This window comes from Nostoc sp. DedQUE07, from assembly GCF_034530975.2.
Classification (GTDB): Bacteria; Cyanobacteriota; Cyanobacteriia; order Cyanobacteriales; family Nostocaceae; genus Nostoc.
Genome location: NZ_JAVRCC020000038.1, coordinates 1 through 57,671, shown reverse-complemented (window position 1 = coordinate 57,671; position 57,671 = coordinate 1). Strand labels below are relative to the sequence as shown.

50 protein-coding genes (1 of these 50 running past the window's edge) are annotated in these 57,671 nt (G+C 42.4%); 24 read left to right on the top strand and 26 right to left on the bottom strand.

All coding sequences use genetic code 11. The annotated features are described in order from the left end of the window. On the top strand, positions 1 to 781 hold the end of the coding sequence (locus tag RMZ95_RS24475; RefSeq protein ID WP_322684849.1) for a hypothetical protein. The gene continues 5,342 nt to the left of window position 1, outside the view; only the last 781 of its 6,123 coding nucleotides appear in the window; its start codon lies off the left edge, out of view; it ends in the stop codon at positions 779 to 781. A gap of 44 nt (positions 782 to 825) precedes the next feature. On the opposite strand, the gene RMZ95_RS24470 is transcribed toward RMZ95_RS24475, so the two are convergent. The 3 genes from RMZ95_RS24470 to RMZ95_RS24460 all read right to left on the bottom strand — a co-directional run bounded on the left by RMZ95_RS24470 (position 826) and on the right by RMZ95_RS24460 (position 4,921). After that, positions 826 to 1,464, bottom strand: coding sequence for an acetoacetate decarboxylase family protein (locus RMZ95_RS24470; protein ID WP_322684850.1), 639 nt, complete (start codon positions 1,462 to 1,464; stop codon positions 826 to 828). 215 nt (positions 1,465 to 1,679) lie between these two features. Further along, the gene (dnaK, locus tag RMZ95_RS24465) at positions 1,680 to 3,608 is read right to left on the bottom strand and encodes a molecular chaperone DnaK (RefSeq protein ID WP_322684851.1); all 1,929 of its coding nucleotides are present in this window, start codon (positions 3,606 to 3,608) and stop codon (positions 1,680 to 1,682) included. A gap of 494 nt (positions 3,609 to 4,102) precedes the next feature. Further along, positions 4,103 to 4,921: an SDR family oxidoreductase gene (locus tag RMZ95_RS24460; protein WP_322684852.1), complete on the bottom strand. Its 819-nt coding sequence runs from the start codon at positions 4,919 to 4,921 to the stop codon at positions 4,103 to 4,105. A 950-nt stretch (positions 4,922 to 5,871) separates the two neighbouring features. Between RMZ95_RS24460 and RMZ95_RS24455 the strand changes: the two genes are divergently transcribed. Next, positions 5,872 to 7,587: an ATP-binding protein gene (locus RMZ95_RS24455; protein ID WP_322682877.1), complete on the top strand. Its 1,716-nt coding sequence runs from the start codon at positions 5,872 to 5,874 to the stop codon at positions 7,585 to 7,587. 198 nt (positions 7,588 to 7,785) lie between these two features. Then, the gene (locus RMZ95_RS24450; protein ID WP_322682878.1) at positions 7,786 to 9,336 is read left to right on the top strand and encodes a HAMP domain-containing sensor histidine kinase; all 1,551 of its coding nucleotides are present in this window, start codon (positions 7,786 to 7,788) and stop codon (positions 9,334 to 9,336) included. 123 nt (positions 9,337 to 9,459) lie between these two features. On the opposite strand, the gene RMZ95_RS24445 is transcribed toward RMZ95_RS24450, so the two are convergent. From RMZ95_RS24445 to RMZ95_RS24430, 4 genes are all read right to left on the bottom strand, one after another. Next, the gene (locus RMZ95_RS24445; RefSeq protein WP_322682879.1) at positions 9,460 to 10,701 is read right to left on the bottom strand and encodes a M20 family metallopeptidase; all 1,242 of its coding nucleotides are present in this window, start codon (positions 10,699 to 10,701) and stop codon (positions 9,460 to 9,462) included. A gap of 245 nt (positions 10,702 to 10,946) precedes the next feature. Continuing rightward, the gene (locus RMZ95_RS24440) at positions 10,947 to 11,714 is read right to left on the bottom strand and encodes a phycoerythrobilin:ferredoxin oxidoreductase (protein WP_322682880.1); all 768 of its coding nucleotides are present in this window, start codon (positions 11,712 to 11,714) and stop codon (positions 10,947 to 10,949) included. A gap of 50 nt (positions 11,715 to 11,764) precedes the next feature. Next, positions 11,765 to 12,499 (bottom strand): 15,16-dihydrobiliverdin:ferredoxin oxidoreductase, encoded by a 735-nt coding sequence (locus tag RMZ95_RS24435; protein ID WP_322682881.1) that lies wholly within the window; start codon positions 12,497 to 12,499, stop codon positions 11,765 to 11,767. A 224-nt stretch (positions 12,500 to 12,723) separates the two neighbouring features. Further along, positions 12,724 to 13,302 carry a phycobiliprotein lyase gene (locus RMZ95_RS24430; protein ID WP_322682882.1) on the bottom strand — a complete coding sequence of 193 codons (579 nt, stop codon included), beginning with the start codon at positions 13,300 to 13,302 and terminating at the stop codon, positions 12,724 to 12,726. Between the two features lie 115 nt (positions 13,303 to 13,417). On the opposite strand from RMZ95_RS24430, the gene RMZ95_RS24425 reads away from it, so the two are divergent. Next, positions 13,418 to 14,266, top strand: coding sequence for a pentapeptide repeat-containing protein (locus tag RMZ95_RS24425; RefSeq protein ID WP_322682883.1), 849 nt, complete (start codon positions 13,418 to 13,420; stop codon positions 14,264 to 14,266). Between the two features lie 93 nt (positions 14,267 to 14,359). Here the strand turns inward: RMZ95_RS24425 and RMZ95_RS24420 are convergent, their stop codons facing one another. Together RMZ95_RS24420 and RMZ95_RS24415 are read right to left on the bottom strand one after the other, a co-directional pair. After that, positions 14,360 to 14,560, bottom strand: a complete 201-nt coding sequence (locus RMZ95_RS24420; RefSeq protein ID WP_322682884.1) for a hypothetical protein — start codon at positions 14,558 to 14,560, stop codon at positions 14,360 to 14,362. 151 nt (positions 14,561 to 14,711) lie between these two features. Continuing rightward, positions 14,712 to 15,374 carry a HEAT repeat domain-containing protein gene (locus RMZ95_RS24415; protein ID WP_322682885.1) on the bottom strand — a complete coding sequence of 221 codons (663 nt, stop codon included), beginning with the start codon at positions 15,372 to 15,374 and terminating at the stop codon, positions 14,712 to 14,714. Between the two features lie 202 nt (positions 15,375 to 15,576). Here RMZ95_RS24415 and RMZ95_RS24410 point away from each other — a divergent pair, with 202 nt between their 5' ends. Both RMZ95_RS24410 and RMZ95_RS24405 read left to right on the top strand, forming a co-directional pair. Beyond that, positions 15,577 to 16,158, top strand: coding sequence for a phycobilisome protein (locus RMZ95_RS24410; RefSeq protein ID WP_322682886.1), 582 nt, complete (start codon positions 15,577 to 15,579; stop codon positions 16,156 to 16,158). Positions 16,159 to 16,610: 452 nt separating this feature from the next. Beyond that, positions 16,611 to 17,474 (top strand): phycobilisome linker polypeptide, encoded by an 864-nt coding sequence (locus RMZ95_RS24405; protein WP_322682887.1) that lies wholly within the window; start codon positions 16,611 to 16,613, stop codon positions 17,472 to 17,474. Between the two features lie 170 nt (positions 17,475 to 17,644). Here RMZ95_RS24405 and RMZ95_RS24400 read toward each other — a convergent pair whose 3' ends face one another. After that, positions 17,645 to 17,809: a hypothetical protein gene (locus RMZ95_RS24400; RefSeq protein ID WP_322682888.1), complete on the bottom strand. Its 165-nt coding sequence runs from the start codon at positions 17,807 to 17,809 to the stop codon at positions 17,645 to 17,647. Between the two features lie 141 nt (positions 17,810 to 17,950). Here RMZ95_RS24400 and RMZ95_RS24395 point away from each other — a divergent pair, with 141 nt between their 5' ends. The 6 genes from RMZ95_RS24395 (at position 17,951) to RMZ95_RS24370 (ending at position 23,285) form a co-directional block, all read left to right on the top strand. Beyond that, entirely contained in the window at positions 17,951 to 18,709 is a 759-nt protein-coding gene (locus RMZ95_RS24395; RefSeq protein ID WP_322682889.1) for a phycobilisome rod-core linker polypeptide, read from the top strand. Positions 18,710 to 18,951: 242 nt separating this feature from the next. Next, positions 18,952 to 19,476, top strand: coding sequence for a phycobiliprotein lyase (locus RMZ95_RS24390; protein ID WP_322682890.1), 525 nt, complete (start codon positions 18,952 to 18,954; stop codon positions 19,474 to 19,476). A gap of 155 nt (positions 19,477 to 19,631) precedes the next feature. Beyond that, the gene (locus RMZ95_RS24385) at positions 19,632 to 20,261 is read left to right on the top strand and encodes a chromophore lyase CpcT/CpeT (RefSeq protein WP_322682891.1); all 630 of its coding nucleotides are present in this window, start codon (positions 19,632 to 19,634) and stop codon (positions 20,259 to 20,261) included. Beyond that, positions 20,255 to 20,593, top strand: coding sequence for a CpeR family transcriptional regulator (locus RMZ95_RS24380; protein ID WP_099102916.1), 339 nt, complete (start codon positions 20,255 to 20,257; stop codon positions 20,591 to 20,593). The genes RMZ95_RS24385 and RMZ95_RS24380 overlap by 7 nt, the downstream gene beginning before the upstream one ends. A gap of 345 nt (positions 20,594 to 20,938) precedes the next feature. Continuing rightward, positions 20,939 to 21,946 carry a phycobilisome rod-core linker polypeptide gene (locus RMZ95_RS24375; protein WP_322682892.1) on the top strand — a complete coding sequence of 336 codons (1,008 nt, stop codon included), beginning with the start codon at positions 20,939 to 20,941 and terminating at the stop codon, positions 21,944 to 21,946. 421 nt (positions 21,947 to 22,367) lie between these two features. Beyond that, the gene (locus RMZ95_RS24370; protein ID WP_322682893.1) at positions 22,368 to 23,285 is read left to right on the top strand and encodes a M23 family metallopeptidase; all 918 of its coding nucleotides are present in this window, start codon (positions 22,368 to 22,370) and stop codon (positions 23,283 to 23,285) included. 262 nt (positions 23,286 to 23,547) lie between these two features. Here the strand turns inward: RMZ95_RS24370 and RMZ95_RS24365 are convergent, their stop codons facing one another. Both RMZ95_RS24365 and RMZ95_RS24360 read right to left on the bottom strand, forming a co-directional pair. Then, the gene (locus RMZ95_RS24365) at positions 23,548 to 24,402 is read right to left on the bottom strand and encodes a cyanophycinase (RefSeq protein ID WP_322682894.1); all 855 of its coding nucleotides are present in this window, start codon (positions 24,400 to 24,402) and stop codon (positions 23,548 to 23,550) included. Between the two features lie 399 nt (positions 24,403 to 24,801). Then, a complete protein-coding gene (locus RMZ95_RS24360) occupies positions 24,802 to 25,005 on the bottom strand; it encodes a hypothetical protein (protein WP_322674187.1) in 204 nt (67 codons plus the stop codon). Positions 25,006 to 25,333: 328 nt separating this feature from the next. Between RMZ95_RS24360 and RMZ95_RS24355 the strand changes: the two genes are divergently transcribed. Beyond that, positions 25,334 to 27,244 (top strand): acetate--CoA ligase family protein, encoded by a 1,911-nt coding sequence (locus RMZ95_RS24355; protein WP_322682895.1) that lies wholly within the window; start codon positions 25,334 to 25,336, stop codon positions 27,242 to 27,244. A 219-nt stretch (positions 27,245 to 27,463) separates the two neighbouring features. Next, positions 27,464 to 28,054 carry a thioredoxin family protein gene (locus RMZ95_RS24350; RefSeq protein ID WP_322682896.1) on the top strand — a complete coding sequence of 197 codons (591 nt, stop codon included), beginning with the start codon at positions 27,464 to 27,466 and terminating at the stop codon, positions 28,052 to 28,054. Between the two features lie 77 nt (positions 28,055 to 28,131). Here the strand turns inward: RMZ95_RS24350 and RMZ95_RS24345 are convergent, their stop codons facing one another. The 4 genes from RMZ95_RS24345 to RMZ95_RS24330 all read right to left on the bottom strand — a co-directional run bounded on the left by RMZ95_RS24345 (position 28,132) and on the right by RMZ95_RS24330 (position 32,424). Continuing rightward, positions 28,132 to 29,151 (bottom strand): sensor domain-containing diguanylate cyclase, encoded by a 1,020-nt coding sequence (locus tag RMZ95_RS24345; RefSeq protein WP_322682897.1) that lies wholly within the window; start codon positions 29,149 to 29,151, stop codon positions 28,132 to 28,134. A gap of 1,004 nt (positions 29,152 to 30,155) precedes the next feature. Next, the gene (locus RMZ95_RS24340; RefSeq protein ID WP_322682898.1) at positions 30,156 to 30,341 is read right to left on the bottom strand and encodes a hypothetical protein; all 186 of its coding nucleotides are present in this window, start codon (positions 30,339 to 30,341) and stop codon (positions 30,156 to 30,158) included. A 173-nt stretch (positions 30,342 to 30,514) separates the two neighbouring features. Continuing rightward, a complete protein-coding gene (locus tag RMZ95_RS24335; protein WP_104906287.1) occupies positions 30,515 to 30,745 on the bottom strand; it encodes a DUF6737 family protein in 231 nt (76 codons plus the stop codon). A gap of 59 nt (positions 30,746 to 30,804) precedes the next feature. Continuing rightward, positions 30,805 to 32,424 carry a cyclic peptide export ABC transporter gene (locus RMZ95_RS24330; RefSeq protein ID WP_322682899.1) on the bottom strand — a complete coding sequence of 540 codons (1,620 nt, stop codon included), beginning with the start codon at positions 32,422 to 32,424 and terminating at the stop codon, positions 30,805 to 30,807. Positions 32,425 to 32,830: 406 nt separating this feature from the next. On the opposite strand from RMZ95_RS24330, the gene RMZ95_RS24325 reads away from it, so the two are divergent. The 5 genes from RMZ95_RS24325 to folP all read left to right on the top strand — a co-directional run bounded on the left by RMZ95_RS24325 (position 32,831) and on the right by folP (position 38,978). After that, positions 32,831 to 33,709 carry an NAD(P)H-binding protein gene (locus RMZ95_RS24325; RefSeq protein WP_322682900.1) on the top strand — a complete coding sequence of 293 codons (879 nt, stop codon included), beginning with the start codon at positions 32,831 to 32,833 and terminating at the stop codon, positions 33,707 to 33,709. A 291-nt stretch (positions 33,710 to 34,000) separates the two neighbouring features. Then, positions 34,001 to 35,656 carry a B12-binding domain-containing radical SAM protein gene (locus RMZ95_RS24320; RefSeq protein WP_322682901.1) on the top strand — a complete coding sequence of 552 codons (1,656 nt, stop codon included), beginning with the start codon at positions 34,001 to 34,003 and terminating at the stop codon, positions 35,654 to 35,656. A 232-nt stretch (positions 35,657 to 35,888) separates the two neighbouring features. Beyond that, positions 35,889 to 36,692 carry an SDR family NAD(P)-dependent oxidoreductase gene (locus tag RMZ95_RS24315; protein WP_322682902.1) on the top strand — a complete coding sequence of 268 codons (804 nt, stop codon included), beginning with the start codon at positions 35,889 to 35,891 and terminating at the stop codon, positions 36,690 to 36,692. Between the two features lie 289 nt (positions 36,693 to 36,981). Next, positions 36,982 to 37,875, top strand: coding sequence for an MBL fold metallo-hydrolase (locus RMZ95_RS24310; protein ID WP_409883671.1), 894 nt, complete (start codon positions 36,982 to 36,984; stop codon positions 37,873 to 37,875). 254 nt (positions 37,876 to 38,129) lie between these two features. After that, positions 38,130 to 38,978, top strand: a complete 849-nt coding sequence (gene folP / locus RMZ95_RS24305) for a dihydropteroate synthase (protein ID WP_322682903.1) — start codon at positions 38,130 to 38,132, stop codon at positions 38,976 to 38,978. 16 nt (positions 38,979 to 38,994) lie between these two features. On the opposite strand, the gene RMZ95_RS24300 is transcribed toward folP, so the two are convergent. Beyond that, positions 38,995 to 39,831: an SPFH domain-containing protein gene (locus RMZ95_RS24300; protein WP_322682904.1), complete on the bottom strand. Its 837-nt coding sequence runs from the start codon at positions 39,829 to 39,831 to the stop codon at positions 38,995 to 38,997. A 35-nt stretch (positions 39,832 to 39,866) separates the two neighbouring features. After that, positions 39,867 to 40,037, bottom strand: coding sequence for a hypothetical protein (locus RMZ95_RS24295; RefSeq protein WP_322682905.1), 171 nt, complete (start codon positions 40,035 to 40,037; stop codon positions 39,867 to 39,869). Between the two features lie 172 nt (positions 40,038 to 40,209). Between RMZ95_RS24295 and RMZ95_RS24290 the strand changes: the two genes are divergently transcribed. Together RMZ95_RS24290 and rpsU are read left to right on the top strand one after the other, a co-directional pair. Continuing rightward, positions 40,210 to 40,554, top strand: coding sequence for a hypothetical protein (locus tag RMZ95_RS24290; RefSeq protein ID WP_322674200.1), 345 nt, complete (start codon positions 40,210 to 40,212; stop codon positions 40,552 to 40,554). A gap of 306 nt (positions 40,555 to 40,860) precedes the next feature. Further along, complete coding sequence (gene rpsU / locus RMZ95_RS24285; RefSeq protein ID WP_069073049.1) at positions 40,861 to 41,040, top strand: 30S ribosomal protein S21; 180 nt, start codon at positions 40,861 to 40,863, stop codon at positions 41,038 to 41,040. Between the two features lie 270 nt (positions 41,041 to 41,310). Here rpsU and pth read toward each other — a convergent pair whose 3' ends face one another. From pth to psbH, 3 genes are all read right to left on the bottom strand, one after another. Further along, on the bottom strand, positions 41,311 to 41,952 hold the full coding sequence (gene pth / locus RMZ95_RS24280; protein WP_322682906.1) for an aminoacyl-tRNA hydrolase: 642 nt from the start codon (positions 41,950 to 41,952) through the stop codon (positions 41,311 to 41,313). Positions 41,953 to 42,321: 369 nt separating this feature from the next. Beyond that, positions 42,322 to 42,594 (bottom strand): TatA/E family twin arginine-targeting protein translocase, encoded by a 273-nt coding sequence (locus RMZ95_RS24275; protein WP_094348881.1) that lies wholly within the window; start codon positions 42,592 to 42,594, stop codon positions 42,322 to 42,324. Between the two features lie 141 nt (positions 42,595 to 42,735). Next, entirely contained in the window at positions 42,736 to 42,939 is a 204-nt protein-coding gene (gene psbH, locus RMZ95_RS24270; RefSeq protein ID WP_322674201.1) for a photosystem II reaction center phosphoprotein PsbH, read from the bottom strand. An 85-nt stretch (positions 42,940 to 43,024) separates the two neighbouring features. Here psbH and psbN point away from each other — a divergent pair, with 85 nt between their 5' ends. After that, complete coding sequence (gene psbN, locus RMZ95_RS24265) at positions 43,025 to 43,156, top strand: photosystem II reaction center protein PsbN (protein WP_322674202.1); 132 nt, start codon at positions 43,025 to 43,027, stop codon at positions 43,154 to 43,156. 230 nt (positions 43,157 to 43,386) lie between these two features. On the opposite strand, the gene RMZ95_RS24260 is transcribed toward psbN, so the two are convergent. From RMZ95_RS24260 to RMZ95_RS24245, 4 genes are all read right to left on the bottom strand, one after another. Further along, positions 43,387 to 44,391, bottom strand: coding sequence for a transaldolase (locus tag RMZ95_RS24260; protein WP_322682907.1), 1,005 nt, complete (start codon positions 44,389 to 44,391; stop codon positions 43,387 to 43,389). A gap of 149 nt (positions 44,392 to 44,540) precedes the next feature. After that, entirely contained in the window at positions 44,541 to 45,971 is a 1,431-nt protein-coding gene (gene pyk / locus RMZ95_RS24255) for a pyruvate kinase (protein ID WP_322682908.1), read from the bottom strand. Between the two features lie 342 nt (positions 45,972 to 46,313). Then, positions 46,314 to 47,357, bottom strand: coding sequence for a type I glyceraldehyde-3-phosphate dehydrogenase (gap, locus tag RMZ95_RS24250; protein WP_322682909.1), 1,044 nt, complete (start codon positions 47,355 to 47,357; stop codon positions 46,314 to 46,316). A gap of 211 nt (positions 47,358 to 47,568) precedes the next feature. After that, positions 47,569 to 49,407 carry a vWA domain-containing protein gene (locus RMZ95_RS24245; RefSeq protein ID WP_322682910.1) on the bottom strand — a complete coding sequence of 613 codons (1,839 nt, stop codon included), beginning with the start codon at positions 49,405 to 49,407 and terminating at the stop codon, positions 47,569 to 47,571. 250 nt (positions 49,408 to 49,657) lie between these two features. Between RMZ95_RS24245 and RMZ95_RS24240 the strand changes: the two genes are divergently transcribed. Next, positions 49,658 to 50,017, top strand: a complete 360-nt coding sequence (locus tag RMZ95_RS24240; protein ID WP_322674207.1) for a Rieske (2Fe-2S) protein — start codon at positions 49,658 to 49,660, stop codon at positions 50,015 to 50,017. Positions 50,018 to 50,195: 178 nt separating this feature from the next. Here the strand turns inward: RMZ95_RS24240 and RMZ95_RS24235 are convergent, their stop codons facing one another. After that, complete coding sequence (locus tag RMZ95_RS24235; protein ID WP_322674208.1) at positions 50,196 to 50,699, bottom strand: Hsp20/alpha crystallin family protein; 504 nt, start codon at positions 50,697 to 50,699, stop codon at positions 50,196 to 50,198. A gap of 828 nt (positions 50,700 to 51,527) precedes the next feature. On the opposite strand from RMZ95_RS24235, the gene RMZ95_RS24230 reads away from it, so the two are divergent. Then, a complete protein-coding gene (locus RMZ95_RS24230; protein ID WP_322682911.1) occupies positions 51,528 to 57,347 on the top strand; it encodes a PAS domain S-box protein in 5,820 nt (1,939 codons plus the stop codon). Positions 57,348 to 57,671 lie beyond the last annotated feature (324 nt).

Genomic DNA, 57,671 nt, shown 5'->3' with positions numbered 1-57,671 from the left:
AATTTTTGGGAGTGATGACGTAGTAAAACTCTGGCGGCTTCCTGATCAATCAGACAAGGAAGCTCAACTATTAAAGACTTTACCAGGGCATAAAAATTGGATAAACAGTTTGAGTATCAGTCCCAAGAGTGGAATGATTGCTTCAGCAAGTGACGACAATACTGTGAAACTTTGGCGGCGTGATGGTACTTTGGTCTACACTTTCACTGGGCATAAAAACAAGGTCAATAGTGTCAGTTTTAGCCCAGATGGTAAGCTAATTGCCTCAGCGAGTGATGACAAAACTGTTAAAGTCTGGCAACCCGATGGCACAGTAATTAAATCTTTTGAAGAGCATGGTAACAAGGTAACAAGTGTAAGTTTCAGCCCAGATGGTAAAACCATTGCTTCTGCTAGTCAAGACAACACCATAAAACTTTGGAGTCTAGATAGCAAAAATAATAAAAGTTCAGCCACTTTAAATGGTGATGAACCTATTACCAAAGTCGGTTTCAGCCCAGATGGCAAGATGATTGCCTCAGCTGGTGTGACAAAAGTGAAACTCTGGAGTATTGATGGTACTTTACTGACAACTTATGAGCGCTTTGGTAACAGTGATGTCAGTTTTAGCCCAGATGGTAAAAGTATTGCATCTGGTGATTCTGATGGTGTTTTGGTTTGGGATTTTGACTTAAATCAACTTCTCAAGCGCGGTTGTGATATGGCTCATGATTATCTGAAGAATAACCCAAAAGCAGAGAGCGATCGCTATCTCTGTGACGACATCTACAAAAAAAAGTGAAAGCTCAAGGTGTCTTATTTTGAGTTAAATAAAACACCTTTAAATTAATTTAAAATTGATTGACCTACCACTTTTGGCGTATCAACCCGTAAATTCATCTGCTCATACCGCACAGTTAACCAAGGCTGACCTAAACCGATTCCAGAAAAAGGACTTTCGTCTGGGATTTCTAACTTAGAACCAATCAAACCTAATACAGACTCAACTTCAGCAGTGAACATCAGCAAATCACTACCCTTGACGCTGAAACTAGAGGCACTTAACCACTGTCTCCATGCCAAACTTTGTTGATTATACTTAAGACTACACAACTTCCGGTTTTCCTGATGCACAGTAACTTGCTTTCCTTGTTCCCAGGTAAACTTAGCTAGTTCCTTTGGTAGCCCCCAAATTTCTCGACCGCCAGCCACCGAATCAGCATTATCTACATAAATGTGGGAAATCCAACCACCGATTTTTCTTTGGTAATTAACCAAAGCTGGGACAACAATTAACTCACTATACTCCAGTACTGAGCCTGACCCATAATGAGATAAATACACGCTAGCGAGAGTTTTACCAGACCATACAGAAATAATTTCTAACTCTGAGGGAATCAAAGGGCGCACTTGGTCAATATTTACCAAATGCAAAGTTTGGATGGCATAGCCTTGGAGTGTCCAAGGTGCTTGTGGATATGGCATAAGGGAGTTAGGAATTGAGAGTGAGGAGTTAGGAACAAAGTTAAGAATTAAGAGCAAGAGTTACTAATATTAGTTCTACTCTAACTCTAGACTTCAAACTCCTAACTCCTAACTTCTAACCTTTAACTCCTAAAAAAAAATCCCCACTCAGGCATTTGTCTGAGTGGGTAATATGAGGTCGAACAAAACAATCTTCTCAAAAGAAAGTAGAGGAATTATTTGCTCTCTGTAAAATCAGCGTCAATCACATCGTCGCCGTTACTAGAACTAGAAGAACTGCTACTATCTTGAGGTTCACCACCAGATGTAGCACCGGCACCAGCGCCAGCACTGGCACTAGCACCAGCTTGTTGATAGATGTTGCTACCAACAGCGAATAACGCTTGTTGCAATTCTGGGGTGAGCTTTTTAATTTGCTCATCGTCTTCTTTAGCAACAGCTTCCCGCAGTTCTTTCACTAAACCTTCGACTTTAGTCTTGTCAGCTTCGGGAACTTTATCGCCCAATTCTTGTAACTGCTTTTCAGCTTGGTATGCCAAAGAATCGGCTTGGTTCTTGCGTTCAATCTTCTCACGCCGTTCTTTGTCAGATGAAGCATTTTGTTCAGCTTCTCTTACCATCCGGTCAACGTCATTTTTATCCAGGGTGGAAGCGCCAGTTATGCTGATGGACTGTTCTTTACCAGTACCTTTGTCTTTTGCGGTGACGTTAAGGATACCGTTAGCGTCAATATCGAACACCACTTCAATTTGAGGAACGCCACGTGGTGCAGGAGGAATACCATCAAGGCGGAAGGTTCCCAAACTCTTGTTATCGTTAGAGAATTCGCGTTCACCTTGGAGGACGTGAATTTCTACGTTGGTTTGTCCATCCACAGCAGTGGAGAAGACTTCCGATTTCTTGGTGGGGATTGTGGTGTTGCGGGGGATAATTTTGGTCATCACACCGCCCAATGTTTCCACACCCAAAGATAGGGGTGTCACGTCTAACAGCAAGATGCCAGTTACATCACCAGCCAGTACTCCAGCTTGAATGGCTGCACCAACTGCTACAACTTCATCAGGGTTCACGCTTTGGTTGGGGTCTTTACCCAATACCTGCTTCACAATCTGTTGGACTGCGGGAATCCGCGTAGAACCACCAACTAACACCACTTCATCAATATCGCCTTTGTTTAACTTGGCATCCCGAAGGGCGTTTTCTACAGGAATACGACAACGGTCGATTAAGTCAGAGCAAAGTTCTTCAAACTGGGCGCGAGTCAGCGTTGTATCCAGGTGCTTGGGCCCATCCTGGGTTGCAGTGATAAATGGTAGGTTGATTTCTGCTTGGGTAACGCTAGAAAGCTCAATTTTGGCTTTTTCTCCAGCTTCCGTCAGACGTTGTAAGGCTTGTTTATCTTTCCGTAGGTCAATACCTTCAGCTTTCTTGAACTTCTCAGCTAAGAAATCAACTATTTTTTTGTCAAAGTCGTCACCACCAAGGTGGGTATCACCAGATGTAGCTAGTACTTCAAAAACTCCGTCTCCTACTTCCAGCACGGATACGTCGAAAGTACCACCACCAAGGTCAAATACTAGGATGGTTTCGTTACTCTTCTTGTCAAATCCATAAGCCAGAGAAGCAGCTGTCGGCTCGTTGATAATCCGCAGAACTTCAATCCCGGCAATTTTACCAGCGTCTTTTGTTGCTTGCCGCTGAGAGTCGTTGAAGTATGCAGGAACAGTGATTACAGCTTGGGTTACAGTTTCACCCAAGTATTTGCTGGCATCTTCAACTAATTTGCGAAGAACTTTTGCAGAAATTTCTTCAGGAGCAAACGGTTTACCAGCTATTGGACAATCTAATTTGACATTGCCGTTGCTGCTAAGAACTTTGTAAGAAACTTCTGTAGCTTCGTTACCCACTTCATCGTAGCGGCGACCGATAAAGCGTTTGACTGAGTAAAACGTATTTTCGGGGTTCATCACCGCTTGGCGTTTGGCGATTTGGCCAACCAAGTTGTCGCCATTTTTCGCAAATGCGACTACTGATGGCGTTGTCCGAAAACCTTCAGCATTAGCAATTACTGTGGGTTTACCACCTTCCATCACTGCCACGCAGGAGTTCGTTGTTCCTAAGTCAATTCCAACTACTTTTGCCATTTTAGGTGCTGGCTCCGTATAACTACAAATGAATGAATGAGAATATAAAGCACTAAATTTTGAACCAACAGGGTCAAGAAATCAGCCAGTTCAGCATGAATACCTTTAATTTGGCTTTCCTGGGGTTAAAACTCCAGACTATGCTGATATATATACTGAAGCTTAGTGGTAGCCAGTCCATGAAGGGTGGTTTCCCGAACCTTACTTGGGACGGTTAAACTAACTAAATTTTGTTTTTAGTTGGTTCATGGATTAATTTGTCTTCACTCTGTCTAATGTAGAAGAATTAATACTTTCAGTAATTAGGGTGAACCGTAACGTCTGAGTGGTGTTTGCCGTCTTTTGAGGCAATAAAGTACAGAAGCATTGGGGATTGGGGATGGGGCATGGGGCATGGAAGAGAATAATAACTCAGCATCAGCACTCAGCACTTGGCACTTAGCACTTAGCACTTAGCACTCAACACTCAGTACTCAATACTAAAGACTCAGTAGTTACTTAAGCCCAGAAAAAAGAGTTTCCCAGGCAATCACAGGTGGTCTTTGTCCTTGGTTGACTATTTCAAAAATTTTCCTAGAGCTATTTGGCTGAAAAAGGCATTCTACACAAGCGTTTGCAACATCAATCCGGCTGGCATCACCCGAAAGGGTATCACCAGTGCCTATGACCACACCGTATTTACCCCCAGTTTTTGCCTTCAGGAGGGTGTTAAGGTCGTATGAGGTATAGGGGCCGTCAATAAGGCGTCCTGGGCGAATAATGGTGTAGGGCAATCCTGAATTAATAATGGACTCCTCACCCTTTTGTTTAGCATCCAACACGCCAAAACTATTAAGAATACTAAAAGGAAACTGATTTTTACGGAGAATTCCACAAGAAGAGACGAAAACGAATCGCTTCAAATTCTGGGGTGCTGCTGCTACTAGATTGCTGACACCTTGAGCATCAATCTTTGTCGGACTATTCTTTGCTTTTGCTTCACTAGATTTGGGATTAAAGAAAATAATTCCCCATTCAATCAAGTTCGGGGTTTCGTCAAACTCCCATCGCGCAGAGGGAAAGGCAGTAGTTCCAGTACAATTTATGATGTGAGTAACACCTGGCATTGCAGCTGGCAGTGTAGGTGGCTGGCGAATGTCACCAACGGCAATTTCCACTCTCTGGTTAAACATCTCTTCAGCTTTTGCAGCATTGCGTGTCAGAACGCGAACTTTTAAACCCTTTTCGAGTAACTTGCCTACCACTAATTGCCCGACTCCACCTGTAGCACCAGCAACTAGTATTAAATCTTTAGCTGAATCAAAAGAAGTCATAAAGTGCCCTTGAGATAGTCTATTGTTAATCTACCTAAAAAATACGATGTCTACGAGAGGCTGTGCCAATCATTATTAGACCTCTTGCAAAAATCCTTGAATCACCCCTCCCCAACCTCCCCTTGTGAAGCAGGGTGGTTTCATACGAAAAAAGAAAAATATATAAGTCTTGATTTTTCATGTATAACGATAGATTTTGACCCCTCTCCAAACCTCTCCCCGAAGCGGAGAGAGGCTTTGAAACCCATTTTTAGTTTTTCTCTCGTTGTATGAAACCACCCTGCCAACCCTCCCCTTGTGAAGGGGAGGGGGCAAGATTTTAAGTTTACCGCCAATATATCGGGGGGATAAAGGGGGTTTATTCGACTTATGCAAGAGGTTTATTAGAATACAAATTAATTGTAGATAGCGCAGAACAGCCTATAGAAATACCTACGAATTAACTAGGTATTTTTATTATGTTTTAATAGTTAAAAAGAGCTATTTAAAATTAAAGATATTTAATTGTATTTGGGATAAAAATTTTGAGAAAAATGTGACTCTTCGCCTTAAAACCCTGATTCTATCCTCAAACTATTGTCAGCGATCGCCAGCCCCAAATAATGGTTAAAACCTATTCCTAGCATACATTTGCTAATTTGCGGATATGTCTACTGTTGTTGGTGTTGATACTATTACTGACTTTAATAGTTCTGAAGGTGACAAGATTGTACTGGATAAGGCTACCTTTAGTGCGTTCCCGCTTCTCCTGTCAAAGACGCTACGCGTCGTTTCGCCGCAGGGGTACGCTATCGGTAATCCACATCATCAAAAAGGAACCAGATTAAAGATTTGGCTAATGGCTCTTGACTCTGTAGCTTTCAGGCACACATCTGGGAATTTTAGGAAAAGCGCAAATTCCCTAGAACTGAATTAGCGCAGTAGCCAGTACTTGAGGTTTCGAGCAAGGAATGAAAATTAGTCAGAAATTAATTTCGGGAATTCTAGGAATAGCGACTCTCTCAGTAATTACTGGTGCGATTAATGCCCATCAACAATTGAAAATAGCTAAGTATATTGCTCAACAAGAGGCTGAAGAAGTTGCTGGACTAGTAGCATATTTCGTAAGTCATGAACTTGATGAATACCACGAAATGGAATCGCGAGATAAGATGTTAGCCGAATTGCAAGAGCATGTTATCTCGCTACACAAGAGACGTCAGCGCGATCTGGAGATTGTAGACCGCAATAAAATCATTTTGGCAGATGTAGTTCCAGAAGACATTGGTACGCGATTAGATCGCGATCGCAATAATGAAGTTGGTAAAACTATTCAAGATGGTATACCAAGAACATATATTGAGTTCAGTCCTGAGTACCCAAATGGGATTCGATTGATTGCTGTTCCTTTTAAGACTGGCAAGGGTGAAAGAATTGGTGCAGTCATTCTGGAATATACACCGCTTTATGAAGCAGCCCTAGCAACAGCCCATAAAAATATTGTTGCCACGTCAGTTATCAGTTTGGCATGTGGCATACTCGCACTATTAGTAGGCTATTTGATCTCTAGAAGCATTTCAAAACCGATTAAACAACTCCAGCAAGCTGTGGTAAATCTGTCTGAAGGTAAGCTGAATACCAGAGTTAATATTTGCTCCCAGGATGAGATTGGCGAGTTAGCTACCTCGTTCAACAAAATGGCGGACGATCTGCAACATTCCAGAGATGAATTGGTCAATGCCAACGAACAATTACGAGACGAGATTGTTGAGCGTCAGCAGACAGAAGCAGAACTTCAGCAAGCTCTGAAAGACCTGCAAAAAACCCAAATCCAATTAATTCAATCTGAAAAAATGTCGAGTCTGGGTCAACTAGTAGCAGGAGTTGCCCATGAAATCAACAATCCAGTTAATTTTATCTACGGCAATCTGCAACACACTGATGATTACACTCAACAACTGCTGCTGTTAATTAAGCTTTATCAAAATCATTATCCCAACCCAGAGCCAGAAATTAAAAATGCTCACGAAGAAGCAGATATTGAGTACCTAATAGAAGATTTGCCTAAGATGTTAACCTCAATGAAGATGGGGGCTAAACGCATTCGGGAAATTGTTCTCAGTCTCCGAATTTTCTCTCGTTTGGATGAAGCTGAGTTCAAAACGGCCGATCTCCATGAAGGAATCGACAGTACTCTATTAATTTTGCAACACCGTCTGAAACTACAAAATAATCGCCCTGAAATTAAAGTGATTAAAGAATATGGTGAAATACCTCAAATCCAGTGTTTTGCAGGGCAAATGAACCAGGTATTTATGCACATCTTGACAAATGCGATCGATGCTTTAGAAGATTGTTTCCAAAAAGAACTTTGTCCAAATCCCTTGATTCGCATTTCTTCTCTTCAGGTAAATGAAAATGTAATTATTCGGATTGTTGATAATGGGGTAGGAATTCCAGAAGAAATCCAGTCGCGTTTATTTGACCCTTTTTTCACCACGAAACCAGTTGGGAAGGGAACTGGTATGGGTCTATCAATAAGTTACCAGATAATTACTGACAAGCATGGTGGATCTTTGCAATGTATTTCATCACCGGGACAAGGTGCAGAGTTTGTAATTACAATCCCAATTCGAGTAGGGAAACCAGCACAATTATTAATTGGCGATCGCCACGCCTATCGGTAAAAGTCAATGCCAATGTTTTTCAGCCTCTAAGTGCGTAAGCATAGCCCGTCATAGACATCGCAGTTAGAGGGTAATTGCCCCTGAATTGTTCGGTTCTACCACTGTCATCAGTATACAAATAGCTATAACCTCTTAGATAGTAGTGAAATGTCTAACCTAGACGCTGTTAGTCGCTCTTGAATTAAGGGGTGAAAGCCTGTGTACCAATGGATATTGCCAAGCCTGAGCGAAATCTTGGCCCAAAATCAATCAAGTGTGGCAGAATGTTCACCTGCTAAAGCAGAGCAGCAGTGGCGTATCAGCCTCGCAGCGACAGAACATTTGCTATTAAATACTTTAGCAGACCCTTCAGTTGACACAACCCAAGGATTAGTTTTAGCTGCACCAGCACCCTTGTTTAGTCAACCAAAATTGACTCAAAGTTTACAAACAGTAACTTTTACAGCAAAACCATTTAACCCTTTGGCGCTGATGCCATTTCAGATGCCAGGTGCAATTGCGTCTGTCAATGAAGATATTGCTCCCAATGAATCGGTACTTCCTTTACTACCTGCCGATCCGCTCGGAGCAGAACAATTTTGCTTGGTTTTTACAGATAAATTCAGATTAGTACTAGTTTTAACAACCCACAAAAACGGCAAAAAAACCTTTTCATTTTCTTTTGAGCCAGAGATAGTGCAGCAGGCTTGGCGATCGCTAGGGGCACGGGTAATGCTGGCTAATCCAGAATTTTTCGCCCGCTTGGACGCATTAGTAGAACAGTATTCTCCGGTAGCACCAGACTACCGCATGATGATCCACTTTAGTCAGTTATTACTTCAGGAATTAACAGAACCAGAAGAGACTAGAGACTTTTTACTAGGGACTGGGGAAGAAGCAGGGGAGCATACTTCGACTGCGCTCAGTAACCGGGGGAGCAGAGGAGCAGGGGAGCAGGGGAGAAAAGTTTTCCCCAATCCTGAATGCCCAGTTGCCCTAAGCAAAGCCGAAGGGATGGCTAATGTCCAATCCTCAAATCCTGATGTAGAATTGCTCCAAGCTTTTGCTCACGAAGTCCGTACACCTTTAACAACTATTCGCACCATGACTCGTCTGCTGTTGAAGCGGCGAGACTTAGATGCTAGCGCGATTAATCGCTTAAAAATTATCGATCACGAGTGTACAGAGCAAATTGACCGTATGGAATTGCTGTTTAAGGCCGCAGAACTAGAAACTACTGCCTCAGCAAAATCGTCAAAAACTCAACTCACACCGATGTCTTTAGATCAAGTGTTGCAGCAGAGCATTCCCCGTTGGGAACAAGCAGCGCATCGCCGTAACTTAACTTTGAATGTTGTTTTACCCCAGCAACTACCAACAGTAGTGAGCAATCCCACCATGCTGGATCGGGTTCTCACTGGTTTGATGGAAAATTTTACTCGCAGCTTACCTGCTGGCAGCCATATTCAAGTACAAGTTATCCCCGCAGGAGATCAACTGAAGTTACAATTATCGCCGCAATTCCGATGCAAAGATTCAAATAAAGCCGCCATACCTGCAACACCACCAATCCGCAAGGCTCTCGGTCAACTGTTGATGTTTCAACCAGAAACAGGCACGATTAGTTTGAATATCGCTGCAACCAAGCATTTGTTTCAGGCGATCGGTGGCAAACTAATTGTGCGCCAGCGTCCACACTATGGGGAAGTGATGACGATTTTCCTACCTTTAGAAGTTAGCAATAAACAGAAACCGATAGTCACGAATTAGAGATATAGCCATCCTAAATCAGATTGCGAACATTTTTGTTATGGTCGTCCTTGGTCATTTGTCCTTTGTCCTTTGTCATTTGTGACTACAACGGACTAATGACTAATGACTAATTACTAATGACTAATGACATGAAACAAAGTACTTTTCCACACATCTAACAAATATTTCCACACCCATTGACAAGGCGGTTTCGTCAAAATCAAACCGGGGATGATGATGAGGATATGCTAAGTCTTTCGCGGGATTAGCAGAACCCAGAAAGAAATAACAACCAGGAACTTCTTCTAAGAAAAATGACATATCTTCAGCAGCCATAGTTTGGCATTCTGGTACGATACCCACAGGAGTTTCTACCACTTGTTCTGCTACAGATCGCACTAGTTCTGCTATTTTAATATCATTAATTACTGGTGGATAAAGTGACCAATATTCTAAGTCATAATTTGCACCATGACTCTGACAAATTCCAGCAATAATTTGCTCGACGCGCTGGTTAAAAAAGCCTTTCAAACTAGGATTAAAATACCTGACAGTGGCACTCATTCTCGCTGTATCAGCAATGACATTGCGTTTGGTTCCAGCGTGAAGTTCTCCCACTGTTACTACTGCTGAATCAATGGGATTAACATTCCGAGCGACAATGGTTTGCAAAGCATTGACGATTTGAGCAGCAACAACAACGGAGTCAACAGTTTGATGAGGTAGTGCGCCATGTCCACCTTTACCCAAAATTGTGCAGTTAAAGCATTCCACAGCTGCCATCAATGCGCCAGCACGTACACCCACTGTTCCTAAAGGCAAATTATTCCACAAGTGCAAACCAATAATTGCGTCAACATCAGGATTTTTCAAAACTCCAGCTTCAATCATCGGCTTTGCGCCTCCTGGTGATTCTTCCGCTGGCTGAAAGATAATTTTTACAACACCAGAGAAGTCTTGGCGATGCTGCTGGAGATAATAAGCTGTACCTAAAGCGATCGCTGTATGTCCATCATGTCCACAAGCGTGCATCACTCCATTATGCTGCGATTTGTACGGCACTTCATTGAGTTCTTGGATTGGCAAAGCATCCATATCCGCGCGAATCGCTAAAACTTGCGGAGTCGGAAGTCGCGAGTCAGGAAGTTTGTTGCCTTTGATGGTGGCAACAATGCCAGTATGGGCAATACCAGTTTGATGCTCAATTCCCCATTCTTGCAGCTTTTGTGATATAAACTCAGCAGTCAGTTTTTCTTGAAAACCCAACTCTGGTTGTTGATGCAATCGCCGCCGCCACTCTATTAATTGCGGTTGCAATGAGCGAATAGAAAGTCGGATGCGAGATAGATCGACAGAAGCGGGATTGGGAAAGGTGGAAACCATTATAAAGACAAACTAGTTTAAGTACAGCTGATACCAATTTCAAAACGAATGCAACATATATTATATAGATAAGACCCATTCCCAATCGTCCTCAATACATTGGTAAGGATGTGCGTCAGCGCAGGTGGGGTATCTGCTGCAAAATTTTTGGAATTGGTATAAGTTAGATTATTTTCCTAGTTTAACGTGACTTGAACGAGTCTTCATTGACACTCTACTTAGCACTGAGTGAGGTCAAAAAGTTTTTAGTTGATAGCTGTTAATTTTCTCTCTAGGTCAAATAAAAAGCCGTGGATATACTCTTCAGTCCATTCGGCACCATAAAAGCGTTTAAACATCCCTCGCGCTGGGTCTTTTTCAGCCCGATATCGCAGGTATCGCAGTTGGGCTTGTTCTATGGCTACTAAATTTTGGGAATCTGTTATGGGTTCTGCCTGCTCTACGAAATCGAGATAAGCTTTCAAATAGTCTTTGAAAGCGGCAAACACCTGAGTTTCTACTACAGCCGTTTCTTGGGGACGAGTCCACAGAAAAGCGGGAGAGAAAAAGGGCTGTGCTTCTTCGGGAAAATCTCCTCCCCAGGATAGATGTTGCTGGTGGGTGTGGAAAATAGGCAAAATTGGTTCAGTATATTTTGCTTGATATGCTGAATCATCCCGAAATAGGGGCTGCATATCCAAAGCAATTAGATGTCCTCCTGGCAATGTCACCAAATCTGCCCCAAAAAAGGGTAAATCGTAGTTGAGGCGCGGAAAAATCACAAAATTCAGCACTTGCAGCGAATTGCCACCTTGTACGTGAGCTGCCCGAATTTGCCGCAATTTTGAAGTTTGAAAGGCATAACTAGTGGTGACAACTTCTTCCTGATTCTTTCCCTTACCCACAACAGCACTCTTGGACTCAAATCCAGTGGGGATAGGATAGGGCTGTAAATCCAAACGCGATCGCATATAGGCGATCGCATAATCGAGAAATGGCTGATAAAGCGTCACGTTGCTTCGCTCCGAATTCAAAATTAATAATCCCCAATGCCCAATGCCCTATGCCCAATGCCCAATGCCAATTATCTTTTGCCGGCACCGACTGCTAGGGGAACAGCATCTTCAAATAAGAATTCATGGAGAAAGCGTTCTGCCCATTCATGACCAAAGTAACTGCTAAACAAACCAGATGCTGGATCGCGGTCTGCACTATATTGGTCATAGTCTTTTTGGGCTTTGACAATCCGTTGGATATCTTCAGGGTCTTGGAGCGGTTTGGCATCAGCTAACATTTGCCAATATAAGTTTAAATAATCCTGAAAAGCTTCAAAGACTCGTGTTGCCACTGTTTCCGGGTCGGTTTTGGCAAACAATAGGTATTTAGAAAAATACTGGTTGGCATCGTAAAACTTCATTTCTAAGTTTTGTGCCAAATCCGGGTATCGATCGTGGAGAGATTTTAGCGGAACTATATATTTTTTTTGATAATCTTCATCCTGAAATAAAGGCTGGAAATCAAGCACAATCAGATTTTTGACTTTCCCAAAGGATAAAAAATCAATCCCTAACAGAGGTAAATCGTAGTGGTGACTGGGATAAATTACGCTGTTAAAAATTTGAGCGCTTTCTCCAGCATCAATGTAGGTATAGCGAATTTTCCGCAACTCTTGAGATTGGTAACACCAACTGCGAATAGTTGCTGGGTTTCTGCCGCGATCGCTAACTTTGAATTCCAAACCAGGGGGAATGACCCTACTTTGTAAATCAAATCGCTGAAATAGCTCTTTTTCTAAAAATTCCAGGAAAGGCTTATACATGGAGCATGATTTGTTAACCCTTGCATGAAAATAAGTTATGGCGATCGCGCACGTCTCATTTATGAGAAACAAAGCAACATTCCTTAATGGGGGATTGGGGATTGGGGATTGGGCATTGGGCATTGGGGATTGGGCATTGGGCATTGGGCATTGGGCATTGGGCATTGGGAATTAAGAAAATTATTTCCCAGTCCCCAGTCCCCAGTCCCCAGTCCCCAATCCCACTAACGCCTAGCATGATTGCGACCGATCATTTGCTGCAAGACTTCTTGGGAAACACAGCGACGCTCCGAACAATAAGTCATCAAGTTAATTCCGTTCATCATTCGTACTGTACTGACTCTGACACGAAAATCATCCGTAACAAACCAACAACGTTCCTGACCTTGATTGTTGTCATAGTCAGTATCAATCGTCAGCACTCCATCATCAGCAAATCGATATCGGCTCACAACCGGAATGCTCTCAACATAGCCTTGGTTGCGAATCAGTTTTCCAGAACGCCTCGTTTCGTCGGGAACATCAACCAAAATTGCAGCATTATCGGTATTCGGTAGTCTGGTATCTAGGTTAGCTTGCCATGCAAAGCTAGCACCGCTTGTTGCTTTATTAGGATCTATCCCTTGGGCTTTACAAACTTCTTGGACTTTCGGATCGTCCTTTTCCATGACTTTTATAATCAAATTCGACTCCCCCGACTCATCCGCCGCCGAGTCAAAATGATGAACGGCGCGTTCCGTAAACCATGTACCTTCACTTTTACGGAAGAAATCGATCATTGTCAAAGGCGGTATTATATGCATCTGTTTTGAAACCTCGTTTTATCAAATTTTGGCGTTATTAATACTGAGTGATGAGATGAAGTCCCGGTTTAGCTAAAGTGTAGAATAACTCCAAAAGTGATATTTTAATCAGCTGATGACAAATAGTGAAATTCAACTTATTACAAGCGATGCCTGCGGCAACGGCTTTGCCGAACGCCCCAGTCCAACTCCAGAAATCTTAACAGCTCTGAAAGCCGGAATCCCTGTGGATTCGATAGATTTGTACCAATTTAATCTCAAGGAAGTCGATTTCCGACAAGCTAACTTGAGTAAAGCCAATCTATTAGGAGCCGACCTTAGTGAAGTGCTATTAAGTAATCTCGATTTGAGTGGGGCAGATTTGCGAGGCGCTAATTTGCAAGGAGCCGATTTGAGTGGGGCTAATTTGCAGGGAGCCTATTTAAACCGTGCTGACCTCCAACAAGCAAATCTCAGTGGCGCAAATTTGGAGGGAGCCAAACTCCAAGTAGCACGTTATGATTTACAAACGAAATGGCCCGAAGAATATAACTACAAAACTTCGGGAGCGGTAGGGCCGGGTGCTAATCTCAATGGTGCTTTTCTGAATACAGCTTCTTTACGAAATGCAGATTTACAAGGTGCTAATCTGCGTGGAGCCTATCTGAGTGGCGCTGACTTGACAGGAGCCAATTTGCAAGGTGCTTCTTTGAGTGGTGCCGATCTAACAAAAGCTTATTTGACAGGGGCTTGCTTACGGAATGCTCGATTGACAGGAGCCGATTTGCGGGATACAGACCTGCGAGCAACCGATCTCAGTGATGCAGAGATGGAGCATCTTCAAAGTATTGCTGGGGCAGATTTTACTCTTGCTCAAGGACTCACAGAAGCAACTAAAGCTATGCTTTCCAGTCGTCCACATTCAGAACTCGATGTTTGGAACGCCTATACCCGCAAAACAACTCGTGAAAGTTTGAGTGCTTGACCGTGCCAATTTTAGATTTTAGATGCAAGCCGCGCTCCTTGTGAGCGAAATAAATCGATCCAAAATTGTTTGACCAGTTGCTCTGTAGTGAGTTTACAACGGCTGCCAGTTCTTTTTCAGGAGTGCTAAAAATGTCGCGTATCCTTCGGAAAAACCAGGCGGATCGGGTAGAACATATTGGGGAAATTCTTTATACGATCGCCAAGGTTCCGAAGCATTATGCCGCAAATGTAAGGCAATTTCTGAGGAACCTGGTAATCGCCAAGTCATTTGACCAGCTTGTATATCAGTCACAAATGCCTCCTCATCTCGAAAAAGTTGATCTTTTATTCCAGATTTTGGCAGATTAACCGGATATTTTGGTCAAATTTAAGGTAAAATAAAATATTTACTATTTATATAATAAGTTTTATCACAATATTGCATTGCAGACAAACCCACAGCGCTATTGTGGCAATAGGTCTTCTAAAGCAGCGCCAACAACCCGGTGATCTTTATCCTGTCTGAGTTGGTTCAGGGCTGCTTTGGCTTCCGGTTCATCAAATCGTTTGAGAGCATAGCTAACTCGCACGCGCATCCGCCAAGATTCATCATTCACCAACGTTAGTATTTGGGATAATGCCGCAGTATGTTGGCTAGAATTAGCTAGTAAGCCAAGTGCATCAACAGAAGATTCCTGAACTGTGAAATCTTCATCTTTTAAACCCTGAACGCATATATCAAATAGTTCTTCAGGGCAATCCATTTCAGCGATCGCAGCCAAAATGCTCCGTCTAACTAGCCAGTGGTCATCCTGATAATATGCCAAAACTAGATGAGAAACTGCGACTCTGCCAAATAGCGATAAAGAATTTGCCGCCTCAGCCCGCACGTTGGGAGTATCATCAAATTTCATAATTTGCATCAAAGCTGCAAAAGATTCCGCTGATTGTTGATTACCCAATCCCCTAGCCACAAAAGAACGCACCAAAAATTCTGAGTCATGAAGTTTGCTCGTAAGCAGAGGAACTGCAACTTCTGATTCATAATCATTTAGGGCGGCGATCGCCTTCAAACGATAGTGAAAATCTGGGTTCTTTAGTTCTGCTTGGATTTTATGGATTTCCATAAGTGCATTTGGTACAGCTATTCTTTATTTTAGGGCATTGGGCATAGGGCATTGGAAAAGAAGAGGCAAAGGCAGGAGGCAGGAGGCAGGAGGCAGAAGTTCTAAAATGTTTGAATTTTGAATGCGTGAATTTTGAATTGATTTGTCCCCCTTCCAGCACAATGCCCAATGCCCCATTCCCCATCCCCCATCCCCTAAATCAATGACTCAATTAAGCGAAACCGTTAAAGAATTAATCGCTAAAGCTAGAATTGTCAGCTTTGCTGAGTGGGAACAGTCCCATCCAAAAGCCGCGATCGCTATATTTCAAGCTGCGGATGATGCTTTTCGCTACCTCAGCGACGAAGATTTATCGCAGATTAAAACCTTGTCACCCGATAATTCTGAGTTGATTCCTGTTGCTCAATTGTTACGCGATCGCGCCGCCGAAATCGTTGATGAATCTAGAGAACAAGTGTTGGCAACTTATCCCGAAATTATCCAGCCTGGAGGCGGTCTTTATCCACCTGAACGCGCCCAAGCTTGCTGGCGAGATTTTTGGCATTTTCTTCGCTGCATTACTTATGGCATAGCAGGTGGCCACACTGAATATACAAGTCCCACAGGACTGCATTATATGAATTTGCTCTATCAGGAATTACAAGTTCCATTGGATGCAATGATTTTAGGCTTAAAAAGCATCAAAACTGCTAGTTTGAAACGCTGCCAAGCCGATCGGCAGCAAATTCTTGCTCCCTATTTTGACCATTTAATTAGCCAATTGGCTACTTTCCAAATTCGATAAGTTAAGTGGAAGTGGGCATGAATAATCAAAGGTTTGTAGTTAGAGCTTCAGCCTTGACTAACAGACAATATTACTTAATTTTATCTTGCATAAGATAGTTGAATTTATTCATGCCCACTGATTGAGATAAACTTAAGTAACTCAGCATAATTAATACTCTGGCTCAAGGGAATGGCAACATACCATCACTTGCATCCCAATTGCAAATCCAATACTAAAAAAAAGCTGAATTTTCTCTAAAGTATAATTTAACTTAACAAATTTTAATAAATATGGTTTCAGCATCGTATCACAATGTGTAAAGGCAAACGATGCAAAAACTTAAAATCATCACGACTAATAAGGATTTAAAGTCTCTATGTCCCCTACTTTGTCACTATGATGTAAAGTTTTTTAACATCTGCTGAATATCCTTCTCATAAAATTTAGTTATTAACTGGGAGATGGTTTGAATGGCTTTTGGACCAGCATCACGATTAGGGGTCGCTCTGTTTGAAGACACCGATCCTATTGATCTGTGGCCAAATCGCTCTAATGAGGATGTTGAAACCGTAATTAGAACTGTCTATAAACAAGTTCTAGGCAACGCTTATGTAATGGAGAGTGAGCGGCTTTCTGTTGCTGAATCTCAACTCAAACGGGGTGAGATTAGCGTTCGCGGGTTTGTGCGTCAAGTCGGGAAGTCAGAACTTTACCGTTCGCGGTTTTTTGATAACACCCCTCGTTATCGGGCGATTGAATTAAATTTCAGACATTTCTTTGGTCGTGCGCCATTGAATTTAGAAGAAACGCGTACACACAGCACTATTCTGGATACAAAGGGTTTTGAGGGTGAGATTGATTCTTATCTAGACAGCGACGAATACCAAGAAACTTTTGGGGAAAACATTGTGCCTTATATTCGGGGCTACAAAACCGAAGCTATTCAGAGTTTGGTTCAGTTTACCCACTTGTTTCAACTGGTACGTGGTTCTTCTAGCAGCAGCCTGAAAGGTGACTTAGCTGGCAAACAACCAAAATTAAACAGTTTGCTAATTCAAAGCACGCCTACTCCTGTGGTTTCACCAGCCAGCAAGGGCGCTACATTCCGCAACCCAACATCTACCCCTCGCACTCGTCAAGGTGTGGGTTCTGGTGATGATGGTAAGGTATACCGGATTGAAGTTACTGGCTACAAAGCAAATGTGGTAAATAATATTTCCAAATTTCGCCGCAGTAACCAAGTCTTTTTCGTGCCATACAATAAGCTTTCACAAGAGTATCAACGGATTCACAAGCAGGGTGGCACGATCGCCAGTATTACCCCTGTCAACTAAAGAATAAAAATTGGGGATTTAGAGATTAGGGATTGGGAAATAATTCCGGTGTACTCAGTCTCTAATCTTTCAATCCCCAGTGTCGCTCGTTCTGGGATTTACGCAAAACTAAACGCACTCAAGGGCAATACCTTGCGGAAAGCCGCTTCTGAGCGAGACACTCCGCATATCTAGCTTCCACCTAGAAGTATGCGTCTACATAAAATTGCCCTTACCTGAAAAGAATGATTTTCGGCTATTTTTTGCGTAAATCGCGATCGCTCAAAAGTTAGCCAAAGCGATCGCAAATTTGAGGTTTGACCAATTCCGCCGTCAGTTGTGATATACGAAGACATTTAACACACTTTCACAAACTAAAGTTTTACAAAAGCTAGTCAGTAGCAAAAATAACTGACAACTGATGGGAAATTCTACCTCCATAAGGGGTAGGATGCTCGGAAATTAAATTAAATTAGCGTTTTTCAGGAGATACCTCAATGTCACTTTGGGCAATTGATTCACCTAATGTTGAACTGCGTCCGAACACCAGCGAAAGTGAATTACAAACACTGATTCGGGCAGTTTACAAACAGGTTTTGGGTAATGCTCACTTGTTGTCAAGTGAGCGACTAGCCACTGCTGAATCGCAATTGCGCGATCGCAAAATCAGCGTCCGCGAATTCGTCAACATGGTTGCGAAATCAGAGATTTATCAATCCCTGTTTTTCAACTCTTCTTCCCAGTATCGGTTCATTGAACTGAACTTCAAACACCTACTAGGGCGTCCTCCTGCCGATCAAGCAGAAATTTCCGAACACGTCCGCATCTACAACGAACAGGGCTATGATGCTGAGATCGACTCCTATATCGATAGCAAGGAATATCAGCAGAATTTTGGCGAGAATATTGTTCCCTATGTTCGCAGCACAAGCTCCCAAATCGGAATTAAAAATGTTACCTTTAACCGCACCTTTAGCTTAGTCAGAGGATTCGCTAGCAGTGATAGCGATCGCCAAGCTAAACTAATCGGCGATATCGGTTCTAATTTATCCACATCCATCAAGGCTCCCGCAGCTGGTTCTAGTGTAAACAGCACCGACAAACGCTTCTTGATTAAGGCTGTCAAAGGTGCAGGTAATCTCCGTACTCGTTTGGGCAATCTCGAATATGTAGTTAACTACAACCAACTGTCTGGACAAGTGCAAAACATTCATCGCACAGGCGGCAAAATTATCAGTATCACTGAAGTTGCTTAGATTTGTCTAAGTAAGGAGACTGGGGACTGGGGACTGGGGACAAGGGGACAAGGGGACAAGGGGACAAGGGGACAAAAAAAACTCCTAACTCTTAACTCCTAACTCTTAACTCAGCACTCAGCACTCAGCACTCCAAATTCAGTTGTGGTCAAGGAGGCTAACATATAGACTAGGAGAATAACTTTCTTTTTTACCAAGATATCTCTTGGATTTTAAGCTACTTTTTTAAGATCACTTTTCTAATGGAAATTACTGACTTTTTTGAACTTTCAATTGGACGATGGCGATCGCAGCGTAGTGCTCATCATTTAGCATTTGCCCACTTTGAAGAAGTGTTATCTAACATTGAAATTGAGTCTCTATCCACCAGCGATCCAGCGGTGGTAGCAATCTGTCAATTGTATGACACTGAACCCAGCAGTATCACTCACCCTTTTCGGATGACTTGGGAAGGTGAGTCAGACTGGGACGATAAACCAATCTCTGGCAGTACTGTACTAGTACCAATTCCCGATGTCGAAAATCCTTCTAGAGGAAAACTTCTGCGGGACAAGGGGTACGCTGAAACAATTCCAGCAGTGGCTAAATATCATCTGAGTGATGATGGGATTTTTACCCTGTTAACAGAGTATGAACTCGCTGCTGCTGAGGAGCGAATTTGGTTTGCTAACCCAAATCTTCGGTTTCGGGTAGCGATGATTAAAACCAGTGATGGTAAAGGCGTGACTACAGCTTCCTTTTCTTCAGAGATTCGCTCTTTGTCTTAAACCAATTAGCAAATATCAGGTTAAAACATAAAAGGATACAAGCTCCTAAATTTATTTATGGAGATTGTAATACGTGAATACTTCTCCTGGCGGAGAGGCTACGCCAACGACAAGCTCAGTACAAGTTTTGAATTTTGAATTTGGAGCGAAGCGACGTGACGATAGCGCCCAGCGAATCTAGCACTAACGCTAGCGATTTGCTCACCTTAGCCTGTTGGATGGCAGGAGATTTTAGCAACTACAAGCAATCTTTTGCAAATCCGCAACTTTACGCCCACATTCACATTTATTTTCGTCCTTTACCGATTGAATTTTTTTCTGGTATCGGTTTCTATTCTGAACAAGCTTATGACCACGATTTATGGACACCCTATCGTCAAGGAGTACATCGACTAGTTGATTTGGGCGATCGCATTTATATCGAAAATTACAGCTTGAAAGATCAGATGCTTTATGCAGGCGCAGCTCGTGAATTAGATATCCTCAAAACCATCACTCCAGAAAGCATCGAACGGCGTTATCACTGTTCAATGGTTTTCCAACGAGAAGGTGAAATGTTTCGAGGTAGTGTGGAACCAGGCAATCAATGTCTGATTAAACGCAATGGATGCCAGACATATCTTGTCAGCGAAGTAGAAATAACTGAGCGTACTTGGATAAGTCTAGATAAAGGTATGGATATTGAAACCCACGAGCAAATATGGGGATCTACTGCTGGCCCATTACAATTTGAAAAACGGGAAAGTTTTGCTGATGAATTACGTGCGGTGAGCGCATTATGTTGATTCAGCTTGAATCTGTTAAAACCAAAATGTTGCCTCCACTGGCTGAAAAAAAGATGCGCTGCTGGATTCGCAGCCGCCACTTGATATGTTCGGGTAACTTTTTTATATTCGAGACATTAGAATATACAACGATTGAGAGATTTTCTGAGTGCGTTGCATCTTTAGGAGGGACAGTAATATCCGTTGACCCAGTTAATAAAATCTGGATGGGCGATCATCGCCAAGTAATTTTATATCAGGCAAAAGCTAGTTTACATACACCTCATCATACTTTGAAACAATACTGGATCAAATACGGTGGTTTCTACACTAGATTTGATGAGCGTGCTTGAGAGTTACTATCCTGTAGAAATTATTCTGACAGGCGTTTATACTCTAATTCAAAATTAAGTTTTGAATTTTAAATACTCCCCAAGGGGGTTGACGGCTAATTGTTAATGTCTAATTGCTAATTTCTCATTGTGATTAGCTGTTAGTTATTAATAGTTAGCCGTCTAAGTTTGTTAGAAAATGTAACTAAAAAATTCACCAAAACTTGATAAGTTAATATCAATAACCAGTAATTAGTAAATCTTAAGTAGGGACTGTTATGGCTTTGCATTTTAGTATTGTCATCCTGCTAAAGAAATTTTATTTTACTTGACAAATTAGTTACTTTTACCCACAAGAACCCAACTATGCAGACCTTCTTAGACGAAGAAACCAGACGACGCCAATATCAAGCATTTCCCCAAACAGAACCTATAGAACTGTGGAATACTGCTTCAGTTGATGACATTGAAATTGTAATTCGAGCAGTTTATCGGCAAGTGTTGGGTAATGCTTACATCATGGAAAGTGAGCGGCTCGTAGTTCCAGAATCCCAACTCAAGCAAGGTATAATCGATGTGCGTGAGTTTGTGCGTCAAGTTGCCAAATCAGAGTTATATCGCTCCAGATTTTTTGATAACGTTTACCGTTACCGAGCAATTGAACTTAACTTCAAGCACCTACTAGGTCGCGCTCCCGATGACTACTCCGAGACGATACATCACAGCAACATTCTAGATGAGAAAGGTTTTGAAGCGGATATTGATTCTTATCTTGATAGCGACGAGTATCTAGATGCCTTTGGCGAGAACATAGTGCCATATTACCGGGGTTATAAAACTCAAACGGGCAAAAAGATATTGGAATTTACCAATATGTTACAATTGCTGCGGAGCAACTCTAGCAGTGATAAGAACTTAGCAACGAATAATGAACCTCAACTGGTGCGATCGCTAATTACCAATGCTCCTTACGGTAGACAGAAACTCACGGATATTAGTGCATTGCTGGCTGAAATATTCAAGCCCAAGCCAGAAACTGCTGCTCCAGTTAATACCTTTATTGCAGCTTCCACAGCAGCCGAGGAAAGCTTGCGGCAAAAGATTAAAGAGCAAGAAAGCCAGATTGCAACTTTGCAACAACAATTAGCAGACTTACGACCATTTGCCAGCATCGGCACAACAAAATTTAGTAGTAGTTGGCAGTCTTCTAGTGTACCCACCAGCACAGGTGAATATACATCTTTGCAACAGCAAGCTGACGCCCAAGAAAAACAGATTTCAGCTTTGCAAGAGCAAATTGCTGATGCTCGACGATCTGCAACAATTGGGGAAGCTCGGTTGAATAAATGGCGCAGTCGCGTTTTTAATGGTTAATTTCTCTAATATTTCTCTAATGTTTAATTTTATCGGGTGGGTTAGGCAAGTTTAACTCACCTATTTTTTTACTGTAGACATGATATAAAATCAAGACCTCGTTGGTGAATTCAAAATCTAACAAGCTAAAAAGCTATAAACTCACTAAGCTAACGCGCCTACATATTGCACTATTTTCTGTGTAGACCGTCATTAGTCATTAGTCATTTGTGTTTACCAATTGGACTTTGGACAATTGACTTAGGACAACCTCTCCTGAAGGAGACGCTGCGCGTAGCTTGCTTCCCCAGAGGGGTACACCAGTTGATGTGCTTTTCTTTTTGCGTAACAGCTTAAAGATTTCCTGATATTTTCCGAGTAAGCTTGAAACAACAAATAATCAGAAAGTGTCTGAATTATTGTTCTAATAGACTTACAACTTATGCAAAAAGCTATAATTTATCGATACCGTACTTATGGACTAGTTGGGTTAATATCCTTAAGCGCTGTATTAACTACACCTAAATCTGCCTTAACACAATTGGCAGGCGATTCCCCAATTGGGCAAACTCCTATCCCTACTGCTAACTTAATCTGGCCAACTAAAGGGTTTATTTCTCAAGGCTTCCGCAAATATCAACATGAAGGCATTGATATTGCAGGGGCGGCTGGAACTCCTGTTGTTGCTGCGGCATCCGGTACAGTTGTTAAAGCAGGTTGGGATAATTGGGGATTAGGAAATGCCATAACTATTAAACATCTCGATGGCAGCATTACTGTCTATGGTCACAATCGCCGTTTGTTGGTGAGCAAGGGTCAACAGGTCATTCAAGGTCAAATGATTGCCGAGATGGGATCTACAGGCAATAGTACAGCACCTCATTTGCACTTTGAAGTTCATCCAAATGGTCGAATAGCAGTTGACCCTCTTCGTTTGTTGACATCCGTAACTGCAAGTGTTGGCTTTGGTTCTAAAATTCAGCAAGTGGATAACCAGAACCGCCCAGTTTCGCCACCCCCAGTAGCAAATCAAGTTTCACCCTCACAGCAGCCAATTCCTATAGATTTTGCACCTGTAAGCGCTGATACTAAATGTAATGGAATTAGTCTTATTGAAGGTGAGACTATAAGCTCTCGTATAAAAGTCTGTAAAGAAAATGGTCAATTATTTTATATTGGGCAATTGAAGCAAGCCCCAAGCAAGCCTATAAAGATAGTAGCTTTGAATATTGGTAAAGACAGATATCGAGCAGATAATGGTAGTTTTTATTATTTAGTCACTCCACAAAGAGTTGAAGTTTGGCGAAATGGCAGTCAGATTCGTTCTGACAGTTTTTATAGTTTAAGGAAATCGCCTTGATATTCTTTCTACCTTACTTACTTTGATGAAGATGGTTATTTTAAATATCACTCTTTGCTATACCAGATTGTTAAAAACTTAACTACTATGCAAACTGTATTTCGCTTAAACTCAGGTTTTGAAGCGCTTTGATATCCCCTGCCTATTAAAGGTTCAGACAGGGGGTATTACAGCAATTAGTTGAAGAAGAATGCAGAATTCAGAATTTTGACTCCTGAATTCTGTTCAATAAAACTTTCTGTTTAAATACACTTGCTAAAAGTTAAGTGTTAATTGAAGCAAGTGGTTGAGAGGCATTTGATACAGAGCCATTGTTTACGAGAGGTTGACGAGTTTTCAGGTCAAATTTGAAGCCATGTGGCAAAATATGAAGCTTTGCTCCACAAATTGCCAAAGACTCATCCTTCAAAATTTCGCCCATATTGTTATATGTAGCTTCTGATTCATCAACAATCGTAACCGCACCTTCACCAATCACTTCAATTTGGTTATCTACTACTACCATAGCGGTATTTTCGTCAATACCAAATCCCAAGACAGCAGGCTGTAGTATCAAAGCTGATATTAAACGTCCCAAGCGTCCCCGTTGGGAAAAATGCTGGTCAATTACTACCCCTGGTAAAAATCCCATACCTGGGCCCATTTCAACAGTTTCAATCCGAGGATGTGTTTCTGAGTCGCCTTCCACAATCATTACGTCTGGCATCACAGCAGCTCCGGCGCTTGTGCCTGCTATAACTGCGCCTTCAGAATAGCGCTGGTGAATCGCCGCATCGATTTCGGTGTCCTTGAGGATGTTGGTAATACGAGCTTGATCTCCCCCTGTAAAAAACACCCCAGTTGCTTTATTAATAGCTTCCAACGCGGTAGATGAAGCTGCATCTTCACGGGTTTCTGTATCAATAATGCGAACAGTTTCGGCTCCCAGGCGCTCAAACACTCTGATGTAATTTTCTCCCACTTCTCTTGGTAGTTCTGTGGCTGCTGTCAGAATTACAATATACGCCTTTGTACCTCCAGCGCGTCTGACAAAGTCCCGCAAAATTACGGAATCACCCTCTTTATCTTCGGCTCCGCCAATAATTACTAACTGCTTTTTGATATTACTTTCAACCATGATGCTCCCTGGGATTTGAGTTAATAAATTTCACTAAAACATGACAATTCAATGTATCAAATCATCCCTTTGATAGATTACTTGATAAAAGTAGGGTTAACATTTGCGTAGACGCATACCCCTACGGGGATCTTGCTATGCAAAGCGTCTGTCTGCGACACGCTGTTCGCGTTCGTACAGAAGCGGCTTGTCGTTAGACATCGCAATTAGACCAAAATACTTTTCTGAAAAATTATTTAATTTTCCAGTCACTAAATAAAATCTACAACATCAACTGCCTCTAGAAGTATTTTCTAGAGGCATTTTTGGCAATATTGCTAACGATCTATTGGAGATTTATCGGGCGATGCGAGTAATTGGTATTGACCCTAGATGCAAATAGATATCTGATGGCAAGTTCTAATGAATCCGACTTTTGTAAAGCAAGTTAGTTAAGAAAAAACGTGCTTGTTCGAGTGGGAGATGCCTGGGTTTGCCTTGGTAGACAATTTGATATTCATTCATGTCTGGGCCATCCCCATGTCCAGAGATCAGCTTTTGGTGAAAAGCTTCGTCAGCCAGTTCTCGAATTTCATCTCTTAGAGCAGCTTGTGTGCTATTCATACTTTGCTGTCTTTTTATACTGTCTTTTTAATGCCCTACATATATTTATACAATTTTAGGATGAGTGTTGTACCTTTCAAAGGTTATATCTTTAATTATTCATGAGGATGAATTGACTGTTCTTGGTTCCTAACAGAAGATTGAAGATTTAATTATGCCTTAAGATAGTTAAAAATGCTTAGTAATAAAGTTAACGTGGGTTCTGATTAGCTCAGTGGCAAAGCCATCACTCTCCAAAATTAACCTGAGTCAATCTACAATCTATAAGTCTGAGTAATTACAACTCAGCATTAAAAATTTAGGGTGTTTAGCCGAAGGTTCGTAATCAATGGTTCTACAAAAAAGCAGTGAATTAGTCCGCATTAATGCTAGAAGAACGGATGTATTCGATATTTTCAACTTCAAGCATTACCTTGGCCCCAACCCTTATTTAAATGTAGGGGCGCTAGCATTTGATTTTGCTCTAATTGACTCTAGAGAGCCTTTGCCCATTGAAGATTATATTGCCAGCATTGGCGATCGCTATCCAAATCTTCGCGAGCAAACCTACGAATCTTATGCCCATCTCTTTGCCCAAGTTGTATCCGAAGCCGCAAAATTGGACATGGATTTACACCTTCATCGCTGGAGTGTGAAGCCATATCCAAATCTCACCCGGATTAGCATTCAATCACTACATGAACGCACAACTAGAGAGGTAATTTACTTTGTTTGGGATTGGTTTGAAGCCATTACCCAAGATGAAGACTTTGCTTTTGATGACCAGCTGGTAAGGCTGCAAGATAAATTTCGCGCATCTGTCTACGGAGGCCCCACGGTTTACGCCCTATTGCGAACAGCTTATGAAAAAGGTATTCCCGCCTTTTATTTGTGGGAAGAAGGATTGATGCAATACGGTTTAGGAAAAAAACACGTCCGGGGAGTAGCAACAACATTTAACTGCGATAGCCATCTAGATTCGGAATTTACTACCCGCAAGGATGATTGTAAGGCATTTTTGAAAACCTTGGGTTTCCCAGTACCTGAAGGTAGTATTGTCTTTACCGAAAAAGAAGCTTTGGCAGCAGCACGAGAAATTGGCTACCCAGTGGCAGTTAAGCCAGTGGTAGGTCACAAAGGAATTGGTGTCACGGCTGATGTACAAGACTCAAAAGAACTGATATCTGCTTTTAATCGGTCACTGGCAGCGATTCCTGAAAATCAGCAAACCCGAATAATTGTTGAGAAAAGCATCACAGGATCGGATTTTCGTATGCTGTGTGTTAATGGTCGATTTGTCGCCGCCACAGAACGCCGTCCCGCATCAGTTGTGGGTGATGGGTATTTAACGCTTGCAGAGTTAATTCGCCAAGAAAACCGCAAACCTGCACGTTTAGACACGCCAACCTCGCCGATGAGTAAAATTCAGATTGATGAAGCGATGGAACTCTACCTAGAAGAACAGCGCTTATCATTAGAAAGCGTGATTGAGAAAGGACGCACTGTTTACCTGCGTAAAGTTGCCAATCTTTCAGCTGGAGGTATGAGCATCGATGCAACCCCGACAGTTCATGATGACAATATTATCTTGGCGCAAGATATTGCCCAACATTTCCAATTGACTTGCCTGGGGATTGATGTAATCACCAAAAGTCTTGCAGAATCTTGGAAATCCAGTAACTTTGCCATCCTGGAAATCAATGCTGCACCAGGCGTTTTAATGCATCTGAAACCTTCTGTTGGTGAAAGTGTTGATGTACCTTCTCATATTTTAGAAACCTTTTTTGAGTCGGGTACAGATGCCAGGATACCAATTATTACCTTTAACAAAATCTCAGTTGAAGAACTGCAAGAAACGATTGACCATATCCTTTTGCAAAATCCCAACTGGACAATAGGTGCTGTTTGTCGTGATGCCGTTTTTGTGAATCGCTCGAAAAAAGTATTAAGCAAAGATTACAACAATAATGTTCAAACTTTGTTGCGTCATCCCAAACTTGATTTACTAATTGCCGAGTATCCTGAAGAAATCCTCGAAGAACAGGGCATATTTTACCAAAATAGTAATATCGTAGTTTTGGATAATCCCACCGAAATTGAGATGATTTTGGCGCGAGATGTTTTCGATGGTTCGACTGTGGTGATTAAAAAAGGCAACGATATTTCTATTCGTCGCAAAGGGTTGATTGAAGATTATACTTTGGGTGAAGATGAACCATTTACGCGGGTTTATTTGAAGGAAACTGGAGCAATTTTGTAAGTTAAGTAAATAGGGGACTGGGGATTGGGGACTGGGGACTGGGGAGTAGGCGGGTAGGGGAGAATAATTTATAACCAATGCCCAATGCCCAATGCCCAATGCCCAATCCCCAATCCCCAACCCCCAGTTCAACTGTTCCAAAGCTAGAGAAATTAAAGAGCGTAGAGTCAGCTAAACTAAAGAAGAAATTGCTTAAGAAGTTTTAATAATTGTGCTGTTATGAGTACTGATTCATCTGTTAATTCTCCCGAAAAACCTGAATCTATATTCGGGAAGCGTCTGAGAAACTTCTTAATTGTAATGGTAGCGATCGCACTTAGCGTTTCCCTCGTCTTAGGATTGCGAACTGAAACAACCTCGGCAACTCTAGCTAAGTTAAGCGAGACTTCCACACCGTTAGAAGTAGCCCTCAGCAATGGCAAACCATCTCTAGTAGAGTTTTATGCTGATTGGTGTACTGTCTGCCAAAAAATGGCACCAGATATCACTCAACTAGAAACAGAGTATGCTGACAAGATGAATTTTGTCATGTTGAATGTAGATAATACCAAGTGGCTGCCGGAAATGCTGAGATTTCGGGTGGATGGAATTCCTCATTTTGTATTTTTGAGTCAGCAAGGAGAAACCATAGCCCAAGCGATCGGCGATCAACCTCGGAAGATTATGGCTAGTAACTTAGAAGCTTTGGTTACTGGTTCCTCTCTCCCCTACGCTCAAGCTAGCGGTAAAGTTTCTAAGTTTTCAGCCCCAGTAGCACCAACGGCGAATCAAGATGATCCCCGCAGTCATGGGAGCCAGGTGGTAAATTAAAATAATTCGTAATACTTCGGCTACGCTCAGTACAAGTTCGTAATTCGTAGTTAAAGACTGTTATGTGATGGGATATTCTATGTAACTGATTGCCGCTTGAGACGCTTTTGAGCATACATTAATTTGTCAGACCTAGCGATTAGTTGTTCTAGTGACATATTGCTCTCTGGTGAGTAACGCTCTATGCCAATACTCATCGAAAGTTTATAGCTACGGTTTTGCTGTTGATTAAAGTTAGCGATATTTGTTTGTAGACGCGCTTGGATACTATCAGCGTCCTTAAAGTAGCTAGAGATGAAAACAATGAACTCATCTCCACCCAAGCGGGCAACAATATCTGAACTCCGAAAACTTTGCTTAAGTAATCGACCAGCATCAATAATCAAGGCATCTCCCATGTCATGACCAAGGGTGTCGTTAATCTGTTTTAGTCCATCTAAATCAATGAAAATAACCCAGCAAAACACTTTCATGCGGTGAGCAATTTTCAACTGCTGTGCAGCCATCAGCAAGAAAGCACGTCGGTTATGCAAACCTGTTAGTTCATCAGTCAGCGATAACTGTCTTCCTTCAATCTCTGCTTGTTTGCGGTAGCGAACTTCCTGAATGAGTTCTATTTGAGCGATCGCCTGACGACTTAGGCGGCGCAGTGCATCTAACTGCTGATAATTTAAGTGATGAGGAATGGTATCTAGAACACACAACGTCCCAATTGGAAGACCATCAGGCGTAATTAAAGGAACACCAGCATAAAAACGAATTTTGGGATTACCTTTGACTAAGGGATTGTTATTAAAGCGATCGTCTTTAAGGGCGTTAGGAACCACTAATATTTCCTCTGGTTGCAGAATGGCATAAGAACAAAAAGACCCATCTCTGGCTATTTCGCTGCTTTCTAGTCCAAGCTTAGATTTAAACCATTGGCGATCGCTATCAACTAAGCTAATTAAAGCAATTGGAGTCTTACAAATGTAGGCAGCGATCGCAGTTAGGTCATCAAATGCTTGTTCGGGTAGGGTATCTAGAATATTGTAGTCTGCCAGCGCTTTGAGCCTTTGTGCTTCATTGTCAGGTAGAGGAACAGGTTGGGTTTTCACAGATGAATGTCTACGCCTTAGCCAGGAAAGTCTAGGGCATTGTAAATTTTGAAACAACCGCGGTATTACCTCTCCAGCTACAAGGCTGGGTAACATAAATATCTCTGCAACGAAAATCAACATTCGGTTGAATATACAGAAATATTTTATTACATTATGTGCTTCATGCCTTTGGTTTACTCTGTTGTTCATGTCACCCTAACTTTCCCTGTGCAAATTACCTAACTATTTAGATACTTACAAGGTCTTTTGCCCTAAAGAAGCTTAATAAATATCAATTTTATTAAAAAATTATTAAAACTTATTCTATTGTTAGAGTTCTTTATCATGGATTAATGTTTTTGATACTAGTAATTAGTTTATATCTACGTAAGTTCCGAGGGTTAGAAACCGATTAGGAGAACTTCTTCTTATAATTTTCTTGAGCGATCGCTTAACTTTGCAGCACAGTTTTGCTCATCTCTGCACGCTTACGCAGATATAATACGTATTTTAGAAGAAGTGGTAGACCTCCCTCCTTACCAAGGGCAGCTACGGTGTATACACAAGTCTGAAATAGCCGAGAAATCACGGTTTTACCCCACCCTAACCCTCCCCTTATAAAGGGGAGGGAACCGGATTTTTCTTATTTCCCCCCTTTATAAGGGGGGATTAAGGGGGGTAATTTGACTTGTACACACACCGTAGTATGTCTTGAGGAGGGAACTAAATTTTCTGTTGTCCCCCTTGATAAGGCAGGGCTGATTCATTCCCTAAAAGGCGCTGATTTACAAGCGTTTCAAGCAAAAAAATCAGGTGACTAAAAAATCTGACTCAACTCACGAATGATTTAGGACTGCTATATAAGCAACAGATACCTCGAAGTCATGTTGAAGTACTTGAAAGTCGTTTTGAAGTACTTGAAAGTCGTTTTGAGGTACTTGAAAGTCGTGTTGAGGTACTTCAAAGTCGTGTTGAGGTACTCCAAAGTCGTGTTGAGGTACTTCAAAGTCGTTTTGAGGTACTTAAAAGTCGTGTTGAGGTACTTCAAAGTCGTTTTGAGGTACTTCAAAGTCGTTTTGAGGTACTCCAAAGTCGTTTTGAGGTACTCCAAAGTCGTTTTGAGGTACTTCAAACTTAGTCGCACCGCGATCGAGTACATAGGTGCGTAGGCGTAGCCCGTTGTAGGCATCGCTTTCATAAATCCTCACAAACAAGTCGATTGTTTGATTTTTCAGACAGTCGCTACATCGATAGATTTTATTACAAGTAATCACCCGAACTTGATATAATTAGCTGCATACAATCAGATATACTAAATCTCGAACGTGGTGGAATAATTTTCTCTACCTAGACTAATTTCCCGCATTACATTAAGCTCAAACTACTCTTTATACGACTCTAAAATTCCACTGCGAATCATTAGTTGTGGCCAAAACAACACAAAAAATACCATCCACGTTCCTATCGGGATGGAAACGAGAACTGTTAGCCAGATAGTTTTAAATAGTAACCAGCTACCACCAATCAGTGTTACACCCGTGAGAACTATAGACCAAGGTTGACACCACCAAGGTTTGTAGTTCCAAGGATTTATGGGCTTTTGTTCAGACATTAGTTTTATTTAGTCAAACTCCAAATATTATTTTAATAATTATGAATGATTTTGCCAGATTAAGTTTTATCGTACTCTATTTTGCCATAGTCAAGTTTGATAATTCGGTCTGCTAAATGAAAATAGCGATCGTCATGGCTAATCACCAGTACTGTTTTACCCCGCGATCGCAGTTCTGGGAGAAGTTGAGTGTAGAATATTTCTTTGAATACTGGATCTTGATCGGCTGCCCACTCATCAAATAGATAAATTGGTCGATCTTCCAAGTAGGCTGTGAGTAAAGCTAGCCGTTTTCGTTGTCCTTGAGAAAGAGCAGTGGTAGAAATTTGTCCATTTTCAACTTTCACTTTATGGTCTAGTTGCAGTTTTTGTAAATATTTTCTGGCTTGAGCATCCAAGTGAGAATTTTTTAATCCTAAAAGTTCTTCAAATAAATAAAAGTCGGAAAACACCACGGAAAAATGCTGGCGATACCATTCTCGATTCTCTTCGCTAATTAACTCGTCATCAAACCAGATTTCGCCGTTGTCTGGGATATAAAGCCCAGTAATTAATTTAGCTAATGTAGATTTACCGCTACCATTACCGCCGACAATAAAGACTAATTCTTGAGGATAAAGTGTTAACTCGACGGGGCCAAAAACAAAGCTATTGTCTTCTTGCTCTGTGTAGTAAGTGTGGGTGACACTTTGAAACTTTAACCTGTGCCAGTCAGATTTCAGAGCAGGTGGAACAGTGGATATTTCAGTTCGACTAGCTAGAGATAAACCCAGTGATTCGATTTTTTGTAAGGCAATGCTAGCTTTGCTTAATAGAGGAAGTTTACTGATGATGTTATCCATTGGTAACACCAAGTATGTGAAGGTCAAAATGTAGCCAGAGAGAGTTTCGGGATTGATAGTAAGCAGATTAGGCAACACGAATAATACAAAACCGAGAGCAAAAAAGAATATGAGTTGACCCCAGCTTGAAGTTATGGCAAAAAGGCTTAGACCGTTAACATTATGATGACGAAACTCGTTAGCAGTTGATTGTAATTTCTCTTCTAAAAAATCTTCCCGCCGCTTGTAATTTAGTTTAAGTTCCTTGACTCCTTCGGTAATCGTGCGAAAATGTTTAAATAGATAATCTTCATCTTCACGAGCTAGAGTAAGTAATTGTCCGCCTCTGTTGAGTAGCCACTGACAACTAGCGATCGCAACTACTGAAATCCCACAAACCATCAACAATACTAACCAAGAAAGCCAGGTTATATACGTTATACAACCCAGGACGATCGCTAAATTAATAAAGATAAAAGGCATCTGATAAACAGCATTAGCCACCGCCTGAATATCTTCTGTTAAAGTAGCCAATAATCGAGGATTCCCTAAGCGTTCTAAATGACTCAACTCGGAAGCGAGAATCTGGCGACTTAAACGCATCCGTAATTGCAAGACTGCATTCTGAGAAAGGCGAATCAGCATCACTTGAGAAACGATACTGGTAATTAGTGCAACTATAGCCAGCCCCGCAAAACCCCAAATTATCGATGTGAGGCGGGAAGCATTACCGCTACTTGCAGCATGGCTAATTAAGGCAATCAAGCCAGCACTACTACCGCCACTCAAAAATCCGGTAGCGATCGCGATCGCCACCATCCCCCACGAAGAACGCAAAAGAAAGTAAATCAAATTCATGACAGATGCCTATACCCAGTTGGACACAACAAAAAATGAAAATCTTTCTTTTTATGTCCCATGCGCGATTTCCATAATAGTTGTTTGCCAACCAATTAAATTTGCATTGCTAGGCTAGATTTTATATTTTACCAGTTAAACATCCCTTCAAAGATCGCCAGAAATCATGCACAAGGTCAGTAAATTGCAAAGTTTTTCTCAAGGGCTACGCCTGTGCCAATTCAATTCCCCGTACATATTAGTTCTAAATAATACCTAAATTTTAATAAAACTTATATTCATGAAAAGAGTTTCAAAAAATGAAATTATAAGGAACCTACCCCCATCCTAATAATTACCATTAACTTCACCAAAAGAAATAGCACTAACCAATTCAGAAATCATCGCAAACAAAAACGAAATATTTATGAAAGTTATAGTAACAGGTTCGTTAGGAAACATCAGCAAGCCACTGGCAAAGGAGTTAGTGCAAAAAGGTCATACGGTTACGGTTATCAGCAGCAAGCCGGAAAAGCAAAAAGACATTGAAGCTTTGGGCGCCACCGCTGCCATCGGCTCACTGGAAGACGTTAATTTTCTGGTGTCCACCTTTACTGGTGCTGATGCCGTGTATGCTATGGTGCCGCCAAACTATACCGTGCCCGATCCAAGAGAGTATTACCAGAAAACTGGCAGCAACTATGCACAAGCCATTCAACGGTCGGGCGTAAAGTGTGTAGTTCATCTCAGCAGTATGGGCGCGAATTTAGATAAAGGCACCGGATTCATCCTCGGTTCTCACGATGTAGAAGGCATTTTGAATGAGCTGTCAGACGTAGCCATTACGCATCTGCGCCCTGGTTACTTCTACTACAATCTCTACAACTTTGTAGATATGATAAAAGGGCTGGGCTTTATTGGCGCAAACTATGGTGGCGACGACAAGCTTGTAATGGTTGCCCCAAGAGATATTGCCGCCGCCGCCGCAGAAGAGATAGAAACAGCTGCTATCGGCAAGCAAGTACGGTATGTGGCAAGTGACGAGCATACGGCCAACGAAACCGCTCACATCTTAGGTGCCGCCATTGGCAAGCCGGATTTAAAATGGGTAATCTTGACCGATGAGCAAACACAAAGCGGTTTGGAAGAGAGTGGAATGTCGGCACATATTGCGGCCAACTTTGTTGAAATGGGCAGCAGCATTCACAACGGCGCATCGCGGCAGGATTATGAACTGCATAAGCCAATTGCTATGGGCAAAGTAAAGTTGGAAGATTTTGCAAAAGAATTTGCTGCTGCTTTTTAACAAGGAATTTACGCCCATCCTAATAATTACTCTTGACTTCACCAAAATAACTAGCCCTAACCGATTCAGAAACCCTTGAGGAAGTTATTAATTGTTTAGTTTGAAAAAACTTTGCGATTTACTGAAGGTAAGATTGGGCGATTTATAATCTTTAAGACTTTGTTTTGAGCAAAAATACATTTCTAATTCCTTCTGCCTCCTACCTTTCTTTGGTAAGCTAGTTGGAATTACAGCTAATTATGTCAATAAACTGTCAAATTACCTGCTCAGTTTTCCAGGGTGAAATTTGCGATGACTGTAAATTTAAAGTCTTTAGAGAATCAAATTAACGTCGCGGGCAATTCTAAAACCGCTTCTGTCACTCAAGGAACCCGCTACGTTCCTTCGCACCATCGACGCATTCTGTGTATTTTTCCCAAGTACAGCCGTTCTTTTGGTACTTTTCATCACGCTTACCCACTTATGGGTAGTGTTCGGGCTTTTATGCCACCCCAAGGTATTTTAATTGTGGCTGCTTACTTACCTAAAGAGTGGGAAGTGCGGTTTATTGATGAAAATGTCAAATCAGCAAGTAGGGCTGATTACCAATGGGCTGATGTGGTGATTGTGAGTGGAATGCATATCCAAAAACCACAGATTAATCAAATTAACGAACTTGCCCACCGAGTGGGGAAAATCACCGTTGTGGGCGGCCCCTCGGTATCTGGGTGTCCAGAATATTATCCTGATTTTGACATTTTACACTTGGGCGAATTGGGAGATGCTAGCGATCGCATGATCGAATATCTAGACCAAAACCTCAAACGTCCCCAACAACAAATTCGCTTTGAAACTAAGGAACGTTTACCCTTAACAGAGTTTCCCACCCCAGCTTATCATTTGCTGAATATCAATGATTATTTCCTAGCAAATGTGCAGTTTTCTAGTGGCTGCCCTTATCACTGCGAGTTTTGCGATATTCCCGAACTCTATGGCAACAGTCCCCGGATGAAAACACCAGAGCAAGTAGTCGCGGAGTTAGACGCAATGCGACAATCAGGCAATTTGGGGGCAGTGTATTTTGTCGATGATAACTTTGTTGGCGATCGCCGCGCCGCCATGAAGTTACTTCCTCATCTGATTGACTGGCAAAAACGCAATGGCTATCCTATCCAGTTTGCCTGTGAAGCAACGCTCAACCTAGCTCAAAGTCCAAAGCTGTTGGAAATGATGCGTGAAGCTTATTTCTGCACAATCTTTTGCGGTATCGAAACACCAGAACCAAATGCCCTTCATGCGATTTCCAAAGACCAAAACCTAAGTATGCCAATCTTAAAAGCGATTCAGATTTTAAATAGTTATGGCATGGAAGTAGTTTCAGGAATCATTATTGGGTTAGATACTGATACACCAGAAACAGCAGACCGAATTCTCGAATTTATTCGGGCATCGCAAATTCCAATGTTGACAATTAACCTGCTTCATGCGTTACCGAGAACTCCATTATGGCGGAGATTAGAAGCAGAAGGACGACTTGTCTATGATGAAAGCCGGGAATCAAATGTTGAATTTTTGATGCCTTACGAACAAGTTATTGAAATGTGGCGGCGCTGTATTACAACTGCTTATGAGCCAGAATTTTTATATCAGCGATTTGCCTACAATATGGAACACACCTATCCAAATCGCATCGAAGTTCCTAACAGTCCATCTCGCACTTCTGGGGCTAATATTCGCAAGGGTTTAACTTATTTAACCAATATTTTGCTGCGGATAGGCTTATTTAGTAACTATCGCCAGACTTTTTGGAAAATGGCCAAGCCAGCACTAAAAGCAGGTAATATTGAAAACTTGGTTCACGTTGGACTTGTCGGACATCATTTAATTAAGTTTGCCCAAGATTGCGCCAAAAATGAAGAATCGGCTTCATTTTATTCCCAAAAAATCGTTACGAAAGTTCGTAGCTAAGGTAACACTTAAAATAAGTTTTGAGAGCCTGAAAATCTGTTAGAGGTATATACAGAACTGTAAAAAAGTAACCTTGAAGATACACTCGCGATACTTCCTTAGAAAGACGCGATCGCACTGCCACCTGCCTAAGATTGTAAGGGTTGAAAGCCCACAGTCCATGCAATTATTTGGTAGCGATAAAACCATCGCCAGCGAGTGTGGAGCAGTTACATAGGAATTTTAGATGGTTATGAACAGTTCAGTGACCCGACCCTTGGCTGTCGTGACAGGTGCCTCTAACGGCATCGGTTATGAACTTGCAAAACAGTTTGCTCAAAACGGCTTCGATCTCCTAGTTACAGCCACCGGATCGAGCATTGACGAAGCGGCTCAAGCCTTCAAGGGGCTGGGTGCTAAAGTTGAAACGGTGCAGGCCGATCTCGCTAGCTATGACGGTGTTGAAACACTCTACAACCAGATTAAGGCCACTGGGCGACCAGTAGATGCGATCGCCATCAACGCAGGTGTTGGTGTCGGTGGTGATTTCGCCCGTGAAACCGACCTAAAGGACGAACTCAATCTGATCGATCTAAATGTCGTATCCTCTGTACATCTTGCCAAACGGGTAGTAAAGGATATGGTTGAGCTTGGCAAGGGTCGAATCCTGTTCACATCGTCAATTGCCGCCCTGATGCCCGGCCCGTTCGAGACAGTTTATGCCGCCTCCAAGGCTTTTGTGCATTCCTTTTCGGAGGGGTTACGCAACGAATTGAAGGACACGGGCGTTACCGTTACCGCCCTGATGCCGGGGCCCACCGATACCAACTTCTTTCACCGCGCGGGTATGGACGACACAAAAGTGGGCACGGATCAAAAGGACGATCCGGCTGAGGTCGCCAAGCAGGGTTTTGAAGCCTTGATGGCAGGCAAGGATCACATCATCGCCGGTTCCCTCAAAACGAAGCTTCTGGCGAATGTTAGTAAGGTTTTACCTGATACAGTCAGTGCTGAACAGCATCGCAAGCTCAGTGAGCCGGAGTCAGGCAACAAGTAATTTGCACCTAGTCAAGACTCATTTTAAGCGTTCTAAAAAATAAATTATCCCAAATTATTTGCACATCTGTAGGGGCGCACAGCTGTGCATTGCTGTCAACTTAAGCTGAAAGCTTTTTCAAATCTCGTTTCCAGCCTCTGGGCTGGAAATGCACTTCAATTGGGCTGCTGCCGCCAGCAAGGGAGGCGGAGCCTCTAGGACGGTATTCCCAGTCGGAGCAGGGGAACGAGACAATATCTAAAAGCTGGTTATAGGCTGACTTTCACGTAAAGTTGACACCAATGCACAGATGTGCGCCCCTACTCACTTTGACAGTCAAAGTCGTAACGGAGGATTCATGCAAATTCATCATCTCAACTGCGGCTGTATGTGCCCGATTGGTGGGGCCCTCTTCGATGGCTTCAGTCGCGGCCCGAAAGCTCACCTCGTCTGCCACTGTCTGCTGATCGAGACAGAGCAGGGACTTGTTCTGATTGATACTGGCTTCGGGCTGCGCGATATCAACTCGCCTTACTCCCGCCTCAGCCCGTTCTTCATTCATTTCAATGGCATCCAGTTTGATAAAAAATACACAGCAGTCGATCAAATTGAAAAGTTGGGATTTTCCGCGCGAGATGTGCGTCATATTGTGCTTACCCACCTTGATTTCGATCATGCCGGTGGTCTGGAAGATTTCCCAGAAGCAACGGTACACGTGATGCAGACTGAGATGGAAACCGCCCAGGATCGGCGCGGATTCATCGCTAAAAGGCGCTTTCGTCCAGAACAGTGGGATGAGGTTAAGCACTGGAAATACTATTCGGCGGGAGGCGAACCTTGGTTCGGTTTTGAAGCAGTACGTAACCTCGATGGGCTACCGCCAGAGATTCTCCTCATTCCCCTTGTTGGTCACACACGAGGTCATGCTGGTATCGCCATAAATACACCAGAGGGTTGGCTTTTGCACGCAGGTGATGCCTATTTTTATCGGCACGAGATGGACTCAGCCAAAAAAAGCTGCACGCCAGGTTTACGCGCCTACCAATGGATGATGGAAGTGGATCGTCAGGCTCGATTGCTCAATCAAGATCGGCTACGCGCATTATCAAGCGATCGCAATAAAGATGTACGCCTGTTCTGTAGTCATGATGCTGTCGAGTTCAAAGCATTCGCTGACCAATCTAGTACAACACGGCGGAAATAAACTAATCATTCCAAATCAATGAAAGCTTGGTTATAGCGATTCCCAGTTAAGTGAGGTACAGATAATATTTTGAAATGCAGAGGCACGCAAAGTAAAGCGCAGAGGTACGCAGAAATTTTTCGCTCAGACGGCAGATTCGTTGGGTGCGTGGTAAACGAGTTTCTCGTCCTTGGGGTATCTAGGACTAATTTTTACCTATGGTGTCGTCACCAGCTTGTTGCTGCTGATTGCCACTAATGGTTCAGTATAAGGTTATGCCAAAAAACTTGATAATTCGAGAACGCTGTTTCAATTGGGGACAGCGGACTTATTTGATGGGCATTTTAAATGTAACGCCCGATAGCTTTAGTGATGGAGGTGAGTTTAACACTTCCTCTACCGCTTTAGTACAGGCGCAAGCACTGGTGGCTGCTGGTGCTGACATCATTGATGTGGGCGGTCAATCAACTCGACCAGGGGCAAAGCAAATAACTCTGGTGGAGGAACTTGACCGAGTACTATCAGTATTACAGGTGTTAAGACCAAAGATTTCAGTCCCGATTTCTGTAGATACAACCCGTGCTGCTGTAGCCAAGGCATCTGTAGAAGCTGGGGCGGATATTATTAATGATATTTCTGGCGGCACTTTTGACTCAGAAATGTTGGCAACAGTCGCAGAGTTAGGTGTGCCGATGATTTTAATGCACATCCGGGGAACACCACAGACAATGCAACAACAGACTAATTATCAAGATTTGCTTGGTGAGATTTATAGTTTTTTGGCTCGGCAAATTGAGGCAGCAACTACTGCGGGTATTGATTTGGATAAAATTATTATCGATCCTGGTATTGGTTTTGCTAAAAACTACGAGCAAAATTTAGAAATTTTTCGCGGCTTGCGATCGCTCGCACCACTCAACTGTCCTATCTTGGTAGGAGCATCTCGTAAAAGTTTTATTGGTCGCATTTTAAATCAACCAGATCCCAAAGGACGAGTTTGGGGTACGGCAGCAGCTTGTTGTGCTGCTATTTTTAATGGTGCTGATATCCTCCGAGTTCACGATGTTCAAGAAATGCGCGATGTTTCATTAGTCGCCGATGCCCTATCAAGACAAGCCACATAAGGTAATTGCTAGGGTATTACTGTTCTTCGTGTTTTTTGCCGTTACCTTCTTGATTTACTGACTCGGCTATCAACTCCTGAAACATTTCACTTGAGTTAGCCGGGTCTACAAAGACAATTTTGGCATTACTGCTCTCACCAAGTTTTTGGCTAGCATCTACGTAATCTTGAGCCACAAGATACCGCAAAATATCCCTACTATCGGGATTGGAACGGAGAGCTTGAGAAATGATTTGCACTGAAGCCATAGTTCCTTCTGCTTTTTTAATCGCAGCTTCTTTTTCCCCTTCTGCTTCGGTAATCAGTGCCCGTTTTTTGATGACGGCGGCTTGTTCCTCTTCCCTAGACTTTCGGACACTTTCAGGTAGAGTAATTCTCTGAATATCTAATCGGAGAATCTCAACTCCCCAATCTGCCGTTACATGATTCAACTGATCTAAGATAGCTGAGTCCATCTCTGCTCTAGAGACGTTGGTCTGCTCTAGGGTATTTTGGGCAATGATTTCTCGGAGCGTAGTTGTGGTTATCTGTGTCAACGATCCTTGCAGATCCTCAATCGCGTAAAAGCTTCTCTCGATATCTCGAATCCGCCAGTATACAATAGCATCCACTTCTACGTAAATATTATCTTGGGTGATCACATTCTGAGGTTTGATGTCTGTAAACTGCTCTCGTGTAGTATCTTCCATGACAATCTGATCGACCAAGGGAACAATAAAGTTCAGCCCCGGTTTAAGTTTTCGATGATACCGCCCTAAGCGTTCGACTAAGGCTTCATTTCCTTGATTAATCAGTTTTGCAGAACCTAATGCATAACCTATAAGGGCTAAAACTATAGCAATAATTGGCTCCATGTATGCTCCTATTAAACTTTGGGGAGAATTTAGTGTCAAAGATATGCTACTAGCTTGTCATATCTTTGAGTTTTATGTTTTGAGTCTGTAATTTTATCAACACCAGCAGCGATGTCGAGTCGCTGCAAGTTTTGTACATATTCTCTAAGTAAGACTGTTTTGCGGAATGCGATCGCTATTAAAGCACCTTGATAAAACCCTGGCAAGGACTAATTGATGTAATCAACATTACTTGTACTGGCATTTTCAGACAGCCTGGAGTTTTATTCAGTATATTTACGCAAAAAAATCATATTCAGGTAAAAATTTGGCAAGATATAAAAACCCCACTATAATCGGATAAAAATTAGCTTGGGCTATTAAAAACATCAAAATATTATGGGTAGATTGTTAATCAAACTTATAGGTTTAATTCTACTTTTCACAGGATTATACTTTTTTGGTCAAAACATCATATTTGTTAGTGGTTACTATTCATATTTTTACCGTAGCTTGCCGGCTACAGCTTCAGTTTTAGCAACGATGACAGGTATATTTGCATTAGTCTTTTTTCAAAGAGAAACTGGTAACTTAGGATGGATTTTTCTAGGCATTGGTATAGTACTAGTTTTCTTAAGCGGTGGAGTTATTTTACAGCCAACTAGCTTATGGAATTTCATAGTTGCTTTTACAGCATTAGCCGCTGGATATAAATTACTAAATGAGGGCAGAATCAACTTTTAAAATCTGTAAATATAGTCAGATTGGCTCATCTACCTTAGGTAGCTAAGATTACATTATTCGCTAGTTCATAGTAAAGCCAGAAAAATTTAGTATTATAATTTTCCCATCTTCTCTATTGGTTCTGAGAGTGCATTAGGGCACTTAGATTAACTTTTAGTTAAGTAATGATTTTCCGAGATAGAAGTACACATAACCCGCGTCAACCGGACGAATAGCCTCTTAATTGTGACTTTAGCTCAGAGGGGTTTTACTAAGGTTGAGGGTAATATTAGAATGGAAACTATTGATGATGAGGAAAAGGGAAGAATGACCCAGGTGGTTCTAGGAGAGAACGAAGGAATAGACTCAGCTTTGCGTCGGTTTAAACGCCAGGTTTCCAAAGCTGGGATATTAGCTGATGTAAAATATCATCGGCACTTTGAAACACCAATAGAAAAACGCAAACGTAAGGCAGTGGCAGCTAGACGCACAAGACGTTTTAAATAAACCTATTTGGTGTGATATCGGCATTGCTTGAAGTTATGACCGAAAACAGGCAATAGCGCTTGCGCCATTATTCATACAAATATTAAGCAAAGTCTGCCGCACCGTTAATTAGGGTGTAAATAAATTACTTGTCCTATACGTAGAGGGCGTTAGAGACTTTATCTTGGTTAGATGGAGCAAGCTAAAATCGCTGCCCATCAACCAAAATAAGCGCCTTTAAACATCGGTTAGCTTTCTTTAATCAGCTGATAGGATAGTATTCATCCAGCCCTAAGACTCAGAATTATTAATTGTGCGGCTATTACAAACATTCATCGCCTTTTCTACTCCCTGCTTGAGACTTAGTTCAATACACTCAACTACGAACTGAAGTACAAGAGACATCTGCTGATTTTCGGCAGCGGAAAATCGCCCTAGCACATGAGAGATAGCACCAGAATCATCGTTATTAGGTGCATCTTTGGGTTTACCAATACCGATTCGCAAACGAGGAAAGTTTTGGGTACTAAGATGTGCGATCGCACTTTTCATACCGTTATGTCCCCCAGCCGAACCAGATAAGCGCAAACGAGTTTTTCCCAAGGGCAAATCCATATCGTCATAAATCACCAACACTGACTCAGGCGGCAATTTATACCAACTTGTCACCGCTTGTATTGCTTGTCCTGAGCGATTCATATAAGTTAACGGTTTCAACAAGCGAATTTTACCTCCACCTAGGGCCATACCCTCGCCATACTCACCTTGAAACTTGCGGTTTTCTGTTAAGGAAATGCGCCAAGAACGAGAGAGAGTTTCTAAAGCAGCAAAACCGATATTATGGCGTGTTTGGTCGTACTTAGCTTCTGGATTCCCTAACCCGACGATTAGTTGTGGAATTACCAAAGCTGGTTGCGTAACAGCTTCTGTCATTTTGCCTACAGTCAATTGATATTTATCACTCTTCTAGTAGTACGCCTTGGCAACTTGGCGGGGTAAAGGGGCAGGGGTAAAGGGTAAAGGTTTTTTATCCCTTACCATGAGTCCCTTTACCCTTTACCCAACCTCCACCTAACATTTTTGGGTTGCCAGACTACTAGTAATGAAGGGTTTGTAGTAAGCACTAAAGTGCTTAGGGATTGCCAAGAAATAAATTATCCAATCTTGTGGGGTGGGCGTCTCGCCCGCCCTTAGTTATGGGCGGACAAGATGTCCACCCCACAAGAAAAATTGTATGTTTTTTTATTTGGAAGTCCCTTAGAAAATAAGGACTAAAGTCCTTACTACGAACTTGACAAACTACTAGCTAGGTTGGGAAGAACTAGCGGTATCCTGCTCAGATTTAGCAGGGTGGATTTGCTTAGGTTCCAATTCAGCAGTAGTCTGTACAACTTCTTCTAACTGTTCTGCTTCTTTTTGAAACTCGTTTTGAAACTCCTTGGAAGCTTCTTGGAAACTACGAATTGTTTTGCCCACACTTCGACCGATCTCTGGTAGCTTTTTTGGGCCAAAGATTAACAGCGCTACTACCATAATTACAGCCATTTCTGGCAGACCAATACCAAATATATTCATTTTTTGTCTCCTGTAAACTCTAAAACCACTACAGAAATTCACATATATAGTTAGTCTAGTCGGAAATCGCAACTCACAAAAAAACCCGGAAAAACCGGGTGTAACTTAACTTGTTATCCAAACTCGCTCGCTGTGTATGTGTTAGCGTCCTAAACTGCGCCAATCGACAAATACATCCTGAACCAACAGTGTTTTATTGTAAAGTTGCAGAATAATCAGCAGAAACACGAAAAATAGCCCTATAAAAACAGCCATTACAGGGGTAGTACCCCAACCTGGAGCCACTTTTCCATACTCAGAGTTCAGTGGTTTCAGGATATCTCCCAACCTAGTCCTTTGTGCCATAGTTCACCTAAGATTACTTGCCAAAGCTTTTTTTAATCTTCTGTAATATTCTATAAGAATAGCACTCATCATCTATCTCTCAATTATGGAACCCGCAATAGTTCTTAGCATTTCTGTGGCTGCCGTGGTGATTGCCATCACAGGAATTTCGATTTATACCTCCTTTGGCCCTCCTAGCAAGGAATTGAACGATCCGTTTGATGACCACGAGGATTAAAAGAGTCATATCATGTCCGCAGCGTAAATTTTTGATGTGATATCTACGATGGACTACGCCTACGTAGACAAGCATTGCTGTTGCTTGTCGGAGTTTTCTCGATGAGCGACTGGCGTGTGGAATGAAATGACTATGGCAATCATAATTAATTACCCAGACATGATATTTAAAGTGCGTTACGGCTTAAGCCGTAACGCACACTACTTTGGATGTTTTTTAATTGCAAGTCCCTAATGGGTTGCCACTACCTCTCCTTCTAGGCGAACCAGTCGGTCTGCCAAAAGTTTCTCAAGGTCTTCTAGGGCCTTGGTGAAACCTTTAATACCTTCGTCTAGTTTGTCAGTTGCCATGCGGTCAGCAGCGTGCATCTTGTCATAGCTAGCTTTGTCAATGGATATCTTTTCGATTTCCAAGTTTGCGGCCTTGGCGGGGTCAAGTTTACGTGGCAGTTCTCCAATGGTTGCTTGCAATTCAGCCAAAAGCGACGGCGAAATGGTCAGCAAATCACTACCTGCAAGTTCAGTAATTTCACCAACGTTACGGAAACTAGCTCCCATAACTTCGGTTTTATAGCCGAACTTCTTGTAGTAGTTGTAGATTTTGGTGACAGACAAAACACCTGGATCTTCGGCTGCTGGGTAGCTATCGCGTCCGGTATCTTTTTTGTACCAGTCGAGAATCCGGCCAACGAAGGGAGAAATTAAGGTAATGCCAGCTTCTGCACAGGCGATCGCTTGGTGAAGACCAAATAACAAGGTAAGGTTACAGTGAATACCTTCTTTTTCAAGAATTTCCGCAGCGCGAATGCCTTCCCATGTGCTGGCAATTTTAATTAAAACGCGATCGCGGCCAATTCCAGCAGCTTTATACTGAGCAATTAATTCCCGTGCCTTAGTGACGGTAGCTTCGGTATCGTAGGACAAGCGAGCATCCACTTCTGTAGATACACGACCGGGAATGATTTGCAAAATCTTTAATCCAAAAGCAACTGCCAAACAGTCAAAAGCTAGAGAAACTATCTGTGCTTGGGCGGCTCCGGCTCCAGCATCTTTCTGGGCTTGGAGTAAAGTTTGATCGACAATTTCCTGATATTCTGGCATTTGTGCCGCAGCAGTAATCAGCGAAGGATTGGTGGTAGCGTCTTGGGGTTTGAACTTTTCAATTGCCTGGATATCCCCTGTATCTGCGACTACAACAGTCACTTGTCGCAATTGTTCCAGTAAATTCTTAGACATAAAATACTCCGTGATGTTTGTTACAGGATTTACTTATTCCCCAGTTCTTTACACTCTTTACTCTTCCTTCAATTCTGATTCTGGCAATTTTTCTCGATCGTTGCCCAATTTTGCTTACTATCTTGTGCCACAGCCTTATTCTAAGTGCCTTATGCCGAAATTGGCTGTCCAATGGAATGCACTTTGATTAAACTAGTTGTTCCTGATTTACCAATTGGAACACCAGAGGTAATTACTACTTTATCGCCCTTATTCGCTAAACCCATGTCTACAACTGTGTTCACCACATTAGTAAACATCTCTTCGGCATTGTGGACTGGTGGGATCAGCAAAGCTTCCACACCCCAAGAAAGTGCTAATTGGCGATAAGCGGTGATGTCGGAGGTTAGGGCAATAATGGGAGAAGTAGGGCGATATTTAGAAACCATTCTCGCCGTACTTCCTGATGAAGTGTTACAAAGAATTGCCCGTGAGCCAGTTTCATAGGCGATGCGACAGACGGATTCTGCCACAGATTCGGTAACGCTGAGACTGCCCGCTTCATGACACCAAGCGTGTTTGCTACCCTCATCGAGAGCTTGTTCTGTCCGCACGGCGATGTTGTGCATCATCTGGACGGCGGCGACGGGATATTGCCCGACAGCTGTTTCACCAGAAAGCATTACCGCGTCTGTTCCATCCAAGATAGAGTTAGCAACATCGGTTGCTTCGGCGCGGGTGGGATCGGGGGCGCTAATCATTGACTCTAACATTTGGGTGGCTGTAATCACTGGCTTGCCAGCACGATTGCAACGGCGAATAATATCTTTTTGAATTAGGGGTACTTCGTGAATTGGCACTTCCACCCCTAAATCGCCACGGGCAATCATAATTGCGTCGGCAACCTTCAGAATAGAGTCGAAATTTTCTACTGCCTCTGCTCTTTCGATTTTGGCAATTAAGCGAATCGAAGCGCCAGCCGCTTCAATCATCCGCTTGGCGGGTTCTAAGTCTTGTGGCGATCGCACAAAGGATACCGCCACCCAGTCTACACCCAACTGAATCCCAAAACGCAGATCCAGCAAGTCTTTTTCGGTGATCGAACTTACAGGTAAAGGAGTTTGAGGCAGGTTTACTCCCTTGTGCGTAGAAATTAGCCCGCCAATTTTAACTTGTGCCCGAATGCGATCGGCATCGCGATCGGTAACTATCAACTTGACACGACCATCATTAATCAAAATCGGTTCGCCTGGTCGCACCATTGCAAACAAAGTCGGTAATGGTAAGGGTAGTTCGTCGATACTCTCACCCTTTTCTTGCAAAACAAAAGTAACTTCAGTACCAGCTTCTAAATTTAACCCTTCTGGTGGTAAAGTTCCCAAACGAATTTTCGGGCCACATAGGTCTTGCATAATGGCGATCGGCTTTTGCAGTTCAGTACTAATCTGCCTGAGATAGTGAGCCGTTTGGGCGTGGAATTCATAAGCTCCGTGGGAAAAATTCAGCCGTGCCACATTCATTCCAGCTTTTACCAAGGATTGCAGCTTTTCAGGTGCAGATGTAGCCGGGCCAACAGTACAAATGATTTTGGTTCGACGCATAGGGATTGGGGGTTGAGGAGTAACCTGCAAATTTGGATGCTTTGAGCGTAGGCGTAGCCCGCACTTCGACAAGCTCAGTGACCATCGTAGACATCGCACAAAACATCCAAATTCACACGTGCTTCATATCACTGGTTTGCTAAATAAAAATACTAGATTCCGTTTTATTTTCGGAGTATTTACCATTTGACCCAAATCCCAAATTGGGTACTGGGTACTGGGGATTAGGAACTGGGGAAAAAACTTAATTACTAATGCCCCATGCCCCATGACGCCACTTGCTCCACTTGGGGAGACCCCAAGACCGCAGTGGCTCCCCAATGCCCCATACCCAAAAACTAATCAAACCACAGCCACTGTCGGTGCGAGTTGTTCCTTCTGTGACATAGACAACATCAAGTCAATCACGCGATTTGAGTAACCCCACTCGTTGTCATACCAGGCAATTACCTTGAAGAAGTTGGAATTCAACTCAATCCCAGCACCTGCGTCGAAGATACTAGAATGGGTATCGCCTTGAAAATCTGTGGAAACTACTTCTTCATCTGTGTAACCCAAGATACCCTTTAATGACCCTGCGGCAGCCTCCTTCATAGCAGCACGGATTTCTTGATAACTGGTGTCTTTGGCTGTTTTGAAAGTTAAATCAACTACGGAGACATCGGGAGTCGGAACTCGTAATGCCATCCCAGTTAACCTGCCCTTCAATTCTGGTAAAACCAGTGCTACGGCTTTCGCTGCGCCTGTGGAGGAGGGAATAATATTTTGGGATGCACCTCGACCACCCCGCCAGTCTTTCTTGCTGGGGCCATCTACAGTTGGCTGAGTCGCAGTCATAGCATGGACTGTGGTCATCAACCCTTCAGTCAACCCGAAATTATCATTAATGACCTTAGCTATGGGAGCTAGACAGTTTGTAGTGCAGCTAGCATTGGAGACAATGATATCCTTGCTAGGGTCAAACAGTTGATGATTAACACCCATTAACAGGGTAGTAACTCTATCTGGATCTTTGGTGGGAGCGGAAATTACCACTCGCTTTGCACCTGCCTTCAGGTGGTTTGCAGCTCCTTCATAGTCAGTGAAGAGTCCGGTAGCTTCCACGACATAATCTGCACCTAATTTCCCCCAAGGTAACTCTGCTGGATTCCTGACTGACACACAAGGAATGAAATGTTCGTCAATCAGGATGCCGTCTTCCTTGGCTTCAACCTTGTGCTTTAATTGACCGTGGGTTGAGTCGTACTTTAATAGATAAGCGAGGTTATCTGGTGGTACTAGGTCGTTAATACCCACAAACTCAATGTTGGGATTATCGATGCCAGCGCGAAGTACAAGTCGCCCGATTCGACCGAAGCCGTTGATACCAACTTTCAATTTAGTCAAGATTAAACCTCCCGTTGTGGAAGTTGAACAAAAGGAGAAAGTTAAAAGTCAAAATAGATTGCCTTTTACTCTTTACTCTTTGATCCTGACAGTCTCAGTCAGCTAAGGCATATTTACTTGGCATATTTTAAGGATTGGGGCATTGGGCAATTATTCTCCTCTGCTCCCCTGCCCCTCTGCTCCCCTGCTCCCCTGCCCCCCACTCCTCAATTCAAGTGGGTTGGACAAATCGCTTAATTTCACCACAGGCAATATAAGATTTGCCATCTGGTGCGGTTTTGACTTCATCAACGACGTAAAGCATTCCTTCCTCGCGCACCGATCGCGGAAAACGCATATTCCAATCCGGTTCATATCCGTCGGAAACCACTCTAGCACGTAGTTTGCTGCCATCTTTGACACACTGAACTAAAATACTGTCCCCGACGCTGTCAGTTGTGGGCAGATCGGCAGCACTGGCAGGCCCTTTGGAAGCTTTACCTGTGTTAGCTCGATTGGATTGTCTAGGGGCAACGAAGATATCTGTTTCACCGGGTTGAGCAAAACGGGTGATTTTACCACGTACCCGATAGAAAGTAGCATCGCTTGAGAGTTCCAATCCTTCAACGACATAGCGCGCCCCTTCGGCACGAATGGCACGGGGAAACTGAATGTTCTTGGTTAAATCGTAGCCTTCAGACATGACCTTGACCCGCAGTTTACCCCCTTCACGAACGCAGTGCAATTCAACACCTGAACCGACTTCATTCACAATCGGCATGGCGTACACTTCATCGCCAGTAGTGACACCGCGACCCACCAAATCGCTGCGATTGCGCGTCATCGTTTGGTAAGTCTGATCTCGCATCTCTTTCCGTCCGGCATTGCCTAAAGCTTTTTGAGCGATTCGACTGGCGAAATATTCCAGCTGATCGATTTCTTCAGCAATTTCAAAATTCTCATTCAAGCCTTTATCTCGCAAATCTTTCACAAGCGATCGCAGGGTTTGTTCAGCTTCCTGATGCTTGCCTTGTTCAGCGAGATTAAGGCTAGTCTCTTTAGCCTTAGCAATAGTAAGGCGACTCAGTTCCAGAATTATATGGCTTGTAGCAGCAAAAGCTGCTTCCTCAACAGTGCCAACTTTGGCGACGACATCTATAGTACCGGAAACGCTTTGAATGCGGTCATCTTGCACAACATCGGCGCTGTAATGCAGTTTCATCACAGGTAAATCACCAACTTGAGCGCTTGATATCCCCAGACTCAAACCGAGAAGTTTGTCCTCATCCTCGTAAAGCTCTCCTAAGGTGATGACAGCTTGACTGGCGTCATTCTGGCTAACTTTAGCCAGACTTAAGGTATCAACCAGGCTGACACCATCTGCCAATTCAAGTGTCACCTTGAGGTTTTGTCCCACTACTGCTCTTAAACTATCTAGCTCAATACTAAACACTTCAGTTGCTTCATCGATGCTTTGAATGAAGTAGAAGTTGCCTGTGGCTGCCCTTGCCATTCCAATCAGCAAGTCTTCGTTGAAACCTTGAGCAAAACCTAACGTAGTTGTGATAATACCTTCCTCAGCTTTTTGCCCTGCTGTCGCCGTCAGGATTTTGGGGTCTTGAATGCCCATATTGGCGTGACCATCGGTAAGCAGAAGAACACGGTTGATTTTTTGCGGATCGAGTCGCGTCTTCACGTGTTCGCAGCCTTTGAGCCATCCCCCCGATAAGTTGGTAATACCGCCTGCTCTCACTTTGCGGATGGAATTTTTCAGTGCGGCTTTGTTAGTCACAGACTGGGGTGGCACAACGCTATCCACTTCATCGTCGTAAACAACTACTGAGAGAATGTCATCTGGCTCAAGTCGCTCTACCACAGACTCAGCAGCTTTGAGTGCGTGATGCAAGGGAGCGCCTGCCATAGAGCCGGAACGGTCAATTACAAGCGAAAGGTTAAGGTTACGTCGAGGAGATTTAGCTATGTCGGCACGAAAACGTAGCAAAATATTTGTCTTTAATGAAGATCCGGCGGCGAGGATAGACTGGTCAAATTCGTAACTTGTCTTAATCATTTTTTATATTCCTAAAAATTGTATTTTTCAGCTATAAGCCTTGTGATACATAGATAGTAAGCGCTTTATTTAGTTTACCCAGAAATAATTTTATTCAGTATAAATCTGTAATTTTTTGTAAAATTTTATAGTTTTAGAATCTTAGACAAAGCCCGTTGTAGACATTCTCGGCTCTCCGGTATTGAAAGGCGATCGCACTGGTCACTATTGCGGGAAACTGTAAGCAGATATATTAGGAGAGGAGAACCTAATGAGTTGGACTAAAGTTCTTGCAGTCGAAGCACTTTCCCCAGGTGCGCGAGAAGTGGTGAAAGTTGGCAACCGAAAAATTTTGCTTTTGAATCACGAAAATCAGCTTTATGCTGTAGATAACAACTGCCCTCACTTAAAATTACCGTTGAAAAGTGGGAAAATTACTGAAAGTGGAGCAATAGTTTGTACCTTTCATCGCAGTGCTTTTGACTTGCGGACTGGTGAGGTACAAGGATGGTGTGCCTGGCCACCTGGTGTAGGTAAAGTGCTCTCGTTGGTTTCACAACAAAAAGCATTGCCAGTATTTCCAGTTCGTGTTGAAGAAGGCAGTATCTGGGTTGATGTGCAAGAGGAATAGCACCCTCTCCCTGAATTTACTGAAACAGTGCTAAATAAAAAAAGAAAAACCCCAGCTAAACTCATTTGCTGGGGTTTCTATCAAAATTTACCTATTCCAGAGAGATAGGAATCATTGAATGAGAAAATAGAACATCTTCTCAAGCAGTTGGAACACTTTGCTGTGATGTTATGTTGGGTTAGTTGTTGCCATTGCCAGCTTCTATAGAAGCTGTAGCACTTTGAGATTGGCCTAAATTCACTTTAAAGACTTTGCTTTGTTCTTGCTCCAGTTTGGGTAAATTCAAAATTAAAATCCCATCTTTCAAGTCTGCCTTAACTTTTTGATTCTGAACTTTGGTTGGCAGAGGAATTACTCTAGCGAACTTGCCATATCGGAATTCAGAATGAACTTTAGCGTTAGATTGGGAATGTTTTTCGTAACGATGCTCACCAGCTATCGAAACTGCATCTTGAGTAACTTGAATATCCAAGTCTTTAGCTTCCAGACCTGGAATCTCAACTCTTAATAGCAACTCTGAACCATTATCATGTAATTCAACCGCAGGAACCCACGCTGTTCTCGGTGATGCAGAAATCTCGGAGTTATCGCGCTCGGCTGCTGTAAGCTCAGAGAATAGTTGATCCATTTGACGACGCAGAATTTCCATTTCACGGAATGGTTCCCAACGAATGAGTGCCATATTTTAATCTCTCCTTAACTTTCTAATTCAATCTTGGGTAATCAAACAAAGTTTTAGAGGTGTTTTTTAGAGAGGAGTTTTATTTGCTTTGTTTCTTCTCTCTAGTAAGTAATTTAATAAAAGAAGAATCTCAAAATAGTTGGGTAAACCGTACAGCCATAGGTTGGATTTACCGTATCAAACAAAAAAAGGATGAAAAGCTTGAGAATATTGAATGTCAAAGAAGTAGGCGATCGGAAATTAAACTATATTATGTAATGTAAATTTAATTAAATTCGCTTGTAGCCAGAAGCTCTAGCCCGATCTCAGGGTTAGATTGACAAAGACGCTGGATGTAGCTTGCCGTATGAAGACTTGCTAACGCTTTTGGCGTTTCCCCAAGGCGAAGGGCTACGGTGTGGACACAAGTAGAAAAAAGCTCGATTTCCCATTGTTCTCAGATTTATCTCGTTCTCATACAGAGCATGGCAATGGTTGATTGGGGGCTGCTGTCTCCAGTTAGACATTGAGTCAGAGACTCAATGAATGCATTCCCAGTCTCCGACTGGGAACGAGTCAAGCCCGATCAATCCAGATTTTTAGGACTTGTATGTACACCGTAGCTATTGGCTATTTGGGATTATTCGGATTTAATTAAGTAATGAAGCGGACATGATATAAACAGTTATCCTGGTTTATCTGCAACTTTTATATACACCTAGCGCTGAAGTATGCTTGTAAGCGACGATGATTTTATTTACAATTTGGTGACAGAGTTTTGCTTTCTGATTTCATGTTCAGTTTTATTCCAGAAATTCTTTCTGATTGAAAATTAACTTAGTAACTGATATGGATGCTCAAAAAATAAAAATTTTATTAGTTGATGACAACTTAGAGAATTTACATTTTTTATCAGACATCCTTCAACACCAAGGTTATCAGGTAGAAAGTGTGATTTCTGGGCAATTGGCAATCAAGACAGCACTCGTTTCTCCCCCGGATTTGCTTTTGCTAAATGTTCTCATTATCGACAAGGATGATTATCAAGTATGTCAATATTTGAAAGTTAACGATAAAACTCAAGATATTCCGATAATTCTTTTCGGAATTTTCGATGATTTTTTGGAAAAGATAAGCGTCTTCAATTTAGGCGATGTTGACTATATTACTCAACCATTCAAAACTAAAGAAGTTTTATTACGCGTCCAAAATCAACTCAATGTCCAAAGATTGAAAAAACAGTTAAAAGAAAAAAATGCCCAACTGCAACAGGAAATTCAAGAGCGTCAACGGATTACAGTTGAGTTAAATATTTGCAACAGACAAATAGAAGATATTTTTAAAGAAATTCCCGTTAGCATTAGCAAAGCCTTTTGTAGAGAAGTTTATCAAAGCGAACGCCTGGTAGTCGAAGCCGCCCTGAAGAAGAGTGAAAGTCAGTATCGGCTTTTAGTGGAGACATCCCAGGACGCGATCTGGTCGGTGGACATTGATGGACTAATTACCTTTGTCAATCCAGCAGTCAAGCAGATTTATGGCTACGAACCGCAAGAAATGATCGGGCGTGCCTTAATTGATTTCATCTCACCTACACAAGTTGCTCAAGATAAAGTAGCCTTTGAGGGTGTTCTTCAGGGAAAGTCTATTTTCCAGCATGAAACTACTTGTGTAGCTAAAGATGGTACTTTGCTTTATCTAATGTTGAATGCGATCGCATTACGCAACGAAGAGGGTCAGGTTATAGGCATGACGGGCACTGCTAGTAATATTACGCAGCGTCGAGGTGTAGAAAAATTACTCCAAGAAAGCGCGATTAAGCTCCGCAATCATAATCTCGTGCTCACACAATTGGCACAAAATCAAATACTTTATCAGGGTGATTTGAAAGCAGCCTTGGGTAAAATCACAGAAACAGCTGTCAAAAATATTAGCGTAGAAAGAGCTAGTGTCTGGCTGTATGACGCAACAAATATAAAAATCCAGTGTTTCGATCTATTTGAGGGCAGTTGCAATCAACATAGCGAAGGACTTTTCTTATCAGTAGCAGACTATCCAATTTATTTTGCAGCTTTGCAGCAAAACCAATCAATCGCCGCAGATGATGCTCATACCGATCCCAGAATTAAAGAATTTTCTGCCTCTTACTCAAAATTAAACATCACCTCTATCCTCGATACACCTATTAGGCTGGAGGGAAAGACCGTAGGAGTTTTATGTCTGGAAGCAGTGGAAGTTACGCATTATTGGACGCTAGAAGACCAAAATTTCGCTCGCTCTCTGAGCAATTTAGTATCCTTGGTATTGGAGGCAAAAGAACGCCAACGCGCAGAAGCAGCACGACGGGCTTCTGAAGAAAAGTTAGCATCAGCTTTCCGGTCATCTCCCGATCCAATTGCCTTAATTACTGTTCAGGGCAAACGCTACATCGAAGTAAACGACAGCTTTTGTCGGTTTTTTGGTTATTCTCGCTCTCAAGCGATCGATCGCACCGATAAAGAATTGCATATTTGGGTGAATCCAGAAGAATATAATTTTCTTACCCACATTCTGCAACAAGCAAAAGCCATCCGCAACTATGAAATTGATGTCTGCACTTCAACAGGAGAAATTAAAACAACACTGTTGAGTGCAGAAATGATCGAGATTGATGGGCAATGGTACGTACTGGGAACCACCAAAGATATTACTGAACGCAAGCAGGCAGAAAATGAAAGCCGTTTGTTGCTGTTGACAACCCAAGCTATCACTCGCGCTAGCGATGTCAACAGCGCCTTAGCAGTGGTCTTGCGCTTAATTTGTCACACCATTGGCTGGGATTTTGGTGAAGCCTGGATACCTAACGAAGATGGGACTGTTTTAAAACACAGTTTAAGCTGGTACGGGGAACAGAGCAGCTTAAAAGAATTCTGCCAGCAAAGCCAAACTTTGAAATTTGCTCTGGGAGTGGGATTACCAGGAAGAGTTTGGCAAAGTCAAGAACCAGAATGGATAGAAGATGTTTCTAAAGTTACACAACCAGTTTTCTTGCGATCGCCACAAGCCGCCAAGGTAGGATTAAAAGCTGGTTTTGGTGTTCCCATACTGGCTGGGAACCAAGTATTAGCTGTTTTAGTGTTTTTTAAACGTAGCTCAGTATTGGTAGATCGGCGTTTGCTCTTGCTAGTCAGTGCTGTTGCGGCTCAATTGGGTGGGTTGATTGAGCGCAAAACTTTAGAACAAGAATTAGCGCTCAGAGAAGCTCGTCTCAATGCCTTTTTTAGCAGCGCTCCTGTCGGCATGAATATTGTAGATAAACAGCTGCGATTTGTGCAAATTAACCAACTGTTAGCGGAGATTAATGGACTACCCCAGCAAGCTCATATTGGCAAGACCATCCATGAAGTTTTACCCGACATCGCTCCTTTAGTAGAACCAATTTATCAACAAGTTCTGATAACTGGTCAACCGATTATTAATCAAGAATTAAGCAGCGCATCAATCAAGCAACCAAATATTATCCGCCACTTCTTAGCTTCTTATTTTCCGATTATTGGTGAAGGCGATCGCCCCTCTGGTGTTGGCACAGTTTTAGTAGAAATTAGCGAACTACATGCAGCCCTACGCGAACGCAAACACGTCGAACAAGAACTGCGTTTAGTCAACGAACGCCTACAATATCTGCTTACCTCTAGCCCTGTAGTCATTTATAGCAGCAAAACCTCAGATGATTTTAGCATTACTTTTATCAGTGAAAACATTAAAGAAATGGTAGGCTATGAAGCGCAAAAATTTATCGGTAACTCCAGTAGTTTTTGGCTCGATCGCGTCCATCCACAAGATATTGAACCGATCTCGGAAAAATTTTCCCACCTTATTAAGCAGGAGTACATTTCTTACGAATACCGTTGGTTACACGCTGACGGAACTTATCACTGGTTCTACGAAGAGATGAAGTTAATTCGTGACGAAGCAAATTCCCCGATCGAATGGGTTGGTTATTGGGCAGACATTAACGATCGCAAATTGGCAGAACTAGCTTTGCAATCAGGTCAGCAACGATATCAACTTCTGGCAGAAGCTTCACCAGCTTGTATCTTTCATACTGATGTGGATGGCAATGTTTTATATTTTAATCAACGCTGGAGTGAAATTACTGGATATAGTTTAGAAAGCTCTCTGGGAACACATTGGGCAAATGCCGTACATCCAGACGACCGCGAGCAGCTATTGTTAGCATGGAATCAAGCAACAGCTGCTAAGTCAACCTATAAATACGAACATCGTTTTTTGCATGATGATAGTACAGTTGTCTGGGTAATTTGTCATGCTTTGCCAGAATTTAGAGATGATGGAGAAATTAAAGGTTACATCGGTACAATTACTGATATTACCGATAGAAAATTGGCAGAAGAAGCCTTGCGTGAGAGTGCAGAGCGAGAAAGAGCGATCGCGCAAGTGATTCAAAGAATGCGCCAAACACTGGATTTAGAGACGATATTTGCAGCGACAACCGAAGAATTACGCCAAGTACTCAACTGCGATCGGGTTGTTGTCTATCGTTTCAATCCTAACTGGAATGGCGAATTTGTTTCTGAATCGGTGGGTAACGGTTGGATTTCTCTCATAGAAGAACATAACAATGACCCTCATCTCACAGAAGGTGTTTTACAAGATGGGCGTTGTCTTGCGAAAATTTTGGATAGCGCCGATAATCAGGTGGAATATCCCGATCTGCAAGTAACCCCAGGTGCAAGTTTCATCTGTGTCCCAGACATTTACAACGCTGATTTTCATTCTGCTTATATCAACCTTTTAGAGCGCTTTCAGGCTAAAGCCTATATTATTGTTCCGATTTTACACGGTAGTCAGCTTTGGGGATTGTTGGCGAGTTATCAAAATTCCGATCCCCGCCAATGGAAACCAGGAGAAATCAATATCGTAGTTCAAATTGGCAATCAGTTGGGTGTTGCTTTACAGCAGGCACAATTGCTAGCGCAAACTCAAAGGCAGTCACAAGCATTGCAAGAAGCTGTGATCGTTGCTGATGCTGCTAATCGTGCCAAAAGCGAATTCCTGGCCAACATGAGTCACGAACTGCGTACTCCACTTAACGCCATCCTCGGTTTTACCCAAGTCATGAGCCACGATCGTGATTTATCAACTGAACATCAGCAAAATTTAGCAATCATCAATCGTGCAGGCGAACATCTCCTGAATTTAATCAACGACATTTTGGAAATGTCTAAAATCGAAGCTGGCAGAATAACCTTAAATCTCAACAGTTTTGACTTAATTCGCCTCTTAGAAAACCTCGAAGAAATGTTGCGCTTCCGCGCCACCTCCAAAGGATTGGAATTAGTCTTTGAATATACATCTCACCTTCCCCAATACATCCAAGTTGACGAAAGTAAACTGCGTCAAGTCTTACTTAACCTCCTGGGAAATGCAATCAAATTTACCGATACTGGCAGGGTGACACTGCGGGTGGGGATGGGGAGTGGGGACTGGGGAGTAGGAGAGGCAGGGGAGCAGGGGAGCAGGGGAGTAGGTGAGCAGGGGAGCAGAGGAGAAGGAGAAGTAGTAGTAAGTCTTTCCCCTCAGCGCCTCAGCCCCTTTGCACCTCTGCCCAATGCCCAATGCCCAATGCCCAATACTTCGACTTCGCTCAGTACAAGTGCCCTATGCCCAATGCCCAATGCCCAATTTCTAACCTTTGAGGTTCAAGATACTGGCCGCGGTATTGCCCCACAAGAAATTGACTTGCTCTTTGAAGCTTTTGGGCAAACTGAAACCGGAAGAAAATCGCAACAGGGAACAGGACTAGGTTTAGCAATTAGCCGCAAATATGTGCAACTAATGGGAGGAGATATTAGCGTCACCAGCACTATTGGCGAGGGAAGTAAATTTACTTTTGATATTCAAATTGGTCTAGCCATAGCCAGCGAAATCCAGATTGAACAAACTAGACCCCAAGTTATTAGTTTAGCGCCTGCTCAAAGTGAATACCGTATTTTAGTGGTTGATGATTCCACAGACAGCCGTTTAGTGCTAATGAAAATTCTCACATCTATCGGTTTTGCAGTCCAAGAAGCAATAAATGGCATTGAAGCGATCGCACTTTGGCAGACATGGCAACCACATCTGATCTTAATGGATATGCGGATGCCAATTATGGACGGCTACGAAGCTACAAAAGTTATTAAAACTAGAGAAGAAACCTCAATCCAAAATACCAAATCCCAAATTCCAAATTGGAAGACAATTATTATTGCTTTAACTGCTAATGCTTTCGAGGAACAACGAGAAGCAATAATCAAAGCAGGTTGCGATGATTATATTAACAAGCCTTTCCGCGAGGAAGAATTACTAGAAAAGTTGAGCGAATATTTGGGAGTTCAATATATTTACCAAGAAGAAAGCTATCAGCTAACAAACCTAAAGCAACCAAGGCCAAAATCAATATTGACGCTTACAGATTTAGTGAATTTATTATCTGAAATGTCCCCTGAATGGGTGAAACAGTTATATACTGCCGCAGCTCAATGTAGTGATGACCTGATTTTAGAATTAATTGAGCAAATCCCTTCAGAAAATGCTGTACTGCAAAATTTTATCAAGAATTTAGCCCATGATTTTCAGTTTGAGAAAATTATGGAATTGACGAGTATTGCAGGAATATTATCCAGTTAATACAAATTGATTTACTAGTAAGTAAGTTTGTAATCAGGACTTTAGTCATTCATTTTCTAAGAAACCATTTATAAAGTAAATCTTTAGCAAACGCTCAATCAGTGGATTGACTTAGCCGACTGTCTCGCCCATCCCTGCTTCCTAAATAAGCTAAAACACATCTAATTTGCAGATGAAAATTTTCTCAATATCTTGTGGGGTGGGCCGAAAAGCCCGCCCTGATTATGCAACTTGAATGCTGATTAGCTTATTATATCATGTCCGCCTAATTAGTTATAATTCCCGCATCTGTGCAAAAACCAGGAAACCCTCTTTCCCCCTGCC

Excerpts from the sequence above, each read along its gene's own strand:
- pyk (WP_322682908.1), bottom strand. The coding sequence starts at position 45,971 with ATGCGTCGAACCAAAATCATTTGTACTGTTGGCCCGGCTACATCTGCA.
- RMZ95_RS24240 (WP_322674207.1), top strand. The coding sequence starts at position 49,658 with ATGAGTTGGACTAAAGTTCTTGCAGTCGAAGCACTTTCCCCAGGTGCG.
- RMZ95_RS24400 (WP_322682888.1), bottom strand. The coding sequence starts at position 17,809 with ATGTCTTCGTATATCACAACTGACGGCGGAATTGGTCAAACCTCAAAT.
- RMZ95_RS24375 (WP_322682892.1), top strand. The coding sequence starts at position 20,939 with ATGCAGACCTTCTTAGACGAAGAAACCAGACGACGCCAATATCAAGCA.
- RMZ95_RS24380 (WP_099102916.1), top strand. The coding sequence starts at position 20,255 with ATGTTGATTCAGCTTGAATCTGTTAAAACCAAAATGTTGCCTCCACTG.
- dnaK (WP_322684851.1), bottom strand. The coding sequence starts at position 3,608 with ATGGCAAAAGTAGTTGGAATTGACTTAGGAACAACGAACTCCTGCGTG.
- RMZ95_RS24230 (WP_322682911.1), top strand. The coding sequence starts at position 51,528 with ATGGATGCTCAAAAAATAAAAATTTTATTAGTTGATGACAACTTAGAG.
- RMZ95_RS24275 (WP_094348881.1), bottom strand. The coding sequence starts at position 42,594 with ATGAATATATTTGGTATTGGTCTGCCAGAAATGGCTGTAATTATGGTA.
- RMZ95_RS24415 (WP_322682885.1), bottom strand. The coding sequence starts at position 15,374 with ATGGAAATCCATAAAATCCAAGCAGAACTAAAGAACCCAGATTTTCAC.
- RMZ95_RS24370 (WP_322682893.1), top strand. The coding sequence starts at position 22,368 with ATGCAAAAAGCTATAATTTATCGATACCGTACTTATGGACTAGTTGGG.
- RMZ95_RS24455 (WP_322682877.1), top strand. The coding sequence starts at position 5,872 with ATGAAAATTAGTCAGAAATTAATTTCGGGAATTCTAGGAATAGCGACT.
- RMZ95_RS24435 (WP_322682881.1), bottom strand. The coding sequence starts at position 12,499 with ATGTATAAGCCTTTCCTGGAATTTTTAGAAAAAGAGCTATTTCAGCGA.
- RMZ95_RS24310 (WP_409883671.1), top strand. The coding sequence starts at position 36,982 with ATGTGCGCCCCTACTCACTTTGACAGTCAAAGTCGTAACGGAGGATTC.
- RMZ95_RS24410 (WP_322682886.1), top strand. The coding sequence starts at position 15,577 with ATGACTCAATTAAGCGAAACCGTTAAAGAATTAATCGCTAAAGCTAGA.
- RMZ95_RS24390 (WP_322682890.1), top strand. The coding sequence starts at position 18,952 with ATGGAAATTACTGACTTTTTTGAACTTTCAATTGGACGATGGCGATCG.
- RMZ95_RS24260 (WP_322682907.1), bottom strand. The coding sequence starts at position 44,391 with ATGTCTAAGAATTTACTGGAACAATTGCGACAAGTGACTGTTGTAGTC.
- RMZ95_RS24460 (WP_322684852.1), bottom strand. The coding sequence starts at position 4,921 with ATGACTTCTTTTGATTCAGCTAAAGATTTAATACTAGTTGCTGGTGCT.
- RMZ95_RS24425 (WP_322682883.1), top strand. The coding sequence starts at position 13,418 with ATGACAAATAGTGAAATTCAACTTATTACAAGCGATGCCTGCGGCAAC.
- psbN (WP_322674202.1), top strand. The coding sequence starts at position 43,025 with ATGGAACCCGCAATAGTTCTTAGCATTTCTGTGGCTGCCGTGGTGATT.
- RMZ95_RS24235 (WP_322674208.1), bottom strand. The coding sequence starts at position 50,699 with ATGGCACTCATTCGTTGGGAACCATTCCGTGAAATGGAAATTCTGCGT.
- RMZ95_RS24315 (WP_322682902.1), top strand. The coding sequence starts at position 35,889 with ATGAACAGTTCAGTGACCCGACCCTTGGCTGTCGTGACAGGTGCCTCT.
- RMZ95_RS24470 (WP_322684850.1), bottom strand. The coding sequence starts at position 1,464 with ATGCCATATCCACAAGCACCTTGGACACTCCAAGGCTATGCCATCCAA.
- RMZ95_RS24430 (WP_322682882.1), bottom strand. The coding sequence starts at position 13,302 with ATGCATATAATACCGCCTTTGACAATGATCGATTTCTTCCGTAAAAGT.
- RMZ95_RS24395 (WP_322682889.1), top strand. The coding sequence starts at position 17,951 with ATGTCACTTTGGGCAATTGATTCACCTAATGTTGAACTGCGTCCGAAC.
- RMZ95_RS24445 (WP_322682879.1), bottom strand. The coding sequence starts at position 10,701 with ATGGTTTCCACCTTTCCCAATCCCGCTTCTGTCGATCTATCTCGCATC.
- RMZ95_RS24350 (WP_322682896.1), top strand. The coding sequence starts at position 27,464 with ATGAGTACTGATTCATCTGTTAATTCTCCCGAAAAACCTGAATCTATA.
- RMZ95_RS24245 (WP_322682910.1), bottom strand. The coding sequence starts at position 49,407 with ATGATTAAGACAAGTTACGAATTTGACCAGTCTATCCTCGCCGCCGGA.
- RMZ95_RS24360 (WP_322674187.1), bottom strand. The coding sequence starts at position 25,005 with ATGAATAGCACACAAGCTGCTCTAAGAGATGAAATTCGAGAACTGGCT.
- psbH (WP_322674201.1), bottom strand. The coding sequence starts at position 42,939 with ATGGCACAAAGGACTAGGTTGGGAGATATCCTGAAACCACTGAACTCT.
- RMZ95_RS24300 (WP_322682904.1), bottom strand. The coding sequence starts at position 39,831 with ATGGAGCCAATTATTGCTATAGTTTTAGCCCTTATAGGTTATGCATTA.
- RMZ95_RS24290 (WP_322674200.1), top strand. The coding sequence starts at position 40,210 with ATGGGTAGATTGTTAATCAAACTTATAGGTTTAATTCTACTTTTCACA.
- RMZ95_RS24335 (WP_104906287.1), bottom strand. The coding sequence starts at position 30,745 with ATGTCTGAACAAAAGCCCATAAATCCTTGGAACTACAAACCTTGGTGG.
- RMZ95_RS24325 (WP_322682900.1), top strand. The coding sequence starts at position 32,831 with ATGAAAGTTATAGTAACAGGTTCGTTAGGAAACATCAGCAAGCCACTG.
- rpsU (WP_069073049.1), top strand. The coding sequence starts at position 40,861 with ATGACCCAGGTGGTTCTAGGAGAGAACGAAGGAATAGACTCAGCTTTG.
- RMZ95_RS24320 (WP_322682901.1), top strand. The coding sequence starts at position 34,001 with ATGACTGTAAATTTAAAGTCTTTAGAGAATCAAATTAACGTCGCGGGC.
- RMZ95_RS24330 (WP_322682899.1), bottom strand. The coding sequence starts at position 32,424 with ATGAATTTGATTTACTTTCTTTTGCGTTCTTCGTGGGGGATGGTGGCG.
- RMZ95_RS24405 (WP_322682887.1), top strand. The coding sequence starts at position 16,611 with ATGGCTTTTGGACCAGCATCACGATTAGGGGTCGCTCTGTTTGAAGAC.
- pth (WP_322682906.1), bottom strand. The coding sequence starts at position 41,952 with ATGACAGAAGCTGTTACGCAACCAGCTTTGGTAATTCCACAACTAATC.
- RMZ95_RS24365 (WP_322682894.1), bottom strand. The coding sequence starts at position 24,402 with ATGGTTGAAAGTAATATCAAAAAGCAGTTAGTAATTATTGGCGGAGCC.
- folP (WP_322682903.1), top strand. The coding sequence starts at position 38,130 with ATGCCAAAAAACTTGATAATTCGAGAACGCTGTTTCAATTGGGGACAG.
- RMZ95_RS24355 (WP_322682895.1), top strand. The coding sequence starts at position 25,334 with ATGGTTCTACAAAAAAGCAGTGAATTAGTCCGCATTAATGCTAGAAGA.